Genomic DNA, 45,786 nt, shown 5'->3' on the forward strand with positions numbered 1-45,786 from the left:
GCACCAGACGCCGCGCGGCCCGCCTTTCGGGCGGACGACGGGAATGTGACGCGGGCTGGGGTCACGCGTCTGCCCGGGCGGCCCCTCGAAGCTCAGCCACTGGGAGTTGCTGTGCCTGGCGGTGATGCAGGCGATGCCCGGTTTCCACCGCGGGGCCTGTCGTCTGCGGCACGTGCGCACGCACTGCCGGGACATGCTCCCGTACGAATTCCGTCTCGTCCCGTCCCCTTCCTCACGCCACCGCATGGGGGTGTCCGCGCATGTCCACGCCTTCTCGGGGCCGGCAGCCCGGCCGGCCGCAGCAGCCGTTCCCGCCGCAGGCCCCGGAACCTCACAAGAAGAAGAGCAGGGGCAAGACCTGCGCCGGAGCCGCCTGCCTGGGGGTCGTCGGCATCCTGGTCATCGTCGGCGCGATCACCGCTGCTACCGGCGGCAGGCCCGGCAGCGGTACTGGCAAGAGCCCGGCCGCCGTACCCTCGGCCGCCGGCAACGCCTCCAAGGCCTTTGCCTCGCAGTCCGCTCCCCAGAAGGAGGCGCCGCAGACCGTCACTTACGTCGTCACCGGCACCAGCGGTGCCGACGTGCGGTACGGCCCGGCCGGGTCCCCCGCCCAGGGCAAGGTGCCGATGAGCGTGACCAGGCCGCTCGAGAACCGGCAGCATTACGCGATCACCGCGCAGCTTCAGGGGGGCGGCCATGTCACCTGCCAGTTGAAGGTCAACGGCAGGGTCATCTCGCAGTCCACCGCGTCGGGCGGCTACACCATCGCCTCCTGCGAGATCGGCAAGGACACCTTCAGCGGCAAGTGGACCCGGTTGTGAAGTGGCTCTCGCTGCAGGGATTGTCGTTGCTGGTCCTGGGGCGTGGGTGGCTCCCGGTCACGCTGAGGCCGATCAGCGGCTGGGAGACCTTCTTGCTCGTCATCGATGTGCCGCGGCCGGCGTGCACGGTCTCGGGCACGACGCCCTTGCGGTCGATCGTCTCGCGGATCAACTCCTCGGCGCGGTCGGCTGATTCAGCCAGTTCCACCCTGTGGCCGACGATGCAGCGACTGAAGATGTCGACGATGACGCAGGCGTGGTGCCAGATGCCCTTGACAGGTCCGGTGAGCTTGGTGATGTCCCAGGTGAATACCTGGGAAGGGCCGCGGCCAATGCAGTTGCTTTAAGACGTTGCTTCACTTGGCGGGTCCGCGGTAGTTGATGGGGCTGGTGGCAATGGCGATGAAAGGGGAGGAAGTGACCGGATCTCTTGAGCGCAAGCCCCGTCCTTCAGGACGGGGTTAGCTCATCTTTGGCGCGGAGCCGCGCAGCGGCGGAGTTCTCTGCGTTGTCAGTGGCGGGCACTATGTTGATCATGCGCGGTCGATAAGGAGCGCGTGGCGTTGGGGTGTCAGACGGTCTATTCGTCCGGGGCGTGGCCCGAGCCGGACGGTGCCCTCACGGTCCGGCGGGCTCTGGACGGGCAGTGGCCGCAGCCGCGGAAGAGCAGCGGCGCAAGGAGTACCGGCTCGATCCCTACAAGCCGCTGATCGACGGCATGCTGCGGGCTGACCTGGACGCTCCTCCCGAACAGCGGCGCGCTACCCAGCGCATCTATGACCGCTTGGTGGAGAGCCACCGGCTTGTCACCCTCGGCGCGCCCCCTGGGTGATGTAGCGGTAGCGCAGATTGAGTCTGCCGGTGTATCCGAACTCGCGCCGCTCTGTCCCCGTGCGTGGGTGAACGAGCTCTCCACCCTGAAGGCCGTTTGAGTGACTAAAGTGTCACCTTCTGCACGCGGACACGCAACGTGTGGTGCGATGCCCACGTGAAATCCGGGGGTCGGGCTCGGAAAGCGACGCCCGCCCCGGATCCGTGGACGACTGAAGGGAAGCCCATGGTGCTCCGCGCGCTGGCCGCGACTGGTGTCGCCACATCATTGTTCGGTTCGTCGGCCTTCGGCGGCAGCCCGCCCCCGCCGTCGAACCGGATCCTCATCGACACCGTGGCGGTCAACGGTTCCGGCTGCCCGGCGGGGACGGCCGCCGTGACCGTGTCCCCTGACAACACCGCCTTCACCGTCACCTACAGTAACTACCTCGCCCAGGTGGGGCCCGGCTCGGCGCCGACTGACCGGAAGAAGAGCTGTCAGCTCAACCTGCGAGTGCACGTCCCCGGTGGCTACACCTACGCGATCGTGTCCGCCGGCTACCGCGGCTTCGCGTCACTGGCGCCGGGTGCGTCCGCGACCCAGCGAGCCAGCTACCACTTCCAGGGCAAATCCCACACCACCAACTCGACCCATCACTTCAAGGGCGGGTTCAACGGCAACTGGCAGACGACCGACACCGTGGACGTCGCCGCCCGGGTCTTCGCCCCCTGCGGGGAGGAGCGCAACCTCAACATCAACACTGAACTGCGGGTCGAGCGCGGCACCTCGAGCCCGAGCGCCACCAGCTTCATGGAGATGGACTCGACGGACGGCAGGATCAAAACCGTGTACCACATGGCCTGGAAGCAGTGTCAGTGATCTCCTGGCGCTGCGATCGGCGGATGCGTCCAGGCCAACGGCTCTCGTAATCGGTGGTAGCACTGTGTGGTGATCACTGGAGGAGAATGTGCTGGCGGAGCAGGGGTAACTCGGCCCGCCCGTGCATCGGCCTCTTGCGGCACGCGAGCCGCCGAGTGACATCAAAAGTCATTAACGTTGATCAAGCCGACACCTCCTTGAGTGACTCCCCAAGTCACCGCCGACAAACGACTCCCGCCGAAGCAACAGGCGCAGTCACGGCATGGGGGACCGGCTGTAAGGAGGTCAAGGCGGTTGAGGTCGCGGAACGGGTCTGCCTGCGCTCCGGTGTCTGCGCTGTTTGGTGGTCCGGTTGTGCGCCCATCGCCCCGGCTCGACCTTGCTGCTGCCGTTGCGAGTCCTCAGGACCGGCCACCGCATCGGCTTCTTGATCGCTCGGGGCCAGTCCCGGCCGGACCGGGCCGCAGCAGCAGAGGGGACCGCGCTTCCTGGCAGGCCTCCTTCCAGGCGTTGGGCGGCGAGCGTCTGGAGGTGTCGTGCCGGGACGGCACGCTGCGCCGGGCGATCCGGACGCAGCGGAGGTAGGAGAGCCGGCCGACACCCAGGACCGGCCCACTCGCCGCGCCGGCGTACGCGAACCGGTGGACGGCCTGGTGAACCGTGGCCCGATCCTGCGCGGCGGCGGTCCGCGCCCCGGTCGGATCCCGCAACTCACGGAACTCCCGCACCGGTCGAACGACGGCCGCACCAGACCGCACTCCATGATCCGGGCGATCCACACCGAGTCGGCCACGTCCGTCTTGCGGCCCGGCACATTGCGCAAGCACGCACTTCCTCTTTCGGAACGTACCTGCACCTGCACCGCGTGCGGAGCCGTGTCCCCCAGGGATAAGAACTCCGCCCGCGTGATGCTGGCCCGGGCTGGTCTCATCCCGGCTTGTTGAGGGCGTAGGACCTCTGGGGGCGCTGCTCTCGGAGGCAGCCTCAGCCACGAATCCCCCTGCCTCCAGGGAGGGGAGGATGTCACAGGCCCAGGGAGACGGCCAGGCGCGTGAGCTCGGCGGTGTTGCTGATGCCGAGCTTGGCCCGGATCCGGCGCAGATACGCATCGACGGTGTGTTTCGAGAGTCCCATGCGCCGTGCCGTCTGCATGTAGGTGCGCCCGGCGGCGATGTGCTGCAGTGCCTCCCGCTCACGCGGGGCCAGCGCGGCCGGCCCGCACGCGAAGGCAGAGGCAGAGGCGGGGGCGGGGGTGGTGGGGGCTTTGGTGTGCAGAGCGGGTGCGAGGCTCATGGCGGCTTTCCTTCGGCGTATTGGTCCGGTCGTCGCGGGCACATCTTCGGAGCGTTACAGGGACGCCGAAATATGGGCATTTGCCCCTAAGTGACACAGGCGGGTCCAGGCCGGTTCCATGCCGTCGCACATTTCCTGAAATTTCCGTTATCCGCCCACGTTGGGGGCGTGCGGAACCACCCTCGGTACCCGGCCCCTCACACAGCGGACCGCCCACCGGGGGCGGTCCGCCCCCTGCCTGGCCCGGGCGCCTCGCCGGGCACCGTGCTGGTGCTTCCTGTCCCGCAGGATCACGCTTGTTGGTAGGGCCCTGGCCCGCGGAGGTTCGCCCGGGAGCAGCGGTCGAGGAACGAGCGAGGCGAGATGAGCGCCGATGGAGCACTCCTCCTGGTGAACGGCCGGGCGAGGCGGACGCCCCGCTCGAGCCGTCCCGCACCGCCACCGTGACGGCCACGGCCACTGTCGACGAACAGGGCATCGTGACGTGGTGGGGCGAGGGCGCCCGGCGCCTGCAGATCTGCCGCCAGCTCTCGCGGGGAAAGGCGGTGAAGGCCAGCAGGTCATGCTGAGCGGCATCAAGGTGGGCGGCGCCTTTGGGGAACTTGGCCTCCAGTGCGTCCAGGACGTGTGTCATCTGGGCCTTCACCGCGTCGGTGTCGGGCTGTTCGAAGACAGTCCGCAGCAGGGTGGCCACCCAGGGCTGGGCGGGTTTGGGGACCTGGCTGAGCAGGTTGCGGGCGTAGTGGGTGCGGCAGCGCTGCCAGGATGCGCCGGGCAAGACGGCGCCAATGGCGTCGACCAGGCCGGCGTGGGCGTCGGAGACGACGAGTTGGACGCCGGACAGGCCGCGGGCGATCAGTGAGCGCAGGAAGGCGAGCCATCCGGCGCCGTCCTCGGCGGTGGCGACGTCCAGGCCGAGGATCTCGCGGTGGCCGTCGGCGTTGACGCCGACCGCGATCAGGGCGTGGACGTTGATGATGCGGCCGTCCTCGCGGACCTTCTGGGTCAACGCGTCGACCCAGACGAACGCATACGGGCCGGCGTCCAGGCGGTTGCGGAACGCGGCGACCTGCTCGTCCAGGTGCCGGGCCATCGCCGAGACCTGCGACTTCGACAACTGGGCGAACCCGGGGACCTTTCAATTCCCGCCCCCTTGGCCGCCGAGGTCATCACTGGACACTCCGAACCGGCCCATTGCGGCAGAAGCTAGCTGTATTGACCTGAGGCGTTGTTGACACGACTGATGGGTGGTTGGCCGGCGAGTGCGGTGTGGCAGCGGTGGTGGTTGTAGGTGTGGAGGAAACGGTTCAGGCCGTGCCGTGTCAGGACCCGGCGGAGGCGGGCAGGCCCAGGATCGGCCCGATGCGGGCGGGGCCCAGCTTGCGTTCTTGTCGTAGGCGGCAGACCTGGTTCTCCACTGCTGCCGGGGTCCGGTGCGGGGCCGGCTGGGCCGGTCGTGCAGCCGGGGGCGCTGCGGCGGTGCATGTTGGCGGCTGTCGGCTCCTCGGTGGCGCCGGAGAATGTCACATCTCGTCGACCAGGTCGCTGAGCCGACGGGTGAGCTCGGTGACCACGGCACGCTGGTCGGGGGTGAGCTCGCGGAATGCGCGCAGTTGGCGTTCTCGCAGACGGGTGCGGTGGTCGGCGAGCAGGGTGGCGCCGGATTCGGTGAGAGCGATTTCGACGCGGCGTTCATCGCCGGGTGTGCGGGTGCGGGTGACAATGCCGTCGCGTTCGAGTTGCTTGAGCATGCGGGTGGCGGTGGGTGTGGTGATGCCCGCATACTCGGCGGACTCGCTGACGCCGAGGGGGCCGTGATCGGCGATTGACTCCAGCAGCTGGACCTGAGACAGCGAGAGGGTGGGCCGCGTCTGACCGGCAAGCCGGCCGCGGCTGCGGCGGACAGCCGTCAGCAGATCCTGCACGGCCCGGGTGAATTCCTGGAACTGCGCGTCGTCGGCCTGCGGAAGCTCGTCGCCGGTCAGCACTTGAGCAGGGTGTCCGTTTTGCGTAGGCGACATCATGGGTCTACCGTAGCAGCCAAGCTAAAAGTTAGCTTGCTAAGTCACTAAGAGGTGAACAACGCTGACCAGTTCCGCACGCATCGACACCCACCACCACATCGTTCCGCCGCACTACCGCGACTGGCTGCTCTCCCACGGCGAAACCGCCGGCGGCCTGCCCATCCCGCGCTGGGACGTCGACACCGACCTCGCCTTCATGGACAGCCAGGACATCCAGGCCGCGGTCATGTCGGTCTCCACGCCCGGCACCCACCTCGGCGACGACGCCGAGGCCACCACCTGGGCCCGCAAGGTCAACGACTACGCCGCCGAGATCGTCAAGGACCGTCCCGACCGCTACGGCTTCTTCGCCACCCTCACGCTGCCTGACGTCGACGCCGCACTCAACGAGGCCGCCCGCGCTCTGGACGAGCTCGGCGCCGACGGCATCGTCCTGCTCGCCAACCACCGCGGTATCTATCTCGGTGAACCGGCCTTCGAACCGCTCATGGCCGAGCTCGGCCGCCGCGGTACCACCGTCTTCGTCCACCCCTCCGAGCTGCCCGGCCCGCTCGTACCCGGCCTGCCGCCCTACGCTGCGGACTTCCTGCTCGACACCACCCGCGCCGCGACGAACCTCGTCCTGTCAGGCACCACCACACGACACCCGGACATCCGGTTCATCCTCTCCCACGGCGGCGGCTTCCTCCCCTACGCCGCCCATCGCATCGCCCTTGCCCTGGAGGCCCACCAGCAGGTCAGCGGCGTCCAGCCCGTCATGGACCACGAAACCGTCCTCGCTGAACTCCGCCGCTTCTACTTCGACACCGCCCTGAGCTCGAATCCCGACACCCTTCCCACCCTGCTCGCCTTCGCCGACCCCACCCGGATCACCTTCGGCAGCGACTTCCCCTACGCCACCCCAGAGATGTCCGCCTACTTCACCAAGCAGCTCGACGCCTACCCTCAAGACGACCACCAGCGGACCGCGATCAACCACGGCAACGCGCAGGCCCTCTTCCCCCGCCTGAGCAACAACCAGTGAATGCCTCTGGGGTCAGCTACAGGTCCGGGCCGTGTCCCAAACTGCTGCTGGCCCGACCGCGTGCGTCATCACTCCCGTGCGGCCTGATCCGGGCCGCACGGTCCAGGAGTTAGGGGCCGAGGACCAGGGCCAACGGAGCCGACGGAGTCCTAGTTCAGAGAAGTGACCAGGCCGAAGCTGATCGCACCGCTCCAGATGGTTCGGGGCATGGCAGACCTCCACAACAGGCCCCGAGCAGCATCAGCCTACGAGCCGGGCAGCCGACGCGCACTCAAGGAAGCGCCCACCCCATGAAGGGAGGTCCACAAAGCTGGAAATGGGCCCGGGCCAGCCGTCGAAACAGGGTGCTCTTGGGCTCTTGACGCTCTCTCGCAGATAGTGATCGTCTTTGCTCTATGGCTTTGACGGCGACGTCCTCAATCCGCCGGAGGGGCCGCAGGGCCCTCTGGGTAGCGGTTGCTTTGGTGTTGCTGGTAGCTGGCGGATGGCTGATCAACTACCGCCTGACTTACCACACGTTCGCCTGGTGGGAGGTTCCAGCTCGCATGAGCTTCTGCGGGCGCGACTACGAGCCGGACGGCCACGAGAAGGCTCTGCCCAAGGGCGACGGCACGATTACTCCTGTTTTCGTCGTGGAGCCGGCTGGCTGGCAGGTTTATAAGCAGACCTGGGGCAACAACGGCCCGGAGTGTCCCGTCATCCTTCTTCTGCAACGCAACAACCACGACGTCGTCGTGTACTCATTGCTCGGCGGTCCGTGAGTTCAGAAGCCGAAGAAGTGAGGGCGGCCGTCTCGCAGGGAAGAGCTGCGCTCCTGGTTGCGATCAGTGGCTCGCGAGGCGCTCCACTTCGCTGAGCGGGACGGTCTGGAAGCCTCCCTCCGCAGCGCGTCGGTACGAGTCGCTTCCGGGATCTCGGCCAACGGACCGGGGAATGCGTGGGTGGGCCGATCCTCCAGCCAGCACCCGGCGGCGCTCAGGACGACCTGCCCGTCCACGACCGGCGCCACCCGCATGGCGGAACCCTCCGGACCATCGTCGTCGGCCTGGGGCGTGATGACTCCGAGGAGGCTGTGTCGACCACGATCCGCCGCACGTAGGCGACAGGGTTCTCCGTCGCAGCGATCCTGCGCCAGGGGGAGACGACCACCAGCAGCGCGTCGGACAGGATGTCCTCGGCCAGGTGCGGATCCCCGGTCAGCGCACCCGCGAAGCGGCTGAGCCCCGGAAGCTCAGCGCTGAGAAACTCCTCGAGCGTCACGATGTCGGTTGCCTCCTCATCCGTGCCGCTCGGTGACGGCGCCCGGCGAATAGACGTCACGGCTCCGATCTTGTGTGCAGGATCGGAGCGGCCGGATTGGTGGACCGAGGCGCAGACCGCGGGGTACGAGACCGCTTGGCGCGCCTGGCCCGACCTCCAGGCCGCGGTCACGAGTGCGCGACGGAGCAGGGCCAGGCCCGCAACGACGCCGATGCGGATGTGGAGAAGCACGCTCGGCACCCGGGGCCCTGGTGCCATGCTGCTACCCATGTGGGCGGCGAGCGGTTCGAGATCTCGCGACCGCCGTACCTGCCCATGGAGATGCGCTGGGAGAGGGCTGTCGCGGATGGCCTTCCCGCTGATGTCTCCCACGCCTTCGCCATCTTCGGCAAGACGCTGTGCGGGATCCAGGAAACTGGCATGTCGCCGTCCGGCCACTGGTGGCTGCCGGAGCGGGAGGACGCCTGCGGTGGCTGTCGGGAAGCGGCGGGCGTCATCGATGGCCGCTGGCCGCAGGCGATGAGAGGTGAGGACGCGCGGATCAGACAGGAGCGAAGGGACCGAAACGGACCCTCGACCGGCGTCACCAGCCGCAGAGACCACAGCAATGGCCAGCAACCTCTACGGTCTCAGGGAGGTCAACCACACAGAACGCATCTAAACAACCCTGGCGGGACAAAACGCTCTTTTTGTGCGTGTTTCTAATCTGCTCATGCTGCGGCATCACAGGATGCCCAGGAAGTCGGAGGCGCCGCTGCCCGCCGTCTCATACCATCGGCCCGCACCGACCCGTCGAGTATCACCAAGGACTTTGTGAATCACTCCGATCTCCGCGCCAAGGCTCCCTCGCTCGCGGCCGGCATGGCCGCCGCCGATCACAGCCCGGACATTCAGCTGTCCCAGACTCGCCACCGCGCCGCGCTCGTGGCGAGCTGGCACATCGCGCCCGACTCAACCGTCCTCGAACTGGGCTGCGGCCAAGGCGACATGACCGCCGTCCTCGCAGAGGCGGTTGGGCCCAAAGGGCGCGTGGTGGCCGTCGATGTGGCCGAACCCTCCTACGGGGCGCCGGTCACGCTCGGGGAATCGGCAGCCCGGCTCGCGGCGGGCCCTCTCGGGCCGCGCATCGATTTCCGCTTGGGCACCGACGTCCTCGACCCATCAGTCGACTTCCCCGAAAGTACCTTTGACCACGTGGTGCTTGCACATTGCTCCTGGTACTTCACCTCGCTCGGGCAACTGCGAGACACACTGGCTCGGGTACGGCCGTGGGCGCGGCGGCTATGGTTCACCGAGTGGGACTTGACGCCTGCATCTGGCGACCAGCTGGCGCACCTCCTCGCCGTGCTGATCCAGGGGCTGACCGAGGCCGCAGGATCGCATGGCCAGGGCAACGTCCGCACGCCTTTCTCCCGTGAGGGGCTGCTGCGGCTCCTGCCTGAGGCCGGCTGGACGGCCGACGGCTGCAGGTCGGTCGATACCGAAGAGCTTCAGGACGGCGACTGGGAGGTCGCTGCCTGTCTCGACCTGGCCGGAACGGAGGAGCGTCTGGCCGCGCTGACCGAGCCGGTGCGAGAACTCGTCCTGAGCCAGGCCGACGTTCTCCGGGCCATCGCCAAGCCGCGGGGCAACCGCGCGCTCGCCGCGTATTCAGTCACTGCGCGCTGACATACGTCCCAGCGGCTGGCTGGTCAAAGTTCAGTGAGATCAGCCAGCCTTCGCCCACCTTCGCTTCCAGGCCGGAGATGTGTGGGATGTGGAAGGTGTCCGGCGCCTCCAAGCTCTCACCTTGCACCGCGGCGAACAGAACACCGTGTCCGAGCGGCGGTCGACGCCGGCCACCCACCGGGCCCCGCGCTCCGAGCACTCCACCTCACCCGTGCCGTCCCGGACGGCCGCCAGGTGCTGGCGCAACCGCCGTTCCCGACACCACTGCCTGGACCGACACGCCGACAAACAGAATTCCGCCCCAGGCCGGGCACCCGGCCTGAGCCGTTCCCCGCAGCCCCGGCAGATCCTTTCCCCGGCCCGACCGGCGTCCTCGGACACCAGGCCACGTAGGACGCCAGACTGCTCAGAATTGGGTGCTTAGAAACACGCACTTTGGGAGCGGGCGCCTGTGGAGTGACCGCTGCACGGTTGTGTGGGCGACCAGCCGCGATCATCGCTCCAGGACGGACGGTAGGCGGGGTCCGCAGTAGATGCCGGATTCACTGCGGCGGACTCCCTACAGTGATCACCGCGACCTGCAGCGGACGATTACGGCCGGCGGGACGAGGTGTACACATTTACTGCGGCAGTACCGGAAGGGTGGGGCGGGCGTGACGGTCGAACCAGTGACCGAACTCGGGAGCGGGGGCGCGCTCCGGCTGCCGCGCGGCCGGGTGGTGCCCCCGTCCGCCCCTCCGTCGTCGTACACCGCGGCGGTCGAGCGGTACCTCACCGGCGCGGGCATCGCGAAGTCCTCCGCGCGGATCTACCGGATCTTGCTGACGACATGGGGGTGGATGCTCGCCGGCGAACCGGCGCCGACCGGGCCCGCCCGTCGTAGCGCGAAGCCGCCCGTCTTCCCCGTCGCCGAGATCGACGACCCGGCGCTGCCGGAGGTGCTGGCCGAACTGGCGGCGGCCCGGGCAGACGAGATGGACGCCGACAGCGTCAACCGGGAGCCTGTCCATCGCGCGCAAGGCGATCGGCTGGTGGCAGCGTCAGGGCTGGATCGAATCTGATCCGACGATCGGCATCGAGCGGCGGCCGGCACCGCCGGACCGCACCAAGGCCCTCTCCGAGAGCCAGATCGTCGCCCTGTGGCGCCTGGACGTCGCTCTGCAGGAGAGAACGTTCTGGAAGATACTCTACGAGTCCGCCGCGCGGGCCGACGAGATGCTGTGTCTGAACGTGGAAGGCCTGTACGCGCAGGACAAACTAGGCAAGATCACCGCCAAGGGCGGGGCGACCGAGTGGATTCACTGGCAGTCCGGCACTGCCCAGCTGCTGCCCCGCCTCATCGCCCGACGCACCCGCGGCCCGCTGTTCCTCACCGACCGCAAGGCCCCGGCAGGCACCGCGGCGCTGGACGTGTGCCCGGAGACCGGCCGGGCCCGGCTCTCCTACCGCCGGGCCGAAGAGATCTTCGAGGAGAGCACCCGGCTGCTGGTCAACCCCCTCGCTGCACCCGACAGCATCGAGGATCTGGACGGGTGGACACTTCACCGGCTTCGCCACAGCGCCCTCACACACGATGCCGAGGGCGCCGGTGCTGGTGATGGTGGCAGGCTTTCGCGGGGGGACTGTTCCATGTTCCCAGCGGGCTCCCGCAATCGCAGACCGACAACGACACGAAGGCCAAGACGCTATTGGCAACGGTCGCACTGCCGGCCGCCGAAGGCCAGAACGCCCGGCCCAAGGCAGCGTCGCTGTCGGCCTGGCCTCCGTCGCCGTCGGCGCAGCGGATGAGGACACGCCGTCCACCGGGCCGGTGTTGAAGGCACCCGCCACAACACCTTCGGCCAGCGGTCTGGCGGCGAGTGACGGCACGGTCCTTCTGGTCGCCTCCGCCGCCGCCTCGGGCGCGTCGGGCAACTTCACGGCCACCTCGCTCGCCCCGTCGGCGTCCTGGACGGCAGGTGGCTCCAGCGGTGGCTTCTCCTGGGACTACGACATCGACACCCCGGACGTGCCCGGCGGTGCCCAAGCGGCCCTGAGCCTGTCCTACTCCTCCCAGTCCGTGGACGGCCGTACCGCGGCGACGAACAACCAGGCCAACTGGATCGGCGACGGCTGGTCCATGGAGCCCGGCTACATCGAGCGCCGCTACGTGTCCTGCTCCGAGGACACCAGCAACAGCAGCGGCACCGACAAGAGCGATGACCTGTGCTGGAAGAAGGACAACGCGGTCCTCAACCTCAACGGCCAGTCCAACACCCTGGTCAAGGACGACACCACCGGCGAGTGGCATCTGCAGAGCGACGACGGCACCAGGGTCGAAAAGCTCACCGACGCAGGTCGGGCCAACGGCGACAACGACGGCGAGTACTGGAAGGTGACCACACCGGACGGCACCCAGTACTACTTCGGCTACTACCGGCTGACGGGCTGGGCCACGGGCAAGGCGGAGACCAACTCGACCTGGACCGTGCCAGGGCGGATTCAACCGGTCGTCGCAACACCCCCAACTGTGGAGGTGTGATGGGCAGGCCGGCAGGGTGGATGAAGGCGTTGACGGGCAGGTCTCCGATGAAGTGGTACAACTCGCGGAGGCTGCACAGCAGCCTTGGTTACCGCAGTCCCGCCGAGTACGAAACCGTTCTCGCAGCCTGACCACCACACCGATGGTGTCCGTCAAAGCGGAACAAGCTCAAGGCAGGGAGGCAAACAGATCAATGGCCGCGTCTCTACGAAGACTCTTCGCGCTCTGCCTCACTCTCGGCGTGCTGACCGGCTGCGCAGCTGCTGATCAGGGCGGCGAAAACCCCTTTGCTCCGCCCGAGGTCTCCACCGAGCATCCCGATCAGGAGACGCCTTGCCCGCAGGACTCCCCGCGGCAGCAACCCCAGGACCCGACGTCCGCCACGGAGAAGTCAGGGGAGGGCGCCGCAGACGCACCAGGGGACAGCCATTCGCACACGGTTGGCCCTGGGGGCCCTGCATGCTTACCAGCGGCATCCCGTACATGCCGGTCGACCGTAGAACCGGCGCTCATGGGCCCCGTCAGTCCGGCACTCTGACCGGCCCCTCACCACTTTCAACGCCAACTTCACTCTGCAAGCCCGGGAGGTAACTCCCTGGGAAATACGATGAGATGAAGGAGCTCGCCAACCAATCACTGACGGGCCCCTTGCCGTGGGAGGGGAGCAACCGTGGTTCTGATTCTGGCCGTGCTTTCGCCGATCATCGTGCCGTTGTGGGGCATCGCAACCGGCCTGTTCTGCATCCGCATCGGTCAAAGAACGGAATCAGTACGTCTAGGCTGGTTCTTCTTCCTCATGGTGGGTCTACTCCCCGTCGGGGCGATGTTCGCCCTCATCGGTGTGATCATCCCCGCCGTCGTCGTAGCGGCTATAGCTGGCCTTATCATCATCCTGATGATTTTGGACTGGTACGGTGACCACCTCTCCGACCCGGATCCCACCCGCGACCAGATCACCAGGTGATACGGAACCGGCTCCCGAAATCTTGCCTCGGTGTCCGGCCGGGACGGGGGCAGCCGGGAGCACATGGGGCCGTGCCACTCTCGCGCCAGAACGAGCGGGAATCAACGGAGACCCGATGGCAACAGCAGAGCACGAGCGGGGACTTGGCCTAGAACGAGTTTCCGTAGTTCAGCCCCACCGCTGGAAGACCCAGATCCGCGTCCTCACCGCCCTGCTCGGCTCACCCGCAGCCGCCGTCGGCGACGCCCTCCACGAGATCACCCCCATCCTGGAGGCCCTCGAACGTCGCGTCCGCCCAGCACCGATCACCGCACCCACCGCGAAAGACCTCGCCAGCCTCATCGGCAAGACCAGCACGAAACCATAGAGTTATTGATCGACAGCTCCCAGGGCTTCGGCATAGTCGATTGATGCCCGGTTGCTGACGGCTCGTCGTGTTGGGTGGAGTCCGATGCGGAACAGGCACGGGCGTTCGTGATCATGGGGTTCTCTAGGCTCTGTAACCTTGCACTGCCCGTGCCTGCCGAAGCGACGCAGTCGTATAGGGCGTCCACGCAGAGAGTAGTGGGGAATGAGTGTGGTGGAGAGCTGGTCCCGCGTGATGAGTCTTCTTCGGGAGCACGCCCCGGCCGATCATGCGGATCTGCCCGGGCCAGCCACGGAACAGATGCTTGCGGCCGCCGAGGAACGGATCGGCATCCAGCTTCATCGGGAACTGCGGGCGTGGCTCTTGCAGAACAATCTTGATCTTCCTGAGGAAGATGTGGACGACGATGTGGCGTGTTGCGGTTTCGCCGGGTTTCCGGACGAGGGAAGTTTCTTTCTGGGCATCCGGGCGATGGAGAAGCTCTACGCCAACCACTACATGACCGGTGGGGTCAACCCTCCGGATCAGCCGGACACTCCGTTCTGGCGCAATGAGTGGATCCCGTTCCTGTCGGACCAGGACGGCTGGATGGGGAAGTTCATCGACGTGCGGGACGGGCGTATCGGCGGGTGGTTCGTGGGCGACATCACGATCACGGGCGAGTACCCATCACTGGCTCACTATTTCGACTCCGTGGCAGAGATGCTGACGAAGATCGCCGATGGAAGCCATCCAGTCTGCTCGGCCGCCGAAGGACGACTCGTCTGGTCGTGAAACCAAAGTGCTCCCCCGGTTGTTCCGGGGAACAGAGCTTCGGCGTTGTCCGGCCTCGTCCGTTTTGATCATGTGAGGCCGAGGAGGGCGAGGGTCCGGGTTTGGTCCCGGGCTGCTCGTCGGAGTCCGGAGGCGACGTTCCGGACGCCGGCCAGGCGAAGGGCTCCGATCGTAAGGTTCCTGCAGGTGGCCATTGCTCTGGGGGCGTTCCCGGTCCGCACCTGGGAGGCGTCCTCGGCGAACGTGACGTCCCTGACGTGGTGCAGGGCCTCGACGCTCCAGTGCCCTCGGATCAGTCGGGCGAGCTGAGCCGGGCCGGCCTGTTCGGCGGTAAGGCTGGTGACCGCGTAGACGGTCTTGAGGCTGATCTTCCCGGTCTTGCGGTGGACGCGGCGGCGAACGATCTGGACGGCCTGGCGGGCGCCGGGGAAGAGCAGGTTGCTGACCGTGCAGACCTTCAGTCTGCGGATCTCGTGGCGGCCGTGACCGGTCGCGCGGGTCCTGTCCTGCAGCGGAATCCCTTTCCAGGGAAGGGACTTGAGCTGTTTGCAGAGCTTCTTGGTGTTGCGCTTCACGATCACGCTGTAGTGTGCCTGCCGGTTGAGGAGACAGATGGCGTGGTCGTGCTGGGTGTGCATCGCGTCGCTGGTGACGATCGTGCCGGCCAGGTTCTCGAGGGTGTCGAGCAACGGGCTCTTCGCAGCTGAGGGTGTAGCGCCGATGAATGTAGTGCTGTTGGACGGTTGGATGTGAGGCGTCAGGACGTGCGAGAGTCGTAGTTCTCGCGGTTTGCGAGGACCTCGGCCATGTGCGTCTGCGCCCAGTTTCTGAGCCCGCGCGTCATGTGGTGGAGCGAGAGGCCGAGGTCGGTCAGCTCGTAGGAGACGGTGACGGGGACGGTTGGTGTCACGGTACGGGTGAGCAGACCATCGTGCTCCAGCGAGCGTAGCGTCTGGGTCAGCATCTTCTGGCTGACTCCGGCCAGAAGACGAGAGATCTCGGAGTAGCGCATCACCTTCGGAGCGTCTGTGTGTGCTGCACCGGGCTGGCGAGGGCTGTTGTCGCCGCCCAGCGCACACAAGATCAGGACGACCCACTTGTCCGAGATTCGGTCGAGCAGTTGCCGGCTGGGGCACTCTGCCAGGAACGCGTTGTACTCCACCTTGGCCTGAGCCCTCTTCTGGGCCGCCTTCATCGTCGTCACTGATCGCACCTCTCACCAATGGGTGGGTTACGCACTCCAAAGTGCCTACTTCCCGACAGGAAGTTTCTCTCCAATGCTGATGCAGGGAGGCAGCAGGCGCCACCCCCCAAGTGCACGACGAAAGGCAACAAGATGAGCACGCCCTCCCTCTCCCTTCCCGGCGACACCTGGGCTCTGGGTGACCTGACCGTCACCCGGTTCGGTTACGGCGCCATGCAACTGGCCGGCCCGTGGGTTATGGGGCCGCCCGCCGATCGCGAGGGTGCCCTGGCCGTTCTGCGTGAAGCGGTCGACGTCGGTATCACCCACATCGACACCAGCGACGCTTACGGGCCGCGCGTCACCAACGAGTTGATCCGCGAGGCACTGCGTCCCTATCCCGAGTCGCTGCACATCGTGACCAAGGTGGGCGCGACGCGCGACGAACAGGGTGGCTGGCCTACGGCCCGGCGGCCCGAAGATCTGCGCCGCCAGGTCCACGACAACCTCAAGTCCCTCGGGCTCGACGTACTCGACCTGGTCAACCTCCGACTCGGCAACGCCGAAGGCCCTCAGCCCGGCTCGCTCGCCGAGGCGTTCGAGACGCTCGTCGAACTCCAGCAGCAGGGCCTGATCCGCCACCTCGGGGTCAGCAACGCCACCGAGGAGCAGGTCACCGAGGCACAGAGCATCGCGCCGATCGTGTGCGTGCAGAACATGTACAACCTCGCCCACCGCCACGACGACAAGCTCATCGATTGGCTCGCCCCCGACGGCGTCGCGTACGTGCCCTTCTTCCCCCTCGGGGGCTTTACCCCGCTTCAGTCCTCGGCGCTCTCGGCGGTCGCCGCTCGATCGGAAGCGACACCGATGTCCGTCGCACTGGCCTGGCTGCTGCAGCGATCACCGAACATCCTGCTCATCCCCGGCACGTCATCGACGGCGCACCTACGCGAGAACATCGCCGGCGCGGGACTCGCCCTCTCTCATGGGGACTTGGCCGAGCTGGACGACATCGGCCGCTGAATGCCCCAGAGCTGAACGGCTCACAAGCCACGGCTGAAGCCACCGTTCAAGTTCCGGCCCCGGGCACCCTCGCGCGATCGGGGCCGAAGCGGGATGATTCGCCCTCACCTGGATGACTTCAGATCATCAGCCGTCAAAAATTTGTGTCACACCGACGGAAGCTCATCCCGCGTCGGTGGCCGGGTAGGCGTCGAGGTCTCCCGAGGACGGGGGTTCCTACACCAAGCCCATCCGGAAGACCTCGACGTTGCACGACGCTACCTCCGGCGACTGGCGCACGAGCCACTCGGCTGGCGGCCAACGATCCTTCACGACACGATCCGACGCTAGCGCTGCATCGGCTGTGGGCACGTGTGGCGGCAAGACACCACCCAGGCGGCTGAGCCGCGGGCGAAGCTCTCGCGCCGCGGGCTGCGGTGGGCGCTTGAAGCCATCGTCTGCCAGTACCTCACTGTCGCCCGTGTCGCCGAAGGGCTCGGGGTCGCCTGGAACACCGCCAACGACGCTGTCCTGGCCGAGGGAAAGCGCGTCCTCATCGACGACACCGGCCGGTTCGACGACGTCACCGCGATCGGCGTCGACGAGCACGTGTGGCGCCACACCAGGCGTGGCGGCAAGTACGTCACCGTGATCATTGACCTGACCTGACCTGACCTGACCTGACCTGACCTGACCTGACCTGACGAGCAACCGCGACGGCACCGGCCCTGCCCGGCTGCTCGGCATGGTCGAAGGCCGTTCCAAGCAGGCCTTCAAGGCCTGGCTCGCCGAACGCGAAGAGTCCTGGCGCAACCGCGTCGAGGTCGTCGCGATGGACGGTTTCACCGGGTTCAAGACCGCCGCCAGCGAGGAACTGCCCGACGCGGTCGCGGTCATGGACCCATTCCACGTCGTGCGTCTGGCCAGCGACGCACTCGGCCGATGCCGCCGACGTGTCCAACTGGCCATCCACGGGCACCGCGGACGCAGGAGCGACCCGCTCTATACCGCACGGCGAACCCTCCACACCGGCGGCGCTGACCTGCTCACCGACAGGCAGAAGGACCGACTGGCTGCGCGGTTGCGAGCGCCGCTCACATTGAGGTCGAAGCCACGTGGGGGGTCTACCAGAGGTAGATCGCCGCCTACCGCGAACCCGATCGGAGGAAGGGCCGAGAGCTAATGGTGAAGCTGATCGAGTTGGTCAGCCAGGGCGTCCCGAGCGCGTTGAGCGAGATCATCACACTCGGCCGGACACTGAAGAAGCGGGCCACCGACGTGCTGGCCTACTTCGAACGCCCGGGCACGTCCAACGGACCGACCGAGGCCATCAACGGACGGCTCGAACACCTCCTCGGCTCCGCCCTTGGATTCCGCAACCTCACCAACTACATCGCCAGAACCCCGCTGGAAACCGGCGGCTTCAGGCCACGACTACACCCTGGATTGTGAGGAGCTCCTTTCGCGCGAAGGCCGCAGGGGGAACCCGGATGTCGGCGACCGCCAGCCTCTGTCGCGCGTCACGCGGCGTCCGTGAAGAACTCGGTGAGCTTCGTGTTCAGCGTCTCCGGCCGCATGAACGGGATCATGTGGTGGGAGACGTCGGGAAGCGTGTCGACGATGGCGTGTGGCAGGGTTCTGCTCGCGCGCTTGGCGACGGTATCGATGCTGTGCACCCGGCTGCGCTCGGCCAACACCACGAGTACCGGAACGTCCAGCGCATGCAGGACTGACGGTTTTGGCCGCCGTCCGGCGATGATCTTGCCGGTCGGGACTGTGGCGCTGAGCCTGTGCAGGGCGAGCCAGTCTGGGTCGAGATCGGCGCCGGCTGTTTCCCAGTGCAGATAGGCGTCGTTGCCTCGGGCTGGGCGCAGCATGCCGGGCAGGGCGTGCCACAAGCAGGCCGGGGCGAACCCGGCGAAGCACTGGGTGGGGTCGAGCAGAGCGAGGCGGCCGATGCTGCCGTGTGGTGCCTGCAGGGCGTGGACCAGGGCCAGCCAGGCGCCGAAGGAGTGACCGCACAGGTCGGCGTGTTCGATTTTGAGTGTGGTGAGCACGTGGGCAAGCCAGTCCAGCAGGTCCTGCCGCGTGCGCACCGGTCGGCCGGTGTTGCTGCTGCGGCCGGGGTCGCCGATCGTGTCCGGCGCATAGACGCGCCTGGTTCGGGCGAGCGTGGCCGCGTTCGCGTACCAGGAGGCTGAGTTGGATCGGCCTCCATGCAACAGCACCAACGGCGGCGCGTCGCGCGGTCCGCAGGCGTTGACCCGCGTCACACCGAACCGGGAGGGCACATCGATGGCCTCGACCGGCACGCCCCATCGCGCCATCAGCGTGTCGTAGGCCGCGTCGAAGGCGCCGAGGTCGCCGGGAGCGGACGCGGACGGTTGGGAGGCCGACTGGGATTGGGTTCGTGCGTGCATGATGGCCCCGTTCGCCGGTAGTATCGATGAGTGAGTAACTCACTCATCGAGAGAATAGGGGGGCGGCGGATGCCACGCAACGCACCTGGCAGCAAGAAGACGGATCCCGTGGCTCCAGGCAGCCAGACGGCTACGCACACCCGGATGGGCCTGGTGCACCTGCTGCGGTCGGTCGCCGTCGACCTTGACCTACAGGCCGCTGCCTTCGCCACCGAGCACGCCCTGCACCCGACCGACCTGCGTGCTCTGATCGCCCTGCTCGACGCGGAGCGCGCCGACGAGTCGATGACCCCGGGACGCCTCGGCGCACGGCTGCACCTGAACTCCCCGGCCACAACCGCCGTGATCGGCCGACTCGAAGGGCTAGGCTTCCTTACCCGCGAACGCGACCCGCACGACCGCCGTCGGGTATTGCTCATCGTCAGCCAGGAAGCCAAGACGCTCGGCTGGAGCTTCTTCGGACCGCTGATCGCACGAATCCTCGCTGCCCTAGACGGATTCGACGAAAACGACCTCGACGCCTACGAACGAGTCCTGCGCGCCATCGCGCAGACACTACCGGCGGCCTAAGAGGTCGTTTTCGCCCGTAGTTTCATCCTGGAGTCTTCGGTTGGTGTGGCTTTGTGGGGTCGCGCCAGGAGATGGTGTTCTCGCAGGTGAGACGGCGGGCCATGAGGTCGGTCATCGCGAGGTGGATCATGGCTTCGGATCGGGTGGGGAGGCTTTCGTAGTCGCGGGCCGGGCGGCGGTGGAGCATGAGCCAGCGGTATGTCCGCTCGACCGTCCAGCGTTTCGGGAGCGGTGTGAACCCCCTGGTCCCGGGGACGAGTTGGACAATTTCCAGATCGATGCCGAGGGTGGCGGCGTGTTCGACGAAGTGTTTGCGGTAGCCTTCGCCGACCCGGACCTTGCGGATGGTGGGGTGGGCGGCGGCCACCTGGTCGAGCAGGCGGGTGCCGGCTACGGAGTCCTGGACGCTGGCCGCGGTGACCAGCATCGCCAGCAGGAGGCCGAGCGTGTCGGTGGCGATGCTGCGTTTCCTGCCCACGATCTTCTTGCCCGCGTCCGTGCCCTGACTCCCAGCGGGGACGCTGGTGGAAGTGTTCACGCTCTGGGCGTCGATGACGCAGGCGGACGGCTCCGCACCCTTGCCCTCCTTCTGCCGTAACCGCCTCCGGAGGCGAACACACCGTCCTTCTGCCGCTTGGCGAAGTAGCCGTAGACGGTTTCCCAGGGCGGGAAGTCATGGGATAGCGCCACTGCACTCCGGCGCGGTCCACGTACAGGATCGCGTTCATGATTTTGCGTAGCTCGTGCTCGGGCGGCCGACCCATGTCCAGGGCATGCTGGCGTCGCTCGGCCCGCCAGGACAGGTGAGCGCCGCCATCGACGACCCGGCGGGCGAGGACGACGCGACTGGGGAACCCGCCGCGCTCATCACTGTCGACCGCTACTACCTTGCCTGGACGGAGTACCAGACCGAACTCGGCGAGGAACCCAGGGCCCAGCAGCTCTCCGCCTACCTTGCAAACAAGAAGGGCATGAACGGTCGCGGCGGAAAGCCGGTCAGCTCGTCCACCCTGTGCCGCTATCTCTTGCCGTTCCGTGTCTACAACGTCTGGGCCAAGCAGCGGGTGCGCAACGAAACCCCCTCCTTCGACGTCATTGCGCAGGAGCGCAGCCCACGGCATCACTGCACAGCACAACAAGCCCCTCACCACCGACTACGTTGCCGAGCAGGCTGTCGACTTCGAGCGGCGCTGGCAGGCACTGATCCGCCACCACGCGCAGTCACAGCAGTGAGGAGGCCCCCCGCTCGCCCCTGCGGCCACGCGTCCGGCGCCATCTCACCCGAGGGTCAGGCCGTCCTCGACGTGCTCCGTGCGATGCTCGCCGTCCTTCGCGCCCCGGAGCCCTGGACACCGGGCCGCATTCAGGAGGTAGCCGTCAGGGTCGGCCAGTTTATCGAGCGCGCTCACGCCCGGCCCGGGAACCACGGGCCCGACGTCATCGCCGTGGCCCTGGTCCGCCTCGACACCCCGCACGCCGCGGCCCACGCCCACCGCTACAGCAGCGAAGGCTGGCTACGCTGCGAGACGAGCGCGATCCTTGGCATCTGGCAGTCGGCCCACCGGATGCTCTCCCTCGTCACGGATGCGTCCGGATCGAAGATCGGCGGCACTCGCGGCGGGGCGCGTCCGCCGGGACCCGGCGACGTACGGGTTCCGGAGCCCCTGGACGAAGGCGGACGCGGGCTCGCTCGTCGACCCGCTCGCCTTTTGGTGGGATGTCGCTGTCGCTTTCTGTTACGGCGTTCGGACCTATGGGTTCCTCCGGCGGGGTGATGTATCACGCGTGGGGGCCGCGCCCGCAAGTTCGTTCGTTTGTCGGCGTGCTCGTATCACTTCCCCAAGCGGCGTTCAGCTCCTGGTGGGCTCCTCACACACTGATCGGTCGACCTTTCAAGGGTCGACAGAGGCCGGAGCTGGGCTCCCCACGAGTAAAAGGGAATATTCATGCTTCAACGCAAGTCCCTGTGGCACCTGGCTGCGGTCTCCGTCGTCGCCATCGCCGGTTTCGCCGTCCCCACTGGGGCGCAGGCGCAGATGCTGGTCCCCTCCCAGGCCGGCACCTCTGATCAGCACGGCAAGGGTGCCAAGACCTCTAAAGCCATGAAGTCGAAGAGGGCAGCACAGCCCGGTACGCCGTTCGAGTGCACCGGCAAGATCTACGAGTCCGCCGGAACGCCCACGACGCAGTTGTACGAGGGCACTCCCGGGCTCGGATCGGTGTCGTTCACCCCTTTGGGGCCAGCTTCGGGCCACTACAACGCCATCGGCATCAACCCGGTGGACCACTTCATGTACGCGATCGACACCACCAACGACAGCCTGCTCCGGATCAGCAACGATGGCTCCATCACGGACCTCGGGCCCGTCCCAGGCCTGCCGCCACACGGGTTCTACAGCTACAACATCGGCACGTTCGACGATGCGGGCAACTACTACGTGGCGAAGCCACTAGCGGGTAGCGTCACCGAGATCTACGTGATCGACGTGACCACACAGACAATGACCGCGACGATCCCGGTCGTCCCGCCGGGGCAGTTCTCAGACTGGGCCCTCGCCGACGATTTCCTGTGGGGCGCCTCACCCGACGGAAGCATCGTGCGTATCGATCAGAAGACCGGGGCCGCTTCCACGTTCCCCAAGGTCCTTCCGGCGACCACGCTCAACGGCTACGGCGGCGCGTTCACCTACGGCAACGGTGACCTCGGCTTCGTCGACAACGGTGGGTTCATTCGTCGCGTGGCCGTGACGAATCCCGGCTCGGCCACCCCGACCTTCACGCTGCTTTCTACGCAGACCGCTCCCGCTGTATCAACGAACGTGGATGCGACGTCGTGCTTCGGGGCGCCGACGGACCTGTCGGTCACGAACACGTCGTCCCCTGTGGCATACACGCCGGGGCAGAAACTCACGTACACAATCACAGTCAAGAACAATGGCCCGAACCAGTCCTCTGGGTACATCGTCGACGACACGATCCCAGCCGCGCTGAAGAACCCGGCCACCTCCGCGCCTGGTTGCACTATCACCGGCTCCACCTTCTCCTGCACCGGCGCCGCGCTGGCGCCCGGGGCCTCGGACACCATCACCATCGCGGGAACCGTCGACGAGAGCTTCACCGGCGTTCTCACCGACACCGCCACCGTGACAGGCAACGAGGCCGACTCGAACCCGAGCAACAACACCGACACCGTAAACACTCCGCGAAACAACCCGCGCGCCCGCGCGGATCTGGGCATCGACCAAGCCGGGCCTGCGAAGGTGACGGAGGGTGACGCCGTCACCTACACGCTGAAGGTCACCAACAACGGCCCGAACGACTCCACCGGCTACACCGTCACCGACACGCTGCCGGCAGGTCTGCAGAACGCCTCCACCACGACACCCGGCTGCACGATCAGCGGTTCGACCCTGACCTGCACCGGCGGCCCCTTGGCGGCCGGCGCCTCGAACACCATCGCCATCAAGGGAACTGTGGGCCCGGGCACGAACGCACTGACCAACACAGCGTCGGTCACCGGTAAGGACATCGACCCGGACCCGGGCAACAACACCGACACAATTAGTTCCCCCCGCACCCAGGTCGACCTTGACCTGCAGGCGACCGGACCGGCCCGTGTATCGGCCGGCGATCAGGTCTCCTACGACATCAAGATCATCAACAACGGACCGGACAACTCGACCGGCTACACCGTCACCGACCTTTTGCCAGCCGGGCTGACCAACCCTGCCACCAGCAGGCCCGGCTGCACGATCAGCGGTTCGACCCTGACCTGCACCAGCACCTCCCTGGCGGCCGGTGACTCCGTCGTCGTCACCGTCACCGGCACCGTGGCGCGCGACGCATCTTCCCTGGCCAGCACCGCTACCGTCGTCGGCAAGGATGTCGACCCTGACCCGGGCAACAACGTCGACACCCTCACCATCGAGGTCGAGAAGGGCAAGGGCAAGCACTGCGGGGGCAAGCACGGCAAGGGCAAGCACTGCGGGGGCAAGCACGGCAAGGGCAAGAAGTAGCGACCCGATCGGCCTTGACCCTGACGTAACCGGTGCGTGAAACCTGGAACGGTGCCCGGCTGCCGATCGCCACGGTAGCCGGGCACGACCCTATGCCGTCGACTACACCAACGTGCCTGGGCTTGAACCCTCGCCTGGTGCTGCTCACCGCGGTGTACCTGGCCATCGAGCTTGTGCCGCTCACTACCGGCTGGGCGGGGATCCCCTTCACCTCGCCCTGGTCCTTCCTGGCCCACTTCGCCGTCCCCGGTGCCCTCCTCTTGCTCGGCGCTCTGGGTTTCGGCCTGGCCGAGCTGCCCCGTGGGCGCAACGCGTCATGACCGATCAGTCCGAACAGCACCCCGTCACCGGCCTGGACGACGTCGTCCACCAGCGCGTCCGCCTCGGCATCCTCACCGTCGCCCACCAGGCGCGCCGGGTCGAGTTCAGCTTTCTGCGCACGGCCCTCGGCCTCACGGCCCTCGGCCTCACGGCCCTCGGCCTCACGGCCCTCGGCCTCACGGCCCTCGGCCTCACGGCCCTCGGCCTCACGGCCGGAAACCTCAGCCAGCACCTGGCCGTCCTGGAGAAGGCCGGACTGGTCGACATCGAGAAGGGCTACGAGGGCAAACGCGCCCGCACCTGGCTCTCCCTCACCCCAGCCGGCGACCGCGCCCTGCAGGACGAGGTCACCCAGCTCAAGCGACTCATCCACCAGATCAAACAAGGCAGGCCAGCCCCGGAGTCCTGATCCGGACTCCTTGCCTGCTACGTCGAGGCGATGTCGCCGCGCCGGGCCGTGACCCTCGCCGGAGGACAGCGCGATGCCTGGGTGCCCAGGACGACCCATATAGCCATCTTTATCTTGGTATATACGGTTTTTTCGCTCTTCTTAGGATAGCTTCAGGCGGTTCTCATGATCGCGGGGCATTCTCTTTTCCGTGACCGAGAGCTTTCACAGTGGCGAGGACGTCGGCGACACCACTGGACCCATCGAGCGTTGGCGGCGTGGGTCTCGGCTTCGTCATCCCGATCAGCACTGGCAGGTCTGACGTGGCGAAGTTCCGCTTTGGCTTCCAGAGTGGGGCGGGCGCCCTGCCGGGCGATGCTTAAGGAGTACGACATGAGCAAGCTGGTTCTGCACGAGGTGACCGCTCCGGTCGGCCCCGCCGCAGTCTCCGTGGTCCCGGAGGCGTACGAGATCCACGCACTGGCGAGGCGGGTCCCGGAGGTGTCGGTTCCGCACCTGATGGGCTTGCGCACCAGCGCGGCGCGCCCCCACCGCCGCAAGGTGCCGCTGAGCCGTCTCGCCCCGGCACTGGGCTGAGCCGGAGTTGCTGGCTCGGCAGCGGGCGCTGATCCGACGCGCCCTGCGACGAGGTGTCGCAGGGCGCCGCACAGCACGGCTGCGGCCGGCAGAGGCGCCTGCGATTCACGTCCGTCGGCGGGTCCGGGCCGACACGACGGCTGCCGCTCCCGTCGTCCCGGCAGCCGTCCAGAACAGCAACTGGGCGGTGGGCCCGTTGACCGACCTCAGCTCACCGTCGTTGTGGAGGCAGAACGAGTCGGGCGGGAAGTACTGCGAGCGAGCTGCCCCCGTCCCGTGGCACGGTGACGTTTCAGGGAACAGAAAGGGCTGCGCACGCTGCGAAAGAATCCACCCCATGATGACGGTCAGCCAGGCGGCGGACAGGAACAGCGCACGTGTCCAGGCGGGAACGCCTGCTCGGCGCCCCAGCAGCCAGACCAGGAGCGTCGGCATGACGAAGACGACGAACAGCGCACCCAGCACGATCAGGCTCTTCATGGTGCCGGGATCTTACAGACCGGCGCCCCGCACCTGACGGCTCGAGCTGGCGCTACCGCCGTACACGCTGCCAGCGGGCGCGCGGCGGCCGTAACCCCGCCCGACGCCGCGCGCAGATCGAGGCCTGGATCGAGCGGGCCGGTCTCAGCGTGAGAGGCTCGGCCAAAGTCCGCCGCGGCGCGTCCTGAAGGAAGCCTGGGCCATCGCTCTGCAGCCCCACCGCGACGCGGAGTTCGGCCGACTCGACCGCGCAGGTGAACTGTCCTGTCCTCCTGGACGGGTGGGTGTCCCATGGCTGTGACGGTGTGCCAGCCACCGACGGGTGCGATCTTCTAGCGCCTGTCGGCGTCCGGCACGGTGTTTCCGGATGAACCATGACCCGTCTCAAGGTGCGTGCCGCGCAGACCAGCCAGTCCCTCCAGGAATACCCTCCTCGAGCTCATCACCCGCGAGGCACAGCAACCCACCCTGGCGGAAACGGCCGAACTCACCCAGCGGTACGCCCGAGCCCTACGCAAGGAGCATGCTTCCCAGTGACCGTCAATGTTGACCTGCCCGACCACATATGTACACGCTGCACCGTGCTCGGCGACGGTGTCCTGTACGCGGTCAAGACCCTGGCCCGGCAGCTGGCCGACGATCCACGCCTAGTGCTGGATTCCTCAAAGGATGTACACATATTCGTTCGCCGCCCACCCGGAACCGGGTCACCGAGTGGGCTGCCGCTTGGTCACTTCCACCTTCAGGTCAAGCGGTGGCACCTCCGTCGAGGACCAGGTCGTGGCCGACGGCGAAGCCCGCCTCAGGTGATGCGAGCCAGAGCACGGCGGAGGCCGCTTCGTCGAGTGTTCCGACCCGGCCGATCGGCAGTGCGTCCTTCATCCGTGCGGTGCGGTCGTCCTCGGTCTCGCCTGGCCGCAGAGACAGGGGTGTGTCGATAGGGCCCGGGCTGAACGCGTTGATTCGAATGCCCTTCTGGATGTACTCCTTTGCAGCCGCCCGGCTCAGCGCGCTCACCGCCGCCTTGGAGGCCGCGTACGCGCCGAGGAACGGCAGCCGCATGTGCGCACCCAGGTTGGAGGCGGTGTTGACGATCACGCCGCCGCCGTGGACGCGCATGTGGGCGATTTCGTGTTTCATGCTGAGGAAGACGCCGGTCAGGTTCACGGCCAACTGGCGGTCCCAGTTCGCCTCGTCCATGTCCGCAACCGGTCCGGCCTCGAGAATTCCTGCGTTGTTGAACGCGATGTGCAGGCCGCCGTGACGCTCCACGGTGGTCGCGACCAGCCGGGCGATGTCCTGAGAGGAAGAGACGTCAGCGGTCACGGCGCTGGCCTGGCCACCTTCATCCATGATCAGCTTCACGGTCTGCTCGAGCGGGCTGATGCTGCGCCCGGCGACCACCACGGTCGCGCCTTCCCGGGCGAAGGCAAGCGCGGTGGCCCGGCCGATGCCAGAACCTCCGCCGGTGATGAGGGCCACCTTGCCAGTGAAACGTGTGGTCATTCCGTATTCTCCTTTACTTTCTTGGTGCGGCGCGGAGACGCCGAGAACAGGGCGGTGATGAGCAGAGCGACTGCGGCGATGCGTAGAGCGAAGGCACAGCCGCTCGACGGGTGATGTGAGTGGGTGGTGGCAAGAGAGACCAGCACCGCGAGACCGAGAGGAGGGCCGTTTTCCACGCCGGTGTTCAACAGTCCGCCCGCAAGGCCCCTCTGGTCTTCTTTCACATCTTGCATCGCGGCGAGCGTGGCGGCAGCGAATGGCACACCGGCTCCGAAGGGAAAGATGAGCAGCCCCGCGTAGGGCACGTCGAGGAGGCCGAGCAGTAGCAGGCCAGCGGCCGCTGCAACCAGCCCGATCGCCGCGTCCGTCGTAAACGGGCACGAAGCGCCCCGGCGGAGTACCTGGCGTCGTTCCGCCCGTCGCGGCGCCTAGCCATCCAGGTAGCCGAGCTCAGCGTCGGGCCGGCAGTGCCCGCAGGCCTCGATGTCTTCGCTCAGTGCCCGCAGGGCGACGTCCCGGGGCACGCCTTTCCAGCGTTTGCCCGCCATATGGCAGCCGCCGACGTGAACGGCGACCGGCGGTGAGTCGCGGTTCAGGCCGCCTTCGAGGATCCAGTCGGGTGCGGCCGGCCGGGCCTGCTCGCCGCGCTGTCGGCTGTGGCGATCTGCTGCCGTACCCGGTCGAGGGTGAGGACGAGCCACGTCTCCAGGATGCGGAGACGGGGCAGGCCAGGCGGAAGATCGCTCACATATTCGATTCTATGATCGTGGTGGAAGAACGCAATCCAAGGGTGTTCTGTGCACTGAACTTTGACCGGTTGCCGCCGAAGGTGAACCGCTGGGCGGTTCGTGCCATCGAATCTTGATCGTCCTGGTCGGAGCTGCCTTTCGGGGAGTCGTCACGAGTTGCGATTGCCGCTGGGGCCGCCGCTTTGGCGGCTCGCGGCAAAGCGGGACGGGGGCACGCCGAAGGTGCGCGTGAAGGCGGCGGTGAACGCGGCGGGAGAGGCATAGCCGAGGCGGACACCGACCTCGCTGACCGACGCAGTGCGCAGCAGTGGCATGGCCGCGAGCAGGCGGGCTCGGGCCCGCCAGACGGCCGGGCTGTCACCGGTCTCCGAGCGGAAGCGCCGGGTGAAGGCCCGTTCGCTCATGGCCGTCCTCGTGGCCCATGCGGCGTTGGTGACGCCGGCGTCCGGGGTGGCCAGGTATTCGCGGCAGAGCTTCGCGAGGTCAGCGGCGGCGGGAATCCCGACGTGGAACGGGAGCGGGGCGAGCTCAGCGATCTCGTGCAGGAGGAGGGCGGCAATGCTTCCCTCCCGTCCGGACAGGCTGTAATCGATCTCGAACTCGACAGCGACCAGGAGTAGTTCGCGCAACAGCGGCGGAACGTTCACGACCGTGCAGGTGGCTGGCCACCAGGGGATGGCATTCGGCTCAATGTACAGGCTCCGGGTACTCACCCCCAGCATCTGGACCCGGTGCCGGGTAGCGGCCGGAATCAGTACGGCGCGCTCGGGCGGAACGGTCCAGGTGCCCTCGGCGGTGTCGACGACCATTACCCCGGTGGCGCCGTAGAGGAACTGGGCGCGCCGGTGTTCGTGCCAGTCCAGTACGTGGCCGGGTGGGTAGTCGGTCCCGATCGGCAGGACGACCCGATCGGCGTGGTCGACGTCGGCCAGGGAGACGTTCTTCACCCAGCCACCCTACTGGCTGAGACGCGAAGGAACAGTGCCGAACATCGCATGCGGGAGACCTGCCGGAGCTGGTGGAGTGGGGGCTGTGGATGTTGTGGCATTGATCGGGATCGGGCTCCTCACCGGGGCGACGACGGTGTTGTTCGGGTTCGGCGGCGGGTTCGTCACGGTGCCGGTCGTGGTGTGGGCGGACGCCGCGCTCGGCGCGGACGCGATGCAGGTGGCGACTGCCACCTCGGCCCTGGTGATGGTAGTGAATGCGGGTTTCGCGACAGCCGTCACACCGCGGCGGGTGCTCCTCGCACTCCGCGGCAGCGGCGCGCTGCTCCTCCTGCTGGCGGCCGGTGCCTCGGTCGGCGCGCTCGCCACGCGCCTCGCCCCGGCCGATCTGGCCCGCTGGGCCTTCGTCGCGTACGTCGCGCTCACCATCGCCGACGTGCTCCTGCGCCCCGGCTTCCTGCGCCCGGGCTCCCGGATCGAGGCGACCTCCGATGCTCCGCGTCCACTGCCGACCGTCCTCGGCGCGCCGGCCGGTGCGGTCGCGGCCTTCCTCGGTGTGGGGGGCAGCGTTATGACTGTCCCCGCGATGCGGAGGGCCGGGCACACGATGCGCGTGGCGACTGCGCTGGCCAATCCGCTCAGCCTCGCCATCGCGCTGCCGGCCACCGCAGTGTCTCTGGGTGGCGCCGCGGTCCCCGCTGCCGCTGACGCGCACCTGCAACTGGTGGGGATCATTGACCTTCGCGCTGCCTCGGCGCTGCTCCTCGGAGCTCTGCCGGTGATCGCGATACTGCGGCGGCGCCCGCCACGGATCCCCGACCGTACCTACGCCTGGGCGTACATCGGACTGCTTGCCATGGTGACAGTCGCCATGCTGCTCTCGGCTTAAGCGCAAGACCGCAGCGGCCTGCCTACCTCCCGCGGGCCTGCGACGGGCCGGGGCAGAGGCGGGTACCCGCGGTTTTGCCCGCCGCCTCCAAGATCGCCCCATCGCCTCACTCCCAGCCTCGCCAACTCACCGCACCCGTCCGCCAGGTGAAGCGCTCAGTCGCACCTGACCACCTTGACCAGGGCGATCAAGGCTCGATGGCAATCGCTCAAGGTTCGGTGTCACCGGACAAAGGGGGCCGGAGAGGAGCGCGAATGGCGATCGACGACGTGCTGCACCGCCTGCCGTGGACCCCGTCGGCCTGGCTCCGGCCCCGCCCCGGCAGGTCCACCGAGAGGCAGCGGCCCGTGTCGGCCGGAATCCGGTCCCGTGTGTGGGCTGTGGTCGGTCGGCCCGTGCGGCGGGGATCATCGAGGTCCCGGTTACGGCCGCCGGTGGCTGGACCGCTGCCGGGACTGTCTCCTTGCCACCATTGACCTGCAGCCGTCTCGGGTGCCGGGCACGGTGGCCGAGGTCGTCGCTGACCTGCGTGCTGCCGCAGCCGAGGCCCGGGGTGCAGCTGGCAGTTGTGAGTGAGGACAGGAATGACCGCCGTGGATGGCTCACAGCGTTTCCACCTGACCGTGACTGCGGCCGGCCGTCCGGTGGTGCGGGGCTGGTGGGGGAGCGAGACGACAGCCCGCCGCAAGTTCCCGTCATGGGTGGGGGAGTACGGCAGTATGCCCGGCGCCCGCATCACCCTCACCGATGAGCAGCAGGGCAGCGTGTTGACGTCGTGGCCGGGCGAGGGCTGACCGCCTGCCATGCTGAGCGCCATGGCTCACCGCCCGTACCGCGCCCGCGGCCGTGCGCTGCGGCAGATCCTCCGCCGCCACCGCAACGAGCTGCCGCCTGCCTTGCTGCCACCCGCGCGCACGCAGGAGCAAGGGGCAGGCGGCGAGTACCGGCTGTCGACACGCCGCCGCTAGGAAGTGTTTGAGGTGTGGTTACAGAGACTGCCGTATCAAGGTGAGTTGGACTGTCGCCTTATAGCGGACGGCGAGCCGGTCCTGGCTCGCCACCCGATCCCGTCGAAGACCTGCCGCCGGTCCCTCGGCGGCCGCCCTGTCTTCGGTATCGATGGCAGCAGTGGCTCCAGCCGCTCCCACTGTTCGTCCGTCAGGTCCCCACGAGCCATTCCAAGATCGTTCCATGTTTCTGACTCGTCCGAGGCGGCACCCCGGTGCCTGGCGGCATCAGCAGATCTTGCCGGGCCGGGTCGCAGTGGCCTTGAGCAGATCCCGCAGCAAGCCGAAGTCGATGTTCTCCGGCCTGCGGAACCGCAGACAGCCCTTGCCCATGTCCTGCCCGGCCAGCCGTTTCTCGAATGCCTCACGGACGTCACTGCGCATGAGATAGAAGGAGATGTATTGCTTCTGGCTGGCAAACGCGATCTCGCAGGCGCCGTCCCGCTCATATGCGGGCATCCCGTACGCCATGACCTCGGCGAAGCCCACCAGCTCCTCTCGGCACAGCTGCCGCACCTTGGTCAGCACGGCCCTGCGTTCCTCAGGAACCTCAGTCAGGTAGCCGTCGACGTCGCTAGCCTCGCTCTGCACCACTCCGTGAGGTTATGCCGGATGCAAGGCCCACATCAACATTTCAAACACCGCCTTAGGAGCCCTCCTCCGTCGCGTGCCGCGCGACTTTCTTCACGCTGGCCTCGACCTCGTTCCGTGCCTGGCCTTCGTCCTTCGCGTACTCGGTAACCGCGGTCGCTCCACGGCTCGCGGGCGGGCGGCCCGTACTGGTCGCGTAGCTGCTCGACCTGCGCCTGCGCTGCGTCCGCTGCGCGCTGCCTCTTCACGAGTACTTCGAAGGCGTGCACCACGTGCAGGAGAGCGTCCGGGCTGCCGAGCGGGTGTACAAGCGTCCATCGGCACGGCATCGGCCATAACCGTTGTTTGGCCGGGCTGGCGTCAAACTCCTCGGTCCTGTTGGCGTGACAGAAGGGCGACCGCGTCGCAGACTCGCGGCAGAACGAGTTCGTCACGTCAGGACGCGGGGGAAGTGCGGGTAGCGCCGCCGCCACTCCTCCAGCGCGGGCTCCTGGAGGGTCGGCCGGGGCCGCGGGGACGGCCTCGCCGCTGCCGATCGGGTGGTGGACCTCGGGGATCCAGTCCAGCGGCTGGCACACATCGCCGCGGCGGCGGGCTCCTCGAGGAAGACGAGCGCGGTCTTGGTCACGGTCAGCTGTGGTCGGCCTTCAGTCGTACGGGGGTCGGATCGGAGACGGTCCTGGAGGGCCGGCGTCCACCCATCTCCGGTCATTCGGAGGCGAGTTGCCCGCCGTACGAGGTGGGGAACACCCGCATCCGTCCGGCCTGCAGGGTGATGCGGTCGACCAGCCCCTCGGCACGCAGTCTGGCCAGCCGCCGCCGGGTCTGCTCGATGCGCACCTCGGGGGTGATCACCCGGTGCATCTGCTCGGTGGTGGCCATGCGGTACTGCGTCGGCACGCCCAGCGCCATCCGGTCCCCGCTGCCCGTGTCCACGCTGATCATCACGGTCCGCTCGCATCCCGTCCGGTGCGACACCCGTCCGGCGCCGCATGTACCGGTCACAGCAGCAGTCGGCCTCGACCAGACCACCGACCACGAAGGCCCGACCACGGTCACGAAGCGACAACGCCGCCGTGGACCAGGCCGGAATCCCCGTCGACAACCAGGCCGACAACCGTCCGCACCCTCTGCCGCGCCTGTCTGCGAACCCGCAGGTCACCACACTGACCCTGCCGTGGTCGGGAGGCCGACATCCCCTCTTCGCCCCCGAGCCCACGCCCCACAGCAGAATGAACAGAGAAGTGGGTGGGTGGGACAGGTCCCGCGTGGCGGGCGAGGGGATCGGACGCCGCTGGTGTTCCTCGCGCGCGACGGCGGGACCGCGCGCGACGCCGGACGGGAGGGAGACGCTGGCCGGTGAGAGAACTTGCCCGTGATCTCGATGCTCTCCCCTTGCGGCTGAGCCCCCGCCTAAGGGGTGAGGCGGGAGAGTCCCGCTAGGGAGGTACCGCTGTGATCGTCCGACTCGTGGGCGGCCAGTCATGACGGCTCCTCACAAGGTCGGACACCCGTGCTGGTCACGGCGTCGTGAGGGCAGCCTCGGACGGTTCGCCTGCGACCGCTGGTGGCCCGAGATAGAAGCGTTCATCGCCACCGGCCACAGCAACGCCAAGAGCGAGGGCATCCACCGCATGATCAAGCTCACCGCCCGAGCCGCTCACGGCTTCCGCAATCCCGCCAACCAACGCTTGCGCACATGCTGCGTCACCACCCGCCGAGTCCGCGGGCACCTCCGCACCGCTCAACTTTGAAGACCCCTATGCGGCGCCGCCGCGGAGGCCGGCCGTGCCATTGCGATGGACGTCGATGCGCAGGTAGAAGTCGTGGGCTTCGAAGAACTTGACGCTCACATGGCCGTTGGCGCCGAGGTCCATGTAGTACGGACGCTTCTTCGCCCCGTTGTTCCAGTAACCCAGCCAGGTCTTCTTGACGCTGACGCCGTACGCGTGTCCGGAGCCGTAGCTGATCCACTGGCCCCAGGCCTGCTTGCCGTTGTACGCGACCTCCCCCGAGAGGGTGAAGTAGGCGACTGTGCAGCCGGCGGTGTTGCGCTTTTTCCCCCAGAACGGATGCTTGTAGCCGTAGCAGGCCGTGGCCTGGTACGTCTTGTACTTCCAGCCCCGCTTCTTCGCCAGCGGGACGATGCTCGGATCGCCCGCCTTGACCTGGGCGGCGATGCGCGCGTCCTCGGCGGCCACCCGGGCAGCCGCAGCGGTTGATGTGGCGGCCTGGGCCGATGGGGCCAACGCCGCGGACCCCACCGCCGTGACCGCGGCCATGACCGTGATCCAACGGCCCGCCCTCCGCATCGCCGAGCGACCCTGCCCCCGAACTTGTGTACTCACTGTGTCCTCCCGTTCTCGTATCCGGAACCGTGCTGCCGATCCTGCTCCCCGCTCACGCGCCCTGTGGAACCGCCGCCCATGGCACCGGCTCCACCTGGCCTCAAGAGCCCTGGAGCCCCGACCGGCTCCGATCGGCCCCCGTCCCGGCGGGATCTGCCCACCCTCTCGGGCCGGGTGCCTGCCGTGCCGTCAAGTCTTGTCGCGCTGACGGCTCCGGTGTTGGCTCTGGGTGCACCGCAGTTGACGGGCAGCGTCCAGTCCTTCATGGAGCATGGTGTGCCGGTAGGTACTGGGCGGAACCCCGAACGCGGTGCGGAAGGCCCGGGCGAAGTCGGAGGCATGGACGAAACCCCAGCGCATGCGGACGAAACCGATGGATTTGTCGGCGAGTTGGGGGTCGGACAAGTCGCGCCGGCAGCGTTCGAGGCGCCGTTGCCGGATCCACCCCCCCACCGAGGCGCCCTGCCGCTGGAACAGCCGGTGCAGATAGCGCACGGAGATGTGGTGGGCCGTGGCGACTACCTCGGGTGACAGCTGCGGATCACCCAGGTTGCGCTCGATGAAGGCATGAACGCTGACCATCAGTGTCTGCTGACGGCTCTCGGGAGGGACAGCGCCCTCCAGGTCGAGACGGTGCGCCAGAAACGTGGTCACCAGATCCATGGTCACCGCGCCCAGGCGCACGGCGTCCTGCGGGCGGTAGCAGGCGGACTGCGTGACCAGCGGAACCAGGAACTGGGAGAGGAGCGCTCCGACACCGGTGTGCCCCGGCGTGGGGACCGCGAGAGTGCGGTCGATCTTCGCAGCCGGGAGGGGAAGCGCCGCGCGCGGCACGTGTACGACGATCACCTCCACCTCTTTCCCGTCCAGGGCCGCTCGGGCGTCGAACGGATGAGAGGTGTCGTACAGCAGCAGGTCGCCCGGCCCGACCAGCGCGTCCCGTCTGCACTGGGACAACTGCTGCTTGCCCCGCCGGGTCAGCGCGACCTGGTACAGCTCCGGATCGGAACGTCGCACCAGCGCCGGTGTGCGGCGCGACCGCAGTGTCGGGTAGGACATGACCGATATCCGCACGGCCCCCAGCTCCAGCAGTCTTGCCTCGGCCCGGAAGTCGCCGGTGTCGACGGGTGTCAACACCGTGGGAACCAGTGCGCGCGAGGTCAGGTCGCACCACGACTCGAACCGTTCCGCGACCGACAACTCCTCGGTGCGGAGGACTGTTTCCATCACAGGGCACTCCACCTCATCCTGTGGCCATTCCTCTTGGCCATGGAATCGACGTGGTGACAATTCCCGGATGCAGACGACCCCGAACTTCCGTGGTTCCTCAGCAGCACCTCCCGTCCTGGATGGCCGTGGCCAGCGCCTGTTCCTTGTGCTGTTCCATCTTGCCCAGCCGGTGCGGAGCGAGGCGGACCAGGGCGACGCGGACGGCTTGGGGGGTGCGTTCGGGGCGTGGGACGGCTCGTGCCCCTGCTTAGGTTGCGTGGCCACGCCCAGCTCCTGGACCGTGAAGGCGGTCTCGTCATCCGCGGCCGCGACCTCCACCACGGCCAGGTCCGGCACAGCCACATGCGCGTCCTTGATCTGCCTCATGCCTGGTACTACGCGCGGACACCCGCAGAGGTTCTGCGTCACCAACATCGGCTTTTGCGGCCTGAGTCCGCGCCCTTGCGACCACTCTCTGAGTGTTTTCTGGCGCAGCAACGAGGCGGTGAACCGCTGATTCGGGGCGGTCTGTGGACGCCGGCCGGGGCGAGGGGGAGAACCTCGTGCCCGTACGATGACCGGTGTGACCGCTCGCCGCACCCTTGGCGCAGGCCCGGAGGCCGCGCACGGCATCCGCGCCCCGCAGGCCGACTTGCTCGCCTCTCTTCCCTCAGTCCGTCTGTCCGACCTTGACGAATTGAGGGCCCGGGGTGTTCTCGGCAATCACCCGGTGGTGTGTCCGGCCCCGCGGCGGACCCTCGGAGTCGGCGGCCGTGCCGACGAGGGCGCGCCATCCCGCCGTTCTTCCTGAGGCTCCCTCAACAGCGGCTGAAATCTCCCACCATCGGGGGCGGGTAGGGCCGAAGAGGCCCCAGCCGGTGGGGGAGCTTGCATCCCGGCTGGGGCCTTTTGTGTGTCCGGTGTTACAGGGCGCGGATGTTCTCCGCCTGCGGGCCCTTCTGGCCCTGCGTAACGTCGAACTCGACCTTCTGGCCCTCCTGGAGCTCGCGGAAGCCCTGGGCGGCGATGTTCGAGTAGTGGGCGAAGACGTCCGGGCCGCCGCCGTCCTGTTCGATGAAGCCGAAGCCCTTTTCCGCGTTGAACCACTTCACAGTGCCCTTGGCCATGCCTGTCTCCTTTGAGGGGACTCGTATCGGGTCCCGCACCGTGCGGGACCCGGAGGTGATCGCCCTGGTCCGGAGAGGCGTTGAACAGCAAAAACGCCCGCGATTGCGATCACGGGCGAACGGGACTTCGGAACCACGACTGCTGATCACGACGGTACACCGGCTGGTGGAGCTCGGCCACAAAGAACCACGAAGGCAACATCATCCGTGGGACGAAGACCGGTCGCCGCTCCGAGTCACACTCCGAAGTCTGCGACAAACGACTCCCGTTCGTTCTCACGTACAAAGCCACCCGGTGTCACCGTGTCGGTCACCTGTCCCGGCGCGGCGGGGCCGACACCGAGCACGCGGCGCCCGGCCGGTGGGCGCGATTTCGGCTCGGCGGCCGGGGTGGCGGGGAGGCGTTCGGCGGCGAGCTGGGCGCGTGGCACGGGCGGGAGCTCGGTGTCTTGCGTGCGGGAGACGTTGGCGCGGTCGGGTCCGGTGCCCGGCGGGCGGCGGTCGGTCATCGCCCGATTCTCGCGGCGCGGCAGGAACTTCTTCTTCACCGCCCCGCCCTGGCGCTGCGGGCCGTCCCAAGGCGCGCGCGGGTCGCGCGCGTGCGAGGCAGTGAACATCCGGGCTGGCTGGCGGAAGGCTGCGTTGCCTGCCCGTGAGGTAACCGACTCCCGGGCCGGTACCGCTCCGCCCTCCGCGCGTAGCGTACGGAAACGGAAGCCGTGGATCAGCGGTAGCCCGGCTCCGTCGCCCGGCGGCCCCGGGGCGGGAGGGTGGCCAGGAGGCCGCCGAGAAGTATGGCCGTGGGGGGTGGCCACCGCCAGGGTCCAGCCGAGGCGGCTGCTGCGTCGGCGTTCGCAATTCAGCAGGGCGGTGCGGACGGCCTCCTTGGTGTCCGCCTCGTCGACCCCGCCCATGAGCGTGGCGATGGGCTGATCACCGTCCGGACCCCCGATCACCGACGCGCATATGGCGTCGCCGTACGCGTTGCCCCTACCGCCGTTGGGTATCGCCAGCAGCCCCAGCACCGCGGCCGCGCCCACGGTGATGCCCAGCCAACCCCACTCTCCGGCTCGGAACCGACGACGTCCAGCACGAGGACGGCGAGGTCCTCGTCCAGCTCGGCGACCCGCCGTCGCCCGTCCTAGCCCCCTTCGCCGGGATGCTGTTGGACTACCTGGAGCAGCGGCCGATCAGCGGGAAGGTCGCCTTCGTCACCGGTGCCAGCTCCGGCATGGGCCTGGCCGCCGCGGCGGCCGCCACCGGAAGCCCGCTCGACTTACCCCGCCACGCAAAGGCGTCCTTCACCTACACGGCCGGCAGCGGGGTGTGTCACCTTAACGCCCGATCTTGGTTGTTGAAGTGGTCAGTGGTTGGCCGGGGTGAGGAGAGCCCGGTACGTGCCGACCGGCGTCGCTGGCGCACGGCCACATCAACGCTCCTACTACCGCTCTGAGCTGGACCGACCCGTACACGGTCGGTCCACTTGGCCTCCTGCCGGAGCGAATCAGCTGGGCGCACCATGGCGAAGGGGCCCGGCGCTGCCCGGCCCCCTGGCTGCTTGTGCCCGGATCCGGACTCAGCTGTCGGATACCGATCCGTTCCCGCCGGGCTCCTTCGGAGCCCAGGCAGGCGGGCTGGTGGCTTCCTTCAGGCTGGCTTCCTTCATCAGGACTCGCCAACCGTCCTCGCCGGCGTTGCCGTCCAGCCGCACGGTGACCTCCTTGACCTGCCGGGTGTCCTGGAAGTACAGCACCACGACTTGGCGTTCGGATGCATCGTCGTAGAAGTCGGCCGCGACCTTCCCCTGGGCTCCTTTCCGGAAGCTCTTGATCCAGTTCGCGGACGTGTTCCGGGTCTCGCTGTCTGTGCTGTCGCTGGTCGCCAGCTTCTCCAGATCCCCGGCTTTACCGTCGGCGATGCGCCACACGATTTCCTGGACCACTTGCAGGGAACCGGTGGACGGATAGCCGAACACGTGCAGCGGTTCGTGGTTGGCGTAATCCGTTTCGTACCGAGTGTCGGAGGAGTCGATCGGCGAGCATGCCGACAGGCTCAGCAGCAGGGTTGCCACGGTGCCGTATACGGCCCTGCGGTATCTCATCGCCTCACCTGTCCTTGACTCGGACGATCAGGATCTTCTCGATCGAGTTCTTCTTGTTCTTGTAGCGGGCGATCACGTCGCTGAGCGTAGTCAGAGTCTTGATCCCGTGCTGGACGAGGTGAAGCTCACCGCATGAGTTGGCCCGTACCACCGCAGCGTGGTTGTAGCGGCTCTCCTGCTTCCACTTGAAGAAGATGACGTCACCGACCTGGGCCGAGTCCGCGCGCGAGATGGTCTTCGCCCTCCCTGTCAAAATAGGTTGAGTCAGACATACTGGATGATTCATTGCGTCGAGGGCGGAGAAGGAGTAGTGCCCGGGTGGCCCTGATCCGCAGGTGGAAGCCCGCTCGACCGGTCCGCGCCGGTATACCGCGGAGTGCAAGACGAGGATCCTCGCCGAGTAGAGCCGGCCGCCCAGGAGGAGGCCCTCGAAGCCGCAGCGGCTGCAGAAGAAGTCGCGGGTGATGCCAGCGCAGTCCCGACAGAGCGGCTGGCCCTGATCATTGCGGCCGGGCAGGAGCCGGTCGGCGGAGCACCCGGGGCAACGGCCCCGGACGCGCATGGCCCGCTCCAGGCAGGTGCGGCAGATCGGTCCGTCCGACCAGTTGGCGGACTTCGCTGCCCGCTGGCCGCAGCGGGCGCAGTCGCGCAGGTGCCAGCGTTCGTACTGGGTTCTGCGAACGAATCCGGGCCCAGCGGGGGGTCTGCTACCCGTGATTGATCTTGCTCGCGCAAAGGACCGTTTATGAGAAACACCGCCCGAGACGGTCATCATGCACAGCGAAGGCGGAAGTCCCCGATCGCGCGGATCGGGGACTTCGCCAAGGGCCGCCGGAGAGATCCTGTTGCGGCCCCGGGGTGCCGGCGCCGTTTACGCGGCGGAGGTGAGTTCGGCGCGGCCGAACAACAGCGCGTGGCCGGTGGGGAGCTGGTGGAGGATGCGGGTGATGAGGTCGGGGCCGGCGTGGGCGGCGACGGCCGCGAAGACGGAGCCGGTGTCCCAGCGGGTGGTGGCCAGGGAGGCGCCGGAGCGGGCGGCGAGATCCTTGACGAAGGCCCATCCGGTCAGCGGCTGGGTGTCAGGGACCTGTGCGGTCAGGACACGTGCGGCTTCCAGGGGCAGGCAGGCGGCCAGGTCGACGCGTTCGTCGCCGGTCAGCTGGCGTCCCAGCCCCGCGAGGACCAGGCGGACGGCTTCCTCGGCTCTCTCGCGGGTGGGGTAGGCGCCTTCGTAGCGGACCTTCTCCAGCATCTGCTCATACGCCGTCGAGTACGGCTGCTGGTACTCAGCCGGTACGCGCACGTCGGTGATCACTGCGGTGCATGCCTTTCGTGGAGCGGTGCGGGTGTGTGGCACCGAGGTAGGGGTCAGGTGGGCTGGGGGCGGCCGAAGAGGAGGTCGTAGTCGGCGGGGAGCTGGAGCAGGGTCTGCCCCAGCAGGTCCTCGCCGGCCGTGTCGGCGACCGTGGACAGCACGGCGCTGACGTCCCAGGTCGCGGTCTGCTCGGTGGCGCCCTCGATCCAGGCTGCGGTCGCCCGCACGAACCGCTCCGGAGGCAGCGGTTCGGCGCTCTGCAGCGGGTTGAGCAGGATCAGGGCGAATTCCTCCGGGAGACGTGCCGCGAGCTGGGCGCGAACCTCGCCGACCAGATGCGCGCCGAGCAGGGCGAGCACCACACGGGCCGCGCGCTCGGCTTCCTCCACAGTGCCGTACTCGCCGCGCTCCTTCACGTGGTCGAGGAACGCTTCGCGTCGCAGAGTCATCTCGCCGCCGCCCCTTCTTGTTCTTCGGCCTGCCCACGGGGTGCGGAGGACGGGGTGAGGGGGAGATCAGATGCCCGTCCTCCGTACCTGTCCGGCCGGTGTCAGCCGGAGATCTCCTTGTGGCCGGTCCCGACGCCGATGGAGATCTTGCGGGGCTTGGCACGCTCGGCGATCGGGATGCGCAGGGTCAGCACGCCCGCGTCGTAGTCGGCCTTGATGTGCTCGGTGTCCAGGGTGTCGGCGAGCACGATCTGGCGGGAGAAGACGCCCAGCGGCCGCTCGGACAGCTCCATCTGCACGTCGTCGCCCTTCGCCACGGGCCGGCGCTCGGCCTTGACGGTCAGCATGTTCCGCTCGACGTCGATGTCGATCGCGTCCGCGCTGACGCCGGGAAGGTCGAAGGCCACCACGTACTCGTCGCCCTCGCGGTAGGCGTCCATCGGCATCGCCGACGGCCTCGACCAGGTACCCGGGCCCATCAGCTGCTGCGCCAGCCGGTCCAGCTCACGGAAGGGGTCAGTGCGCATCAACATCGTGAAAACACCTCCAGCAGGTTCAGGCAGTAACTGCCAATGCGCCTCACTGACACCGTTGTAACATGTCATCCAATGGATGACAAACACGATGTCATCTACATGATGACAACCCGAGGGAGGTGCCCGTGACCGCACCCGACCAGCCGGTCTCCACCGACACCGACGCCCACAGCCCGGCGTCGTTCCTCGCCGCCGCGGCGGCCCTGAAAGCCATAGACGACGCCCTGCGCGACGCCCAGCACGAGACCCCCGACACCCTCGGCACCGGGCCGGCCCCGGAGCAGGCCCTCGCCTCGCTGATGCTGCTGCGGCAGGTACGTGAGCGGCTCGCCGGATGGGAGACCGGCCTGATCGAAACGGCCCGGAACGCGGGCGCCAGCTGGGCCGACCTCGCCTCTCCCCTGGGTGTCGCCAGCCGCCAGGCCGCCGAGCGCCGCTACCTGCGCGGCCGCCCCGGCCCGGCCGGGACCACCGGCGAAGAGCGCGTGACGGCCACCCGCCAGGCCCGGGCCGCCGACCGCAACACCGCCACCTGGGCCCGCCGCAATGCGGCCGACCTGCGCCGCCTCGCCGGCCAGATCACCGCCCTCACCGACCTTCCCCCCGCCGCCCGCCGCCCGCTCAATGAGCTGCACGCGGCCCTTGCCCACAACGACCCCGCCGACCTCATTGCCCCCCTGGCCGCCGCCCGCCCCCACCTGGCCGCCGCCCACCCCGACCTCGCCGCCCGGCTCGACACCCTCACTCCCCCCTGACCCCGCCCGGTGCCCCGCAACAGCCCAGTCAGCCTCCGCCCCCGGGTCAACCCCCGATTGCCCTCGAAGTCCGGCGGCAGATCGTCCTCCGGCCTCCGCCCCCGGTTCGCCCCCGGCCCCCAGATCTCCCGCCGACGCAGCGCATCCCGCCAGCTGACCAGCACACACAGCCAGTAGAGGATGGCCAGCTTCCTCGTCCGCGCCTCGTGGGTTCGCGCCGGGGCACCACTCATGCAGATGTGTTTGCGGCAGAACTACACGCATCGAACCTGAAGAAAATCTGTCGCGGTCACAGTAGACATTGGCTCGTCGCAGGGTTATTTTTTTCCGTGTACCCAGGAAGTCGAGAAGGGCACGGCAGAGATGAACTGCCGCGCATGCAGGTCAAGCAGGACGCCCCACGGGGCTGCGAGCAGTACCTGCGTTATCCAGCAGTACGACCGTGTAGCCGAAGGTAAAGGAGCAGACGCCATCAGGATCGCCCGGGCGAGGAAGAAGTCCGCCCGGGTACCGCAGGCCTCGGATTGGAAGGTGGTCCCCGGTCACGCAACCGCGATCCCCGCAGCCTCGCCCTCCCAGGCGGAACCTGCGGACAAAGAAGGCCGGCGCAGTTCGCCGGTAGATGGTGTTGAAAGCTCGGGGCCCGGGTGCCGTACGGCACCCGGGCCCCCCGACGTGTCCCCTGAAAGAAGAGGTCTATGCCCCCTGCCAGTTCCCGTCCCGTCGACAATCTCGACGATGACGACTACCCCGCCTACACCATGGGCCGGGCCGCCGAGATGCTCGGCACCACCCCCGCCTTCCTCCGCGCCCTCGGCGAACACCTCCTGATCACCCCGCTGCGCTCCGAAGGTGGCCACCGCCGCTACTCCCGCTACCAGCTGCGCATCGCCGCCCGCGCCCGCGAACTCGTCGACCAGGGCACCCCCATCGAAGCCGCCTGCCGCATCGTCATCCTCGAAGACCAGCTCGAAGAAGCCCGGCGCATCAACGAGCACCTGCGCACCCAAGGCCGCGAGTCGTAGTCGAAGTACTCAGCCTGAATCAGTACGCCGATCCTGGGGGCAACACCGGCCAGCGGACGATGCTGCCGTCACCGGCCGCGGCCTTTCAGGCGGCCTGACCGAAGCCGGCCGCGGCCGGGTCCGCCCCGCGCAGCGGGGCGAAGTCCACGTCCAGCTTCGGGTCGTACGCCTCGGGCTGGATGCCGAGCTCGTGCGTGCTGTACTCGCCGAACCGGTTGATGTGCTCGGTCAGGTACGGCGAGATGTGCGCCAGGTCCTCCGGGTCGATCGTCCAGCGCTCCTCCAGCAGCTGGCGGACGATCTCGGCGATGTCCAGGGCATTGTGAAAAATGACCGCGTTCGTGAGCAGAGCGTTGAATTTCATTGCCTTCTCCTGCTAGACCGGGTCGTTGTCGGCGATGACGCCGCGGTTGCCGAAGCCGACCCACTGGGAGAACCGGTTGAACGACTCGACTTTGTTCGTCGCCGCGGTAACCCGCCTGCGCAGCGGCGCGTCGGAGAGGTAGCGCAGCAGTTGCACGGTGCGGATCACGCGGCCGACCTCGCGGAACGCGGCGTACGTGGCGTTCTTCTTGGAGCCCGACCGCAGCCGCTTCAGCAGCGTGGAGGAGGAGATCGCCCCCTCGCGCACCGAGACGGCCACCCGCATCAGGTGCCGGAACTGCGATTCGATCAGGTCCCAGTCGATCACGTTCCTGCCCGGCTCTCCGAACAGGGCGTCGATGTGCACGTACTCGCTCTGCTTGCTGGGCCGGTAGAACGTCGAGTCCTTCCAGTTACGGATGCGGGGCATCAGGTCGAAGCCCAGCAGGTGGGCCAGCGCGAACACCGGGAAGCTCTTTATGTGGACAGTTCAAGTTGATCATCCTTCGGCGTGTCGTGAGGGTGCGGCGACTGTGGGGCCGGTGCGGCGGGTGTCAGTGGGCTTCGCTTGGATGGCTCCGTGTCGGTGCATGAAGTGATCAAGCAGCTGCCCGCCATCGCGACGGTCCGCGATCGGTCCAGGACTCTGGCGATGTTGGATGCCGTTCTGAGCCCTGAGTGGGAGTGGAGGTACTACTCCTTCGATTCCGGCTGGTCGCCGGGCGAGGAGATGGCCTCGATGAGGGACGGCGCCGGCAACGACTACGCCATCGTGCTCTCAGCTGCTGGGGTGTATGCCCAGGCGTGCGACCACGAGTCGCCGATGTCGGCGCATCGCCTTTCGCCCCCAGAGCTCTGGCCGGGGCTCTTCGACTCGGTTCCTGATGTCTTTCGTCCCTATGTTGATGAGCCCGCCTTCGCTGACCACAACGGACTGCCCCGAGCGACCGTCTGCTTCTGGCGTGAGAGCTCCGATAGGCGTTGTCACGTTGTTGGGTGCGTGGGTGCCTGACGGCGCGTCGGGGCGTGGTGGGCTCGCGGTGCGGGCCTGTGTTCAGGCCATGGTGGGCAGGCTGGCGACTCCGGTGATCTGCTCCCAGATCGTGAAGCGGACGGTCATCTCGGCTCTGTAGTCGGTGGCGGTGAGCAGGTGGCGTCGGGGTCGGAAGTGGGGTGAGATGCCGCTGAACGCGGACAGGAACCGCTGGGCCCCGCCGGCGGAGCGGAAGCCTTTCATGGCGCGTTCGCGTTGCCGCGTGGGCTGGTGGCTGTTCTCGGCCCGGTTGTTCAGGCCCTTGTGGGAGCGGTGCTCGACGGAGGGCATGACCTCGCGGTGGGCCGCGCCGTAGGAGCGGAGCTTGTCGGTGACGAGCACCCTCGGCACTGTGCCGGTCTTCTTCAGGAGTTTGCGGAGGAATCGCCTGGCCGCGGCCTTGTCCCGGCGGTTCTGGACGAGGATGTCGAGGACGTTGCCGTCCTGGTCGACTGCCCGCCACAGGTACTTTTGCTCACCGTTGATCTTGATGAAGACCTCGTCCAGATGCCACTTGTCGCCGGGCCGGGCCTGTCGGCGGCGCAGCGCGTGGGCGTAGGCCTGCCCGAACTTCAGACACCATCGGCGGACCGTCTCATGCGAGACGATCACACTGCGCTGGAGCATCAGCTCCTCCACCTCGCGGAAGCTGAGCGGGAATCGGAAGTACAGCCACACGCAGTGGGAGATGACCTCAACCGGATACCGGTGACCCCTGTACGACGGCGACGCGCTCTCCACGGATGAGTCCCCCTCCGGCATGATCAACCCGAAGATCATCCCCAGCCAGCCAACGTGACAACGCCAACAGGACGTGTCCGACATCGCCGTACGGCTGTTCCTGGAGCGGGGCTTCGACGCGGTGTCCGTCGCAGAGGTCGCGGCGGCCGGGACCGTCTCCCACTCGGGGTGACCCTCCAGCGCACCGAGCCCCCGAAGATTGTACAGCCACTGCCCCACCGGCCGGTCCAGCATTGTCGCGGACCGGGGCGCGCACAGCGTCCAGTGCTCTCAACGCACCACCCACGGGTGATCATGTGGTCGTGGAGGCACAGGTGCGTGACTACGGGTTCTCGCCGTCTCAGCAGGATGAGATCTGGAGACGCTGGCGCGAGGGGCAGTCCTTCAGCTTGATGGGGCGGGCGCTTACTCCACGACGGTGGCAGGCGCCGTTCCCGCAGCGGATGAGAAAACATGTTGGCTGGCTGCTGGCGAGCTGCGACGATGCGTCTGTTTCTCAGGCGGAGGACATTTGTTCGTTTTCGTGTGTGCGGGATGCGGCGCCGAGTTGACCACCTCGCTGTCCCAGGTCTCACTGCCAGTCCACGCCCGTCAGAAGTACGGGAATGGGGCCCAGCTTCCGGTGCTCATGGAGTCCGGGACGTTTGCCGTGGACCCGGACCCCTGGGGAGGGCCGTGGCGGATGTGGGACGAGATCGATCCGGGCGAGGCGGAGGCACGCGGCATCTACGCGCCGGTCTACGCCCTGTCCGACAGCACGCCCGGGGCGAGTGTCATCGCGCCCGGTGATATCCGTGGAACCCGGCTGATTCCTGAGAAGCGCGGCGGTGCCTGCTGCGGCCTCGACGGAGCCGACGGGCCCAACATGGCCTGTAAGGCGTGCGACCTCCCCGTGGCGACCAGGGTCGACGACTGCTCGCTCTGGCAGGCGGTGCGGCTCAGCTCGGACGCCGTGCGCCGCGTCCCCGTTGACGGTATCCACGCTGCGCCCCTCTCCTGGGCGGAGCTGGCAGAGAAGGGGGAGAAAACGCCCCCGTTCGAGCCGATTGCCACGTGGGGAGGACGGTTGGGGTCGAACCACTACTGGTCGTGGAGCCCGCAGTGGGAGGCGGCAGCCGGCCAGGCGCTCGCCCACCTGCTGGTTGCCTCCCAAGGGCAGCCGGTGAAGGTCCCGGGCGGTCTGACGGCGGACGTTTTCCAACGCGCGCTCGACGCCCTGCTGCCAGCAGGCCCCCCGAAGCGGCGCGCCGTCCTGGCTGGACCGGGACAGCCCTCCCCGGACGCGGGCGTCGACATCCTTCTCGTACCGGTCCATCCCCAGACAGGTCAAACCTGGACCCCCGCCAGCCCGACTGCGTCGGCATACCTGGTGCCCCTGCCGCTGAGGGTGTGGCTGTGGCTGGTCTCTCCCCAGCCGTACTTGCCGGTTCCCGCGTCAGGCCGCATACCCCAAGACGTACTCCGCGACGACCCGCTCCCGCCGCGCCCCAACTACCTGTTCCGGGCCGACCGGGGAACGTTCCAGCACACCTTGGTCCGGCTACCAGCCGTGCGCAGCCCGTGGCTGCGCACAATCCTCGAGAACCTCACGCAGGGCACCTCGGCCGACCTCTTCTAGTGCCGCATCAGGCAACGTTCGCCCTGTGATGAGGCGTCACTGTATTGCTGCGCTGGGCGGTACCGGACCGTCAGAATGATCACGTGGCTGA

Annotated in this window: 52 protein-coding genes and 10 pseudogenes; 30 read left to right on the forward strand and 32 right to left on the reverse strand. The window is 67.8% G+C overall.

Annotated features, from left to right (window positions below; all coding sequences use genetic code 11):
* Window positions 1-45: 45 nt before the first annotated feature.
* Together ACWC91_RS24965 and ACWC91_RS24970 are read left to right on the forward strand one after the other, a co-directional pair.
* A pseudogene (locus tag ACWC91_RS24965) lies at window positions 46-205 on the forward strand (IS982 family transposase); the annotation flags it as partial.
* Window positions 206-260: 55 nt separating this feature from the next.
* Window positions 261-821, forward strand: coding sequence for a hypothetical protein (locus ACWC91_RS24970; RefSeq protein WP_450726046.1), 561 nt, complete (start codon window positions 261-263; stop codon window positions 819-821).
* Here the strand turns inward: ACWC91_RS24970 and ACWC91_RS24975 are convergent.
* Entirely contained in the window at window positions 796-1,155 is a 360-nt protein-coding gene (locus ACWC91_RS24975) for a DDE-type integrase/transposase/recombinase (RefSeq protein WP_450644981.1), read from the reverse strand. The two genes, ACWC91_RS24970 and ACWC91_RS24975, sit on opposite strands and share 26 nt — an antisense overlap.
* Before the next feature lie 312 nt (window positions 1,156-1,467).
* Between ACWC91_RS24975 and ACWC91_RS24980 the strand changes: the two genes are divergently transcribed.
* From ACWC91_RS24980 to ACWC91_RS24990, 3 genes and pseudogenes are all read left to right on the forward strand, one after another.
* Window positions 1,468-1,653 (forward strand): hypothetical protein, encoded by a 186-nt coding sequence (locus ACWC91_RS24980; protein WP_450644979.1) that lies wholly within the window; start codon window positions 1,468-1,470, stop codon window positions 1,651-1,653.
* 225 nt (window positions 1,654-1,878) lie between these two features.
* Complete coding sequence (locus ACWC91_RS24985; protein WP_225081023.1) at window positions 1,879-2,511, forward strand: DUF4360 domain-containing protein; 633 nt, start codon at window positions 1,879-1,881, stop codon at window positions 2,509-2,511.
* Window positions 2,512-3,320: 809 nt separating this feature from the next.
* Window positions 3,321-3,449 (forward strand): annotated as a pseudogene (locus tag ACWC91_RS24990) (RNA-guided endonuclease TnpB family protein); the annotation flags it as partial.
* Between the two features lie 85 nt (window positions 3,450-3,534).
* Here ACWC91_RS24990 and ACWC91_RS24995 read toward each other — a convergent pair.
* From ACWC91_RS24995 to ACWC91_RS25010, 4 genes and pseudogenes are all read right to left on the reverse strand, one after another.
* Window positions 3,535-3,804, reverse strand: coding sequence for a response regulator transcription factor (locus tag ACWC91_RS24995; RefSeq protein WP_225081022.1), 270 nt, complete (start codon window positions 3,802-3,804; stop codon window positions 3,535-3,537).
* Window positions 3,805-4,318: 514 nt separating this feature from the next.
* Window positions 4,319-4,933: pseudogene (locus tag ACWC91_RS25000) on the reverse strand (IS256 family transposase); the annotation flags it as partial.
* 173 nt (window positions 4,934-5,106) lie between these two features.
* Window positions 5,107-5,243 (reverse strand): annotated as a pseudogene (locus tag ACWC91_RS25005) (IS481 family transposase); the annotation flags it as partial.
* A gap of 84 nt (window positions 5,244-5,327) precedes the next feature.
* The gene (locus ACWC91_RS25010) at window positions 5,328-5,792 is read right to left on the reverse strand and encodes a MarR family winged helix-turn-helix transcriptional regulator (protein WP_225081021.1); all 465 of its coding nucleotides are present in this window, start codon (window positions 5,790-5,792) and stop codon (window positions 5,328-5,330) included.
* A gap of 115 nt (window positions 5,793-5,907) precedes the next feature.
* Between ACWC91_RS25010 and ACWC91_RS25015 the strand changes: the two genes are divergently transcribed.
* Window positions 5,908-6,852: an amidohydrolase family protein gene (locus tag ACWC91_RS25015; RefSeq protein ID WP_376506332.1), complete on the forward strand. Its 945-nt coding sequence runs from the start codon at window positions 5,908-5,910 to the stop codon at window positions 6,850-6,852.
* Between the two features lie 464 nt (window positions 6,853-7,316).
* A complete protein-coding gene (locus ACWC91_RS25020; protein ID WP_450642500.1) occupies window positions 7,317-7,613 on the forward strand; it encodes a hypothetical protein in 297 nt (98 codons plus the stop codon).
* Window positions 7,614-7,827: 214 nt separating this feature from the next.
* Here ACWC91_RS25020 and ACWC91_RS25025 read toward each other — a convergent pair whose 3' ends face one another.
* On the reverse strand, window positions 7,828-8,112 hold the full coding sequence (locus ACWC91_RS25025; RefSeq protein WP_450642498.1) for a hypothetical protein: 285 nt from the start codon (window positions 8,110-8,112) through the stop codon (window positions 7,828-7,830).
* A gap of 813 nt (window positions 8,113-8,925) precedes the next feature.
* Between ACWC91_RS25025 and ACWC91_RS25030 the strand changes: the two genes are divergently transcribed.
* From ACWC91_RS25030 to ACWC91_RS25055, 6 genes and pseudogenes are all read left to right on the forward strand, one after another.
* On the forward strand, window positions 8,926-9,780 hold the full coding sequence (locus ACWC91_RS25030) for a class I SAM-dependent methyltransferase (RefSeq protein ID WP_281157651.1): 855 nt from the start codon (window positions 8,926-8,928) through the stop codon (window positions 9,778-9,780).
* A 653-nt stretch (window positions 9,781-10,433) separates the two neighbouring features.
* The gene (locus ACWC91_RS25035; RefSeq protein WP_281157183.1) at window positions 10,434-10,841 is read left to right on the forward strand and encodes a hypothetical protein; all 408 of its coding nucleotides are present in this window, start codon (window positions 10,434-10,436) and stop codon (window positions 10,839-10,841) included.
* Window positions 10,842-11,590: 749 nt separating this feature from the next.
* Window positions 11,591-12,301: a hypothetical protein gene (locus ACWC91_RS25040; RefSeq protein ID WP_450642495.1), complete on the forward strand. Its 711-nt coding sequence runs from the start codon at window positions 11,591-11,593 to the stop codon at window positions 12,299-12,301.
* Between the two features lie 670 nt (window positions 12,302-12,971).
* The gene (locus ACWC91_RS25045; protein ID WP_225080644.1) at window positions 12,972-13,265 is read left to right on the forward strand and encodes a hypothetical protein; all 294 of its coding nucleotides are present in this window, start codon (window positions 12,972-12,974) and stop codon (window positions 13,263-13,265) included.
* A 172-nt stretch (window positions 13,266-13,437) separates the two neighbouring features.
* Window positions 13,438-13,632: pseudogene (locus tag ACWC91_RS25050) on the forward strand (ISAzo13 family transposase); the annotation flags it as partial.
* 204 nt (window positions 13,633-13,836) lie between these two features.
* On the forward strand, window positions 13,837-14,406 hold the full coding sequence (locus ACWC91_RS25055; RefSeq protein ID WP_450642494.1) for an SMI1/KNR4 family protein: 570 nt from the start codon (window positions 13,837-13,839) through the stop codon (window positions 14,404-14,406).
* A gap of 68 nt (window positions 14,407-14,474) precedes the next feature.
* Here the strand turns inward: ACWC91_RS25055 and ACWC91_RS25060 are convergent, their stop codons facing one another.
* Both ACWC91_RS25060 and ACWC91_RS25065 read right to left on the reverse strand, forming a co-directional pair.
* The gene (locus ACWC91_RS25060) at window positions 14,475-15,095 is read right to left on the reverse strand and encodes an ISAs1 family transposase (RefSeq protein WP_450642493.1); all 621 of its coding nucleotides are present in this window, start codon (window positions 15,093-15,095) and stop codon (window positions 14,475-14,477) included.
* Window positions 15,096-15,163: 68 nt separating this feature from the next.
* Complete coding sequence (locus tag ACWC91_RS25065) at window positions 15,164-15,601, reverse strand: winged helix-turn-helix transcriptional regulator (RefSeq protein ID WP_450642502.1); 438 nt, start codon at window positions 15,599-15,601, stop codon at window positions 15,164-15,166.
* 141 nt (window positions 15,602-15,742) lie between these two features.
* Between ACWC91_RS25065 and ACWC91_RS25070 the strand changes: the two genes are divergently transcribed.
* Both ACWC91_RS25070 and ACWC91_RS25075 read left to right on the forward strand, forming a co-directional pair.
* Window positions 15,743-16,615 carry an aldo/keto reductase family oxidoreductase gene (locus ACWC91_RS25070; protein ID WP_450642492.1) on the forward strand — a complete coding sequence of 291 codons (873 nt, stop codon included), beginning with the start codon at window positions 15,743-15,745 and terminating at the stop codon, window positions 16,613-16,615.
* 261 nt (window positions 16,616-16,876) lie between these two features.
* Window positions 16,877-18,046: pseudogene (locus tag ACWC91_RS25075) on the forward strand (ISL3 family transposase); the annotation flags it as partial.
* A 68-nt stretch (window positions 18,047-18,114) separates the two neighbouring features.
* Here ACWC91_RS25075 and ACWC91_RS25080 read toward each other — a convergent pair.
* Window positions 18,115-19,014, reverse strand: coding sequence for an alpha/beta fold hydrolase (locus ACWC91_RS25080; protein ID WP_450642491.1), 900 nt, complete (start codon window positions 19,012-19,014; stop codon window positions 18,115-18,117).
* A gap of 108 nt (window positions 19,015-19,122) precedes the next feature.
* On the opposite strand from ACWC91_RS25080, the gene ACWC91_RS25085 reads away from it, so the two are divergent.
* Window positions 19,123-19,584, forward strand: coding sequence for a MarR family winged helix-turn-helix transcriptional regulator (locus ACWC91_RS25085; protein WP_376505940.1), 462 nt, complete (start codon window positions 19,123-19,125; stop codon window positions 19,582-19,584).
* Between the two features lie 22 nt (window positions 19,585-19,606).
* On the opposite strand, the pseudogene ACWC91_RS25090 reads toward ACWC91_RS25085, so the two are convergent.
* A pseudogene (locus tag ACWC91_RS25090) lies at window positions 19,607-20,387 on the reverse strand (IS5 family transposase).
* Here ACWC91_RS25090 and ACWC91_RS25095 point away from each other — a divergent pair.
* The 5 genes from ACWC91_RS25095 to ACWC91_RS25115 all read left to right on the forward strand — a co-directional run bounded on the left by ACWC91_RS25095 (window position 20,388) and on the right by ACWC91_RS25115 (window position 24,906).
* Window positions 20,388-21,359: a hypothetical protein gene (locus tag ACWC91_RS25095; RefSeq protein WP_281157188.1), complete on the forward strand. Its 972-nt coding sequence runs from the start codon at window positions 20,388-20,390 to the stop codon at window positions 21,357-21,359.
* A 327-nt stretch (window positions 21,360-21,686) separates the two neighbouring features.
* The gene (locus ACWC91_RS25100) at window positions 21,687-23,600 is read left to right on the forward strand and encodes a DUF6923 family protein (RefSeq protein WP_450726042.1); all 1,914 of its coding nucleotides are present in this window, start codon (window positions 21,687-21,689) and stop codon (window positions 23,598-23,600) included.
* A 122-nt stretch (window positions 23,601-23,722) separates the two neighbouring features.
* On the forward strand, window positions 23,723-23,920 hold the full coding sequence (locus tag ACWC91_RS25105) for a hypothetical protein (protein ID WP_450642488.1): 198 nt from the start codon (window positions 23,723-23,725) through the stop codon (window positions 23,918-23,920).
* Entirely contained in the window at window positions 23,917-24,330 is a 414-nt protein-coding gene (locus ACWC91_RS25110; RefSeq protein ID WP_450642486.1) for a transcriptional regulator, read from the forward strand. The genes ACWC91_RS25105 and ACWC91_RS25110 overlap by 4 nt, the downstream gene beginning before the upstream one ends.
* Before the next feature lie 372 nt (window positions 24,331-24,702).
* Window positions 24,703-24,906 (forward strand): hypothetical protein, encoded by a 204-nt coding sequence (locus ACWC91_RS25115; RefSeq protein ID WP_225080634.1) that lies wholly within the window; start codon window positions 24,703-24,705, stop codon window positions 24,904-24,906.
* A 105-nt stretch (window positions 24,907-25,011) separates the two neighbouring features.
* On the opposite strand, the gene ACWC91_RS25120 is transcribed toward ACWC91_RS25115, so the two are convergent.
* The 6 genes from ACWC91_RS25120 to ACWC91_RS25145 form a co-directional block, all read right to left on the reverse strand.
* Window positions 25,012-25,386, reverse strand: coding sequence for a hypothetical protein (locus ACWC91_RS25120; protein WP_450642484.1), 375 nt, complete (start codon window positions 25,384-25,386; stop codon window positions 25,012-25,014).
* Window positions 25,387-26,133: 747 nt separating this feature from the next.
* A complete protein-coding gene (locus tag ACWC91_RS25125) occupies window positions 26,134-26,892 on the reverse strand; it encodes an SDR family NAD(P)-dependent oxidoreductase (protein WP_450642483.1) in 759 nt (252 codons plus the stop codon).
* Window positions 26,889-27,197, reverse strand: coding sequence for a hypothetical protein (locus ACWC91_RS25130; protein WP_450642482.1), 309 nt, complete (start codon window positions 27,195-27,197; stop codon window positions 26,889-26,891). The genes ACWC91_RS25125 and ACWC91_RS25130 overlap by 4 nt, the downstream gene beginning before the upstream one ends.
* Window positions 27,198-27,320: 123 nt before the next feature.
* Window positions 27,321-27,503: a DUF6233 domain-containing protein gene (locus tag ACWC91_RS25135; RefSeq protein ID WP_450726044.1), complete on the reverse strand. Its 183-nt coding sequence runs from the start codon at window positions 27,501-27,503 to the stop codon at window positions 27,321-27,323.
* Window positions 27,485-27,640, reverse strand: a complete 156-nt coding sequence (locus ACWC91_RS25140) for a hypothetical protein (protein WP_281155771.1) — start codon at window positions 27,638-27,640, stop codon at window positions 27,485-27,487. The genes ACWC91_RS25135 and ACWC91_RS25140 overlap by 19 nt, the downstream gene beginning before the upstream one ends.
* 150 nt (window positions 27,641-27,790) lie before the next feature.
* Window positions 27,791-28,588 carry an AraC family transcriptional regulator gene (locus tag ACWC91_RS25145; protein ID WP_450642480.1) on the reverse strand — a complete coding sequence of 266 codons (798 nt, stop codon included), beginning with the start codon at window positions 28,586-28,588 and terminating at the stop codon, window positions 27,791-27,793.
* An 85-nt stretch (window positions 28,589-28,673) separates the two neighbouring features.
* On the opposite strand from ACWC91_RS25145, the gene ACWC91_RS25150 reads away from it, so the two are divergent.
* The 3 genes from ACWC91_RS25150 (at window position 28,674) to ACWC91_RS25160 (ending at window position 30,445) form a co-directional block, all read left to right on the forward strand.
* On the forward strand, window positions 28,674-29,477 hold the full coding sequence (locus ACWC91_RS25150) for a sulfite exporter TauE/SafE family protein (RefSeq protein ID WP_225080629.1): 804 nt from the start codon (window positions 28,674-28,676) through the stop codon (window positions 29,475-29,477).
* Window positions 29,478-30,061: 584 nt separating this feature from the next.
* Complete coding sequence (locus ACWC91_RS25155) at window positions 30,062-30,271, forward strand: hypothetical protein (protein WP_450642478.1); 210 nt, start codon at window positions 30,062-30,064, stop codon at window positions 30,269-30,271.
* A 21-nt stretch (window positions 30,272-30,292) separates the two neighbouring features.
* Window positions 30,293-30,445 (forward strand): hypothetical protein, encoded by a 153-nt coding sequence (locus tag ACWC91_RS25160; protein ID WP_225080627.1) that lies wholly within the window; start codon window positions 30,293-30,295, stop codon window positions 30,443-30,445.
* Between the two features lie 35 nt (window positions 30,446-30,480).
* Here the strand turns inward: ACWC91_RS25160 and ACWC91_RS25165 are convergent, their stop codons facing one another.
* The 4 genes from ACWC91_RS25165 to ACWC91_RS25180 all read right to left on the reverse strand — a co-directional run bounded on the left by ACWC91_RS25165 (window position 30,481) and on the right by ACWC91_RS25180 (window position 32,020).
* On the reverse strand, window positions 30,481-30,654 hold the full coding sequence (locus ACWC91_RS25165) for a transposase (protein ID WP_450642477.1): 174 nt from the start codon (window positions 30,652-30,654) through the stop codon (window positions 30,481-30,483).
* Window positions 30,655-30,712: 58 nt separating this feature from the next.
* The gene (locus ACWC91_RS25170; protein WP_225080626.1) at window positions 30,713-31,078 is read right to left on the reverse strand and encodes an iron chaperone; all 366 of its coding nucleotides are present in this window, start codon (window positions 31,076-31,078) and stop codon (window positions 30,713-30,715) included.
* 427 nt (window positions 31,079-31,505) lie between these two features.
* Window positions 31,506-31,703 carry a hypothetical protein gene (locus tag ACWC91_RS25175; RefSeq protein ID WP_450642475.1) on the reverse strand — a complete coding sequence of 66 codons (198 nt, stop codon included), beginning with the start codon at window positions 31,701-31,703 and terminating at the stop codon, window positions 31,506-31,508.
* Window positions 31,704-31,783: 80 nt separating this feature from the next.
* On the reverse strand, window positions 31,784-32,020 hold the full coding sequence (locus ACWC91_RS25180) for a replication-relaxation family protein (RefSeq protein WP_450642473.1): 237 nt from the start codon (window positions 32,018-32,020) through the stop codon (window positions 31,784-31,786).
* 539 nt (window positions 32,021-32,559) lie between these two features.
* Between ACWC91_RS25180 and ACWC91_RS25185 the strand changes: the two genes are divergently transcribed.
* Window positions 32,560-32,829: a transposase gene (locus ACWC91_RS25185; RefSeq protein ID WP_450642472.1), complete on the forward strand. Its 270-nt coding sequence runs from the start codon at window positions 32,560-32,562 to the stop codon at window positions 32,827-32,829.
* A gap of 6 nt (window positions 32,830-32,835) precedes the next feature.
* Here the strand turns inward: ACWC91_RS25185 and ACWC91_RS25190 are convergent, their stop codons facing one another.
* The 10 genes and pseudogenes from ACWC91_RS25190 to ACWC91_RS25235 all read right to left on the reverse strand — a co-directional run bounded on the left by ACWC91_RS25190 (window position 32,836) and on the right by ACWC91_RS25235 (window position 40,157).
* Window positions 32,836-33,357, reverse strand: a complete 522-nt coding sequence (locus tag ACWC91_RS25190) for a hypothetical protein (protein ID WP_225080623.1) — start codon at window positions 33,355-33,357, stop codon at window positions 32,836-32,838.
* A 255-nt stretch (window positions 33,358-33,612) separates the two neighbouring features.
* The gene (locus tag ACWC91_RS25195) at window positions 33,613-34,650 is read right to left on the reverse strand and encodes an AraC-like ligand-binding domain-containing protein (RefSeq protein WP_376505945.1); all 1,038 of its coding nucleotides are present in this window, start codon (window positions 34,648-34,650) and stop codon (window positions 33,613-33,615) included.
* A 282-nt stretch (window positions 34,651-34,932) separates the two neighbouring features.
* A pseudogene (locus ACWC91_RS25200) lies at window positions 34,933-35,265 on the reverse strand (DUF6207 family protein); the annotation flags it as partial.
* A 290-nt stretch (window positions 35,266-35,555) separates the two neighbouring features.
* Entirely contained in the window at window positions 35,556-35,759 is a 204-nt protein-coding gene (locus ACWC91_RS25205) for a cold-shock protein (RefSeq protein ID WP_100572255.1), read from the reverse strand.
* A gap of 236 nt (window positions 35,760-35,995) precedes the next feature.
* A complete protein-coding gene (locus tag ACWC91_RS25210; protein WP_450642470.1) occupies window positions 35,996-36,799 on the reverse strand; it encodes a hypothetical protein in 804 nt (267 codons plus the stop codon).
* A 536-nt stretch (window positions 36,800-37,335) separates the two neighbouring features.
* The gene (locus tag ACWC91_RS25215; RefSeq protein WP_281155760.1) at window positions 37,336-37,830 is read right to left on the reverse strand and encodes a hypothetical protein; all 495 of its coding nucleotides are present in this window, start codon (window positions 37,828-37,830) and stop codon (window positions 37,336-37,338) included.
* 34 nt (window positions 37,831-37,864) lie between these two features.
* Window positions 37,865-38,113 (reverse strand): hypothetical protein, encoded by a 249-nt coding sequence (locus tag ACWC91_RS25220; RefSeq protein ID WP_281155759.1) that lies wholly within the window; start codon window positions 38,111-38,113, stop codon window positions 37,865-37,867.
* Between the two features lie 618 nt (window positions 38,114-38,731).
* Window positions 38,732-39,175: a DUF2267 domain-containing protein gene (locus ACWC91_RS25225; protein ID WP_225080619.1), complete on the reverse strand. Its 444-nt coding sequence runs from the start codon at window positions 39,173-39,175 to the stop codon at window positions 38,732-38,734.
* A gap of 53 nt (window positions 39,176-39,228) precedes the next feature.
* The gene (locus tag ACWC91_RS25230; protein ID WP_225080618.1) at window positions 39,229-39,624 is read right to left on the reverse strand and encodes a DUF2267 domain-containing protein; all 396 of its coding nucleotides are present in this window, start codon (window positions 39,622-39,624) and stop codon (window positions 39,229-39,231) included.
* Between the two features lie 101 nt (window positions 39,625-39,725).
* Window positions 39,726-40,157 (reverse strand): Hsp20/alpha crystallin family protein, encoded by a 432-nt coding sequence (locus ACWC91_RS25235; protein ID WP_450642469.1) that lies wholly within the window; start codon window positions 40,155-40,157, stop codon window positions 39,726-39,728.
* Window positions 40,158-40,285: 128 nt separating this feature from the next.
* Here ACWC91_RS25235 and ACWC91_RS25240 point away from each other — a divergent pair, with 128 nt between their 5' ends.
* Together ACWC91_RS25240 and ACWC91_RS25245 are read left to right on the forward strand one after the other, a co-directional pair.
* On the forward strand, window positions 40,286-40,915 hold the full coding sequence (locus ACWC91_RS25240; RefSeq protein WP_450642467.1) for a type III effector protein: 630 nt from the start codon (window positions 40,286-40,288) through the stop codon (window positions 40,913-40,915).
* A 698-nt stretch (window positions 40,916-41,613) separates the two neighbouring features.
* Window positions 41,614-41,940, forward strand: coding sequence for a helix-turn-helix domain-containing protein (locus ACWC91_RS25245; RefSeq protein WP_225080615.1), 327 nt, complete (start codon window positions 41,614-41,616; stop codon window positions 41,938-41,940).
* An 85-nt stretch (window positions 41,941-42,025) separates the two neighbouring features.
* On the opposite strand, the pseudogene ACWC91_RS25250 reads toward ACWC91_RS25245, so the two are convergent.
* Window positions 42,026-42,769 (reverse strand): annotated as a pseudogene (locus tag ACWC91_RS25250) (Tn3 family transposase).
* Window positions 42,770-42,898: 129 nt separating this feature from the next.
* Between ACWC91_RS25250 and ACWC91_RS25255 the strand changes: the two are divergent.
* Window positions 42,899-43,315 carry a hypothetical protein gene (locus ACWC91_RS25255; protein ID WP_450644924.1) on the forward strand — a complete coding sequence of 139 codons (417 nt, stop codon included), beginning with the start codon at window positions 42,899-42,901 and terminating at the stop codon, window positions 43,313-43,315.
* Window positions 43,316-43,357: 42 nt separating this feature from the next.
* Here the strand turns inward: ACWC91_RS25255 and ACWC91_RS25260 are convergent, their stop codons facing one another.
* On the reverse strand, window positions 43,358-44,077 hold the full coding sequence (locus ACWC91_RS25260; protein WP_450644926.1) for an IS6 family transposase: 720 nt from the start codon (window positions 44,075-44,077) through the stop codon (window positions 43,358-43,360).
* 73 nt (window positions 44,078-44,150) lie between these two features.
* Here ACWC91_RS25260 and ACWC91_RS25265 point away from each other — a divergent pair.
* A pseudogene (locus tag ACWC91_RS25265) lies at window positions 44,151-44,237 on the forward strand (TetR family transcriptional regulator); the annotation flags it as partial.
* A gap of 351 nt (window positions 44,238-44,588) precedes the next feature.
* Window positions 44,589-45,695, forward strand: coding sequence for a hypothetical protein (locus ACWC91_RS25270; protein ID WP_450644927.1), 1,107 nt, complete (start codon window positions 44,589-44,591; stop codon window positions 45,693-45,695).
* The last annotated feature ends 91 nt before the right edge of the window (window positions 45,696-45,786 follow it).

The sequence above is a fragment of the Streptomyces sp. NPDC001204 genome (assembly GCF_053598035.1).

Excerpts from the sequence above, each read along its gene's own strand:
- ACWC91_RS24970 (WP_450726046.1), top strand. The coding sequence starts at position 261 with ATGTCCACGCCTTCTCGGGGCCGGCAGCCCGGCCGGCCGCAGCAGCCG.
- ACWC91_RS24985 (WP_225081023.1), top strand. The coding sequence starts at position 1,879 with ATGGTGCTCCGCGCGCTGGCCGCGACTGGTGTCGCCACATCATTGTTC.
- ACWC91_RS24995 (WP_225081022.1), bottom strand. The coding sequence starts at position 3,804 with ATGAGCCTCGCACCCGCTCTGCACACCAAAGCCCCCACCACCCCCGCC.
- ACWC91_RS25055 (WP_450642494.1), top strand. The coding sequence starts at position 13,837 with ATGAGTGTGGTGGAGAGCTGGTCCCGCGTGATGAGTCTTCTTCGGGAG.
- ACWC91_RS25065 (WP_450642502.1), bottom strand. The coding sequence starts at position 15,601 with ATGAAGGCGGCCCAGAAGAGGGCTCAGGCCAAGGTGGAGTACAACGCG.
- ACWC91_RS25070 (WP_450642492.1), top strand. The coding sequence starts at position 15,743 with ATGAGCACGCCCTCCCTCTCCCTTCCCGGCGACACCTGGGCTCTGGGT.
- ACWC91_RS25080 (WP_450642491.1), bottom strand. The coding sequence starts at position 19,014 with ATGCACGCACGAACCCAATCCCAGTCGGCCTCCCAACCGTCCGCGTCC.
- ACWC91_RS25100 (WP_450726042.1), top strand. The coding sequence starts at position 21,687 with ATGAAGTCGAAGAGGGCAGCACAGCCCGGTACGCCGTTCGAGTGCACC.
- ACWC91_RS25110 (WP_450642486.1), top strand. The coding sequence starts at position 23,917 with ATGACCGATCAGTCCGAACAGCACCCCGTCACCGGCCTGGACGACGTC.
- ACWC91_RS25115 (WP_225080634.1), top strand. The coding sequence starts at position 24,703 with ATGAGCAAGCTGGTTCTGCACGAGGTGACCGCTCCGGTCGGCCCCGCC.
- ACWC91_RS25120 (WP_450642484.1), bottom strand. The coding sequence starts at position 25,386 with ATGAAGAGCCTGATCGTGCTGGGTGCGCTGTTCGTCGTCTTCGTCATG.
- ACWC91_RS25125 (WP_450642483.1), bottom strand. The coding sequence starts at position 26,892 with ATGACCACACGTTTCACTGGCAAGGTGGCCCTCATCACCGGCGGAGGT.
- ACWC91_RS25155 (WP_450642478.1), top strand. The coding sequence starts at position 30,062 with ATGACCGCCGTGGATGGCTCACAGCGTTTCCACCTGACCGTGACTGCG.
- ACWC91_RS25160 (WP_225080627.1), top strand. The coding sequence starts at position 30,293 with ATGGCTCACCGCCCGTACCGCGCCCGCGGCCGTGCGCTGCGGCAGATC.
- ACWC91_RS25165 (WP_450642477.1), bottom strand. The coding sequence starts at position 30,654 with ATGGCTCGTGGGGACCTGACGGACGAACAGTGGGAGCGGCTGGAGCCA.
- ACWC91_RS25180 (WP_450642473.1), bottom strand. The coding sequence starts at position 32,020 with ATGATCAGCGTGGACACGGGCAGCGGGGACCGGATGGCGCTGGGCGTG.
- ACWC91_RS25185 (WP_450642472.1), top strand. The coding sequence starts at position 32,560 with ATGACGGCTCCTCACAAGGTCGGACACCCGTGCTGGTCACGGCGTCGT.
- ACWC91_RS25190 (WP_225080623.1), bottom strand. The coding sequence starts at position 33,357 with ATGGCCGCGGTCACGGCGGTGGGGTCCGCGGCGTTGGCCCCATCGGCC.
- ACWC91_RS25195 (WP_376505945.1), bottom strand. The coding sequence starts at position 34,650 with ATGGAAACAGTCCTCCGCACCGAGGAGTTGTCGGTCGCGGAACGGTTC.
- ACWC91_RS25205 (WP_100572255.1), bottom strand. The coding sequence starts at position 35,759 with ATGGCCAAGGGCACTGTGAAGTGGTTCAACGCGGAAAAGGGCTTCGGC.
- ACWC91_RS25230 (WP_225080618.1), bottom strand. The coding sequence starts at position 39,624 with ATGACTCTGCGACGCGAAGCGTTCCTCGACCACGTGAAGGAGCGCGGC.
- ACWC91_RS25235 (WP_450642469.1), bottom strand. The coding sequence starts at position 40,157 with ATGTTGATGCGCACTGACCCCTTCCGTGAGCTGGACCGGCTGGCGCAG.
- ACWC91_RS25245 (WP_225080615.1), top strand. The coding sequence starts at position 41,614 with ATGCCCCCTGCCAGTTCCCGTCCCGTCGACAATCTCGACGATGACGAC.